At 58.8% G+C, this 49,728-nt stretch carries 47 protein-coding genes and 2 pseudogenes (1 of these 49 only partly in view); 36 read left to right on the top strand and 13 right to left on the bottom strand.

Translation table 11 applies throughout. The features are described 5' to 3' along the window. Window positions 1-906: 906 nt before the first annotated feature. The 4 genes from DA915_RS24080 to DA915_RS24060 all read left to right on the top strand — a co-directional run bounded on the left by DA915_RS24080 (window position 907) and on the right by DA915_RS24060 (window position 7,110). On the top strand, window positions 907-2,913 hold the full coding sequence (locus DA915_RS24080; RefSeq protein ID WP_192886647.1) for an ATP-dependent endonuclease: 2,007 nt from the start codon (window positions 907-909) through the stop codon (window positions 2,911-2,913). After that, a complete protein-coding gene (locus DA915_RS24075) occupies window positions 2,913-4,766 on the top strand; it encodes a UvrD-helicase domain-containing protein (RefSeq protein WP_107677522.1) in 1,854 nt (617 codons plus the stop codon). The genes DA915_RS24080 and DA915_RS24075 overlap by 1 nt, the downstream gene beginning before the upstream one ends. A 413-nt stretch (window positions 4,767-5,179) precedes the next feature. Further along, entirely contained in the window at window positions 5,180-6,244 is a 1,065-nt protein-coding gene (locus DA915_RS24065; RefSeq protein WP_107677521.1) for a class I SAM-dependent methyltransferase, read from the top strand. A 578-nt stretch (window positions 6,245-6,822) separates the two neighbouring features. Continuing rightward, window positions 6,823-7,110 (top strand): hypothetical protein, encoded by a 288-nt coding sequence (locus DA915_RS24060; protein WP_003509678.1) that lies wholly within the window; start codon window positions 6,823-6,825, stop codon window positions 7,108-7,110. Window positions 7,111-7,173: 63 nt separating this feature from the next. On the opposite strand, the gene DA915_RS24055 is transcribed toward DA915_RS24060, so the two are convergent. Both DA915_RS24055 and DA915_RS24050 read right to left on the bottom strand, forming a co-directional pair. After that, window positions 7,174-7,443 carry a DUF1488 domain-containing protein gene (locus tag DA915_RS24055; protein WP_003509676.1) on the bottom strand — a complete coding sequence of 90 codons (270 nt, stop codon included), beginning with the start codon at window positions 7,441-7,443 and terminating at the stop codon, window positions 7,174-7,176. Further along, window positions 7,440-7,733, bottom strand: coding sequence for a hypothetical protein (locus DA915_RS24050; RefSeq protein ID WP_080866652.1), 294 nt, complete (start codon window positions 7,731-7,733; stop codon window positions 7,440-7,442). The genes DA915_RS24055 and DA915_RS24050 overlap by 4 nt, the downstream gene beginning before the upstream one ends. A 166-nt stretch (window positions 7,734-7,899) precedes the next feature. On the opposite strand from DA915_RS24050, the gene DA915_RS24045 reads away from it, so the two are divergent. From DA915_RS24045 to DA915_RS24035, 3 genes are all read left to right on the top strand, one after another. Then, on the top strand, window positions 7,900-8,118 hold the full coding sequence (locus DA915_RS24045) for a hypothetical protein (protein ID WP_233282790.1): 219 nt from the start codon (window positions 7,900-7,902) through the stop codon (window positions 8,116-8,118). Between the two features lie 165 nt (window positions 8,119-8,283). Next, on the top strand, window positions 8,284-8,493 hold the full coding sequence (locus DA915_RS24040) for a cold-shock protein (protein WP_003504088.1): 210 nt from the start codon (window positions 8,284-8,286) through the stop codon (window positions 8,491-8,493). A gap of 130 nt (window positions 8,494-8,623) precedes the next feature. Further along, window positions 8,624-8,848 (top strand): hypothetical protein, encoded by a 225-nt coding sequence (locus DA915_RS24035; RefSeq protein WP_003504087.1) that lies wholly within the window; start codon window positions 8,624-8,626, stop codon window positions 8,846-8,848. Window positions 8,849-9,122: 274 nt separating this feature from the next. On the opposite strand, the pseudogene DA915_RS29495 reads toward DA915_RS24035, so the two are convergent. Together DA915_RS29495 and DA915_RS24025 are read right to left on the bottom strand one after the other, a co-directional pair. Then, a pseudogene (locus tag DA915_RS29495) lies at window positions 9,123-9,212 on the bottom strand (DUF4242 domain-containing protein); the annotation flags it as partial. 75 nt (window positions 9,213-9,287) lie between these two features. Beyond that, entirely contained in the window at window positions 9,288-10,292 is a 1,005-nt protein-coding gene (locus DA915_RS24025; RefSeq protein ID WP_107677520.1) for an NAD(P)-dependent alcohol dehydrogenase, read from the bottom strand. Window positions 10,293-10,466: 174 nt separating this feature from the next. Between DA915_RS24025 and DA915_RS24020 the strand changes: the two genes are divergently transcribed. Beyond that, window positions 10,467-10,871: a helix-turn-helix domain-containing protein gene (locus tag DA915_RS24020; RefSeq protein ID WP_107677519.1), complete on the top strand. Its 405-nt coding sequence runs from the start codon at window positions 10,467-10,469 to the stop codon at window positions 10,869-10,871. 17 nt (window positions 10,872-10,888) lie between these two features. Here the strand turns inward: DA915_RS24020 and DA915_RS24015 are convergent. The 3 genes and pseudogenes from DA915_RS24015 to DA915_RS24005 all read right to left on the bottom strand — a co-directional run. Continuing rightward, window positions 10,889-11,248 (bottom strand): annotated as a pseudogene (locus DA915_RS24015) (adenylate/guanylate cyclase domain-containing protein); the annotation flags it as partial. 61 nt (window positions 11,249-11,309) lie between these two features. Then, window positions 11,310-12,704, bottom strand: a complete 1,395-nt coding sequence (locus DA915_RS24010; protein WP_107677518.1) for a M20/M25/M40 family metallo-hydrolase — start codon at window positions 12,702-12,704, stop codon at window positions 11,310-11,312. A 17-nt stretch (window positions 12,705-12,721) separates the two neighbouring features. Continuing rightward, window positions 12,722-13,651, bottom strand: coding sequence for a DMT family transporter (locus DA915_RS24005; RefSeq protein WP_107677517.1), 930 nt, complete (start codon window positions 13,649-13,651; stop codon window positions 12,722-12,724). A gap of 92 nt (window positions 13,652-13,743) precedes the next feature. On the opposite strand from DA915_RS24005, the gene DA915_RS24000 reads away from it, so the two are divergent. The 11 genes from DA915_RS24000 to DA915_RS23950 all read left to right on the top strand — a co-directional run bounded on the left by DA915_RS24000 (window position 13,744) and on the right by DA915_RS23950 (window position 26,468). Further along, window positions 13,744-14,217 (top strand): Lrp/AsnC family transcriptional regulator, encoded by a 474-nt coding sequence (locus DA915_RS24000; protein WP_107677516.1) that lies wholly within the window; start codon window positions 13,744-13,746, stop codon window positions 14,215-14,217. A gap of 226 nt (window positions 14,218-14,443) precedes the next feature. Further along, the gene (locus DA915_RS23995; protein WP_060723824.1) at window positions 14,444-15,652 is read left to right on the top strand and encodes an MFS transporter; all 1,209 of its coding nucleotides are present in this window, start codon (window positions 14,444-14,446) and stop codon (window positions 15,650-15,652) included. Window positions 15,653-16,020: 368 nt separating this feature from the next. Further along, window positions 16,021-16,530: a cytochrome P460 family protein gene (locus DA915_RS23990; protein WP_107677515.1), complete on the top strand. Its 510-nt coding sequence runs from the start codon at window positions 16,021-16,023 to the stop codon at window positions 16,528-16,530. 172 nt (window positions 16,531-16,702) lie between these two features. Next, complete coding sequence (locus DA915_RS23985; protein ID WP_192886646.1) at window positions 16,703-18,451, top strand: cytochrome c biogenesis protein DipZ; 1,749 nt, start codon at window positions 16,703-16,705, stop codon at window positions 18,449-18,451. Window positions 18,452-18,497: 46 nt separating this feature from the next. After that, entirely contained in the window at window positions 18,498-19,256 is a 759-nt protein-coding gene (locus DA915_RS23980) for an alpha/beta fold hydrolase (RefSeq protein WP_065656079.1), read from the top strand. Between the two features lie 201 nt (window positions 19,257-19,457). Next, the gene (locus DA915_RS23975) at window positions 19,458-20,504 is read left to right on the top strand and encodes an alpha/beta fold hydrolase (RefSeq protein ID WP_107677513.1); all 1,047 of its coding nucleotides are present in this window, start codon (window positions 19,458-19,460) and stop codon (window positions 20,502-20,504) included. Between the two features lie 95 nt (window positions 20,505-20,599). Beyond that, window positions 20,600-21,340, top strand: a complete 741-nt coding sequence (locus DA915_RS23970) for a response regulator (protein ID WP_026372362.1) — start codon at window positions 20,600-20,602, stop codon at window positions 21,338-21,340. Continuing rightward, window positions 21,337-22,653 carry an ATP-binding protein gene (locus tag DA915_RS23965; RefSeq protein ID WP_107677512.1) on the top strand — a complete coding sequence of 439 codons (1,317 nt, stop codon included), beginning with the start codon at window positions 21,337-21,339 and terminating at the stop codon, window positions 22,651-22,653. The genes DA915_RS23970 and DA915_RS23965 overlap by 4 nt, the downstream gene beginning before the upstream one ends. A gap of 149 nt (window positions 22,654-22,802) precedes the next feature. Then, entirely contained in the window at window positions 22,803-23,219 is a 417-nt protein-coding gene (locus DA915_RS23960) for an organic hydroperoxide resistance protein (protein WP_107677511.1), read from the top strand. A gap of 310 nt (window positions 23,220-23,529) precedes the next feature. Then, window positions 23,530-24,948, top strand: a complete 1,419-nt coding sequence (locus DA915_RS23955) for an aldehyde dehydrogenase family protein (protein WP_107677510.1) — start codon at window positions 23,530-23,532, stop codon at window positions 24,946-24,948. Window positions 24,949-25,145: 197 nt separating this feature from the next. Beyond that, entirely contained in the window at window positions 25,146-26,468 is a 1,323-nt protein-coding gene (locus DA915_RS23950) for an epoxide hydrolase family protein (RefSeq protein WP_107677509.1), read from the top strand. A 153-nt stretch (window positions 26,469-26,621) separates the two neighbouring features. On the opposite strand, the gene DA915_RS23945 is transcribed toward DA915_RS23950, so the two are convergent. The 4 genes from DA915_RS23945 to DA915_RS23935 all read right to left on the bottom strand — a co-directional run bounded on the left by DA915_RS23945 (window position 26,622) and on the right by DA915_RS23935 (window position 28,734). Next, window positions 26,622-26,825: a hypothetical protein gene (locus tag DA915_RS23945; RefSeq protein WP_080865005.1), complete on the bottom strand. Its 204-nt coding sequence runs from the start codon at window positions 26,823-26,825 to the stop codon at window positions 26,622-26,624. A gap of 151 nt (window positions 26,826-26,976) precedes the next feature. Then, window positions 26,977-27,147: a hypothetical protein gene (locus DA915_RS29040; protein ID WP_192886645.1), complete on the bottom strand. Its 171-nt coding sequence runs from the start codon at window positions 27,145-27,147 to the stop codon at window positions 26,977-26,979. Between the two features lie 67 nt (window positions 27,148-27,214). Beyond that, window positions 27,215-28,195, bottom strand: a complete 981-nt coding sequence (locus DA915_RS23940; RefSeq protein ID WP_107677508.1) for an alpha/beta fold hydrolase — start codon at window positions 28,193-28,195, stop codon at window positions 27,215-27,217. A 20-nt stretch (window positions 28,196-28,215) separates the two neighbouring features. Next, entirely contained in the window at window positions 28,216-28,734 is a 519-nt protein-coding gene (locus tag DA915_RS23935) for a Dps family protein (protein WP_060723817.1), read from the bottom strand. Window positions 28,735-29,149: 415 nt separating this feature from the next. On the opposite strand from DA915_RS23935, the gene DA915_RS23930 reads away from it, so the two are divergent. From DA915_RS23930 to DA915_RS23855, 16 genes are all read left to right on the top strand, one after another. Further along, complete coding sequence (locus tag DA915_RS23930) at window positions 29,150-31,444, top strand: FdhF/YdeP family oxidoreductase (RefSeq protein ID WP_107677507.1); 2,295 nt, start codon at window positions 29,150-29,152, stop codon at window positions 31,442-31,444. A 250-nt stretch (window positions 31,445-31,694) separates the two neighbouring features. Then, window positions 31,695-33,275, top strand: coding sequence for a sensor histidine kinase (locus DA915_RS23925; RefSeq protein WP_060726464.1), 1,581 nt, complete (start codon window positions 31,695-31,697; stop codon window positions 33,273-33,275). Continuing rightward, window positions 33,268-33,924, top strand: a complete 657-nt coding sequence (locus DA915_RS23920; RefSeq protein WP_003508308.1) for a response regulator transcription factor — start codon at window positions 33,268-33,270, stop codon at window positions 33,922-33,924. Before DA915_RS23925 ends, DA915_RS23920 begins: the two co-directional genes overlap by 8 nt. A 66-nt stretch (window positions 33,925-33,990) precedes the next feature. Continuing rightward, window positions 33,991-34,365 carry a response regulator transcription factor gene (locus tag DA915_RS23915; protein ID WP_099086955.1) on the top strand — a complete coding sequence of 125 codons (375 nt, stop codon included), beginning with the start codon at window positions 33,991-33,993 and terminating at the stop codon, window positions 34,363-34,365. Between the two features lie 312 nt (window positions 34,366-34,677). Then, window positions 34,678-35,145 (top strand): hypothetical protein, encoded by a 468-nt coding sequence (locus DA915_RS23910; RefSeq protein WP_107677506.1) that lies wholly within the window; start codon window positions 34,678-34,680, stop codon window positions 35,143-35,145. A gap of 1 nt (window position 35,146) precedes the next feature. After that, window positions 35,147-36,394, top strand: a complete 1,248-nt coding sequence (locus DA915_RS23905; RefSeq protein WP_080866680.1) for an oxalate decarboxylase family bicupin — start codon at window positions 35,147-35,149, stop codon at window positions 36,392-36,394. Between the two features lie 110 nt (window positions 36,395-36,504). Further along, a complete protein-coding gene (locus DA915_RS23900; protein WP_107677505.1) occupies window positions 36,505-37,617 on the top strand; it encodes an FAD binding domain-containing protein in 1,113 nt (370 codons plus the stop codon). 94 nt (window positions 37,618-37,711) lie between these two features. Continuing rightward, complete coding sequence (locus DA915_RS23895) at window positions 37,712-38,521, top strand: cyclase family protein (protein WP_107677504.1); 810 nt, start codon at window positions 37,712-37,714, stop codon at window positions 38,519-38,521. A 741-nt stretch (window positions 38,522-39,262) separates the two neighbouring features. Further along, window positions 39,263-41,140 (top strand): TRAP transporter large permease subunit, encoded by a 1,878-nt coding sequence (locus tag DA915_RS23890; protein WP_003508278.1) that lies wholly within the window; start codon window positions 39,263-39,265, stop codon window positions 41,138-41,140. Between the two features lie 65 nt (window positions 41,141-41,205). Then, window positions 41,206-42,216 carry a TRAP transporter substrate-binding protein gene (locus tag DA915_RS23885; RefSeq protein WP_026372383.1) on the top strand — a complete coding sequence of 337 codons (1,011 nt, stop codon included), beginning with the start codon at window positions 41,206-41,208 and terminating at the stop codon, window positions 42,214-42,216. 76 nt (window positions 42,217-42,292) lie between these two features. Then, window positions 42,293-43,096, top strand: a complete 804-nt coding sequence (locus tag DA915_RS23880) for an SDR family NAD(P)-dependent oxidoreductase (RefSeq protein ID WP_162724199.1) — start codon at window positions 42,293-42,295, stop codon at window positions 43,094-43,096. A gap of 1 nt (window position 43,097) precedes the next feature. Next, complete coding sequence (locus tag DA915_RS23875; protein ID WP_107677502.1) at window positions 43,098-43,958, top strand: IclR family transcriptional regulator; 861 nt, start codon at window positions 43,098-43,100, stop codon at window positions 43,956-43,958. Then, window positions 43,955-45,124 carry an acetyl-CoA acetyltransferase gene (locus DA915_RS23870; protein ID WP_107677501.1) on the top strand — a complete coding sequence of 390 codons (1,170 nt, stop codon included), beginning with the start codon at window positions 43,955-43,957 and terminating at the stop codon, window positions 45,122-45,124. Before DA915_RS23875 ends, DA915_RS23870 begins: the two co-directional genes overlap by 4 nt. After that, window positions 45,121-46,761: an acyl-CoA synthetase gene (locus DA915_RS23865; RefSeq protein ID WP_107677500.1), complete on the top strand. Its 1,641-nt coding sequence runs from the start codon at window positions 45,121-45,123 to the stop codon at window positions 46,759-46,761. The genes DA915_RS23870 and DA915_RS23865 overlap by 4 nt, the downstream gene beginning before the upstream one ends. A 31-nt stretch (window positions 46,762-46,792) precedes the next feature. Beyond that, window positions 46,793-47,572 (top strand): SDR family NAD(P)-dependent oxidoreductase, encoded by a 780-nt coding sequence (locus DA915_RS23860; RefSeq protein WP_107677499.1) that lies wholly within the window; start codon window positions 46,793-46,795, stop codon window positions 47,570-47,572. After that, window positions 47,569-48,462, top strand: a complete 894-nt coding sequence (locus DA915_RS23855) for a DUF296 domain-containing protein (RefSeq protein ID WP_107677498.1) — start codon at window positions 47,569-47,571, stop codon at window positions 48,460-48,462. Before DA915_RS23860 ends, DA915_RS23855 begins: the two co-directional genes overlap by 4 nt. A 38-nt stretch (window positions 48,463-48,500) precedes the next feature. Here DA915_RS23855 and DA915_RS23850 read toward each other — a convergent pair whose 3' ends face one another. After that, a complete protein-coding gene (locus DA915_RS23850; protein WP_162687306.1) occupies window positions 48,501-48,908 on the bottom strand; it encodes a PPC domain-containing DNA-binding protein in 408 nt (135 codons plus the stop codon). Next, window positions 48,895-49,461 carry a DUF296 domain-containing protein gene (locus tag DA915_RS23845; protein WP_192886644.1) on the bottom strand — a complete coding sequence of 189 codons (567 nt, stop codon included), beginning with the start codon at window positions 49,459-49,461 and terminating at the stop codon, window positions 48,895-48,897. The genes DA915_RS23850 and DA915_RS23845 overlap by 14 nt, the downstream gene beginning before the upstream one ends. Before the next feature lie 161 nt (window positions 49,462-49,622). Here DA915_RS23845 and DA915_RS23840 point away from each other — a divergent pair, with 161 nt between their 5' ends. Continuing rightward, on the top strand, window positions 49,623-49,728 hold the 5' end (the start) of the coding sequence (locus DA915_RS23840) for an Lrp/AsnC family transcriptional regulator (RefSeq protein WP_035213215.1). It continues 413 nt past the right edge of the window; only the first 106 of its 519 coding nucleotides appear in the window; the start codon lies at window positions 49,623-49,625; its stop codon lies off the right edge, out of view.

Raw genomic sequence — 49,728 nt, 5'->3', positions numbered from 1 at the left:
TCCGCAAATTGCAGGCCGTAAAAGTCGATTTCATCAGCGGATTCCCTGCCCGCTTCAGTCGCGCATATATAATTCATCGCGGCATATATTTTATATGTTTATGCGCCGGTTATTATATAAATATATGTTTATGGGACCGTCCAGATCGCATCTGACCTGCCCTCTTCGTATCCGCCGAACCCAGGCTCTTCTTATGGTTGTGTAAATATTGCTTCTTGAGCTGCCGATTTCAAAGCTTTGCCCTGGCATAAAGAAATCGCGCCAGCTTTCTCCTCATCAATGCAGTATCCGCCCGAGCGGCAAGAACGTACATCTCGTAGAGACTCATCAAACACACCTTTCCTATCACGCGACGCGTTTGCGACCGTGTTGTGAGCTTCATCTCTTTTTGCCATCAGCCTTTCAGCTAGATGGGCATTTCAACGGGGCACTGAAAATTGCCGCCTATGGGAATGAATGACACTTATCAGTGCCCCGCCTCAGCGGTTTATGCCTGTTAGAGAGACTATCCTTCAGCCAATGAGTTCCGGAGAAATAGAAAGGCCCACCACAAACCAGATTCCATCTCTCCTCAGGTCATTACCAGAGGACTTTCCCTTTCAGATCCAGAAATATGAGAGAGACGTCTTCTCTCACAACCGGCGCTTGGTTCAGCTTCAAAACAGGAATGCCTCCCGGTTCATCGCGGAACAGGTGCAGTATAGGTCAGGCGAACAGGGCGGGGATGCAAGAGGAAATAAAATTTCTACTCAAATAGAAAGTAGCACGATTCAGACGTCGGATTCATCCATGATCTAAGTTCGACTTCCATCTGTTTTTTCATTTTGTAAACCCGCTATAATTGCAAAAAACTACCAAGTTGAGTAAGAAGAAGATAAAGTAAACACGTCCATATTGGGGTAATTGGTGCACCTTGAAAGCCTAACAGTTCGAAACTTTCGTTGCTACGGTGACGACCCCATCAAGCTCATACTAAAGGCTGGAACGAATGCCTTTGTCGGAAACAATGGGGCTGGAAAGACAGCTGCTCTCGAAGCGCTTAAACGTCTATTCTCGCCTGCGACGGCAGACCGCCAACTAAGACGTTCGGACGTTCACTTCGGCCCTAGCGAAGATGCCGTTCATCTGGACAAACGTGAGATTGTCATTGACGTGGTATTCGGCTTCGAAACAACAGACGAAGTCTCTGCAGTGTTTAATGACTTGTTCTTTAGTGCCACTGACCAATCTATGAAGGTCCGCCTCATACTTGAGGGCCTTTATGAACGATCTGAATCAATAGAAGATAATATTGATGTCAAGATTTACTCTGTTAATACCATGGATGCAGTCCCATTTGGCGCTGATGACGAACGCAAAACACCGCTGCGCGGGCGAACCACTCAATACGCTGAAGTCGTCTACATTCCGGCGCATCGGGACTCGAGGGGTGTTAGTCAATTTGCCTTAAAGAATGTACTCCAACGCCTTGAGTGGTCTGCAGACTGGACAGACGCAACCAAGGCAAAATCACTAAAGTTCGCCGAAGACCTTGAAGCAAACCTCAACGGAACCGATGCAATCACTGAAGTGACGGCCAGACTGCATGGGTTTTGGTCGACATTACATGACGGTCACTATGATGCATCCCCCAAGATCAGCGTCATCGCCGTGGAGTTCGAAAAGCTCATCAGAGAGCTGACGCTTAAATTTGATAAGTCGCCTGGCGGCGCAATGAGGCAACTCGGCGAGTTGAGTGAAGGGCAGATGTCTTTGCTCTATTTCGCTTTGTCAGCAACACTACACAACCTTATCTGGGAGATGCAAAAGGCACTGCCTAAGGCACTAAAAGGATTTAAACCCGCCGATTTTGCTCATCCCCCTCTAACTATCTTCGCGTTGGAGGAACCAGAAAATCATCTGTCGCCCTTCTATCTGCCTCGGTTGATGAAGCTGCTAGATACACTGAACGCTACGGGATCAGCGCAGTCTATCGTAACGAGCCACGCGACGAGTATCTTGTCGCGTGTTAACCCACGACACGTGCTGTACTTCCGCAATTATGCATCTACGCTGTGTTCGACGGCACTCCAATTACCGCTGCCTGCTGAAAAAACTGAGGAGGATAAATTCATTCAGCAGGTGATTTTGGCGAACCCTGAAATCTACTTCGCCAAGCTCGTCATCATTGGTGAAGGCGACACTGAACGCATTGTTGTTCCGAAGGTAGCAGAGGCGCTGGGTACGAGCCTCGACCCTTCATTTATCGCATATGTGTCAATCGGAGGGAGGCATGCGCAGCATCTATGGCGTTTGCTGAATGGCCTCTCTATTCCGCACATCACGCTTTTGGATTTGGATTTTGGACGGCATGGCGGCGGTATGGGGCGCCTTCGGAATGCTGTTACGTGGCTTACTGCGTTAGGCCCGGCATTCATTCCCAAACTCGTCCAGACCGGCCCAGGACTTCCTCAGGTAACTGTGGATGCCCTAGCTGCCAATCTACCTGAGAATACAGCCCTGAACGCTAAGAATTTCGATCTCTGGATAAAGTGGCTAAGAAACAACAACATCTTCTACTCCTCCCCCCTTGATCTCGACATGATGATGCTCAAAGCATTTCCATCAACTTATACACCTGACATCGCATTCGACGCGGCCAAAGTGGTAAGAACAAAGTTGAGGAAATCGGTTTTCGGCGATAAGGGAAAGGGAAACACTGAGCTTAAACGGGTCAAGCACGACTTCAGCGACGAAGAGCTATATAAGTACAAATCTCTTTTCAAATCGTCTTCTAAGCCAGGCTCACACCTAATCGCATTTGGAAAGCTTGACCAAGCGACACTGAAGAAAGATTGTCCCGAACCGCTTAGGGCTTTGATTGAGAAGGCCAATGCTTTGATTGCGCCTGCGGTGGCGAAGGGAAGCCCTTGATGTTTGCAAACCCAGAGGATTGGAAACCTACACCGGGGATATCTCTTGAGGGGACAGCCCTAGAAGTCGTCAAATCGGACAGGTCTCTGTCTGTACTGGCTGGACCAGGTGCTGGCAAAACTGAGCTTCTAGCTCAGCGTGCCGCATATCTGCTCAACACAGGCCTATGTAGTCCACCAAAACGAATTTTAGCGATCGCCTTCAAGGTCGATGCAGCCCGCAATCTTAAGGATCGTGTTCAGCAGCGTTGCGAACCGGAGGCTGCGCGGCGCTTCGAATCATTAACCTTGCATGCTTTTGCAAAGCGCACCCTCGATCAATTTAGAGAAGCACTTGAGCCACCGCTCAGGCCCTCGCCAAACTATAACATCATCTTTCCAAACCGGGATAGCTGGGCAACTTTTCAGCGAAAGTACTGGGCCGACTATCCGGAAATTCGACCATTTAACGGAACCCAGCTAGCAGACGTGGTCAGAGGACTGCCGAATTTTGAAGTGGCCGCACAAAGTCCCCGCGACCGCATTCGGCAGCTCTGGTGGGCTGAATGTCTCCAAAGTGTTCCATCGACCCTTACCTTCGACATGGTCCTGCTTTTGGCCTCGCACATCGTTGGCACACAGCCAATTGTGAAGAATGCGATTGCGAGTACGTATACTCATGTTTTCTTAGATGAATTCCAAGACGTAACCAAACAACAGTACGATCTGGTGCGCGAAATTTTCAAAGACGCAACTACGGTGGTAACGGCAGTGGGGGATACCAATCAGGCAATAATGGGATGGGCTGGCGCTTTACCGGGCATTTTCAATAAATTTGGGGACGATTTTTCGGCCACAAACCGGAAGCTCCTATTCAATTTCCGATCTAACTCGAAGATTGTGGACCTTATCAATGTCCTGTCGGGATTGTTCACTGATGCCGAACCTGTGCGCACTGAAAGTGCTCGAAGGAATACTGAATTTCCACCGGATGCGGTAGACGGCTGGATATTTCCGACACGCGCCGCAGAAGGCGAAGGCCTTGCACGCTTTGTGAGAGACTCCCTTGCAAACGATTCCGCTTTAGGCGCACACGACTTTGTGATTCTGGCGCGTCTTGGAGCGGACGCCATCGAAACGCGTCTGGCTCCCTATTTTGCCGAGAAAGGTTTGCGGCTGCGAAATGATGCAAGATCGCTTGGCCCTTTAACTATTCAGGACCTTGTAAAAGAGCCGGTATTTCATTTTCTGACGGCTCTTCTTAAAATGGTCCATGGCGTCCGCGAGGGCAGCCCATTCCAGGTATGCCGTGACATTCTGGCGAGCTTGGAGGGCATAGATCTTGCAACGGACAGAGGAACAGCAAGAAGCCTTAGGCTAGTTCAAGAACTGGTCACTGCGACCGCGGTGTTGACCAAGGACGTACAACCTTCAGAGGCGGATTTCGGCGAGATAATACAGATTGCTTTTCCGAATGAACGTCGCGAGCAACTCGCTCGGACTTACAACGATTACCAGAACCGCGATTACCTCGATTCCATTATCACGGCATCAGCCATTTTCTTTGCGGAGTGCGGCGTGGGGGTAGCAAATTGGAACATCTTTATTGACAACGTGGAAGGTCGCGGCGCAGTCAAAATCATGACTATTCATAAGTCAAAAGGGCTGGAATATCACACAGTAATATTCACGGAACTCAATGACGACGCATTCTGGAATAACAACGACGATATAAACGTATTCTTCGTTGCCCTGTCGCGTGCGCGAGAAAGAATTCGGTTTTCGCTCACGCGAGATGCCAAGGGCTTCAAGAATGTAAGTACATTTGTTCGGTTATTGAGAGAATCGGGTGTCGAATTCAAGGTAGTTGAGTAGCGTAGTCCAGCGACAGACTCCCGTCTAATTTTAGGGGCAAGGATCGGTTCTTCGCCCTCGGAAATTGATTGATTGCTAAACGAGCGGAACAGCTTCACGCCCGATTATCAAATTGTGCAGCTAATAATGCAACCACTCGCAACGATAGGCGAGGACCGGCTCGGCAAATCCTTTCAGTCTGTAACGATCACCACATACGCGGACATCAGCGTCGCCATATTCCTGGAAGGTCACCATCGTCTATCGCCCGTGTGGGTGACCCTGAACAGGAACGGACTACCGGAAAGGGCGATAGTCGTTCGCGTGACAATTTCGCGGCATTCGGCTATGTTACATGGTCTACGAGCATTCACTGACGCAATCAATTTGCGGTCAGCCTTTGCCCGCCAACGAAGCTTATTGGGGGGAATGCGATGACACAGCTCGACGAAACAAAACTAAACTCTTTTATTGGCAAAATGCTGGGCGACCTCGGAGGAGCCTTCAGCGTTCCTACTGTCAGGATCGGTTTGAGATTGGGCCTCTTCGATGCGCTGCATCGCGTCGGACCGGTAACCTCCGCAGGCCTGGCGGCGGCTTCTGGCGGCCTTTCTGAGCGATATGTCAGGGAGTGGGCGCTGGCACAGGCTGCGAACGGGTACATCGACTACGACAGCGGTTCCGAGATGTTCAGTCTCTCACCCGAGCAGGCGATGGTTTTCGTCAACAAGGACAGCCCCGTCTATCTGGAAGGCGCTTTCGATCTGGTGGCCGCGATGATCGAGGGAGAGCCGAAGGTTGAGAACAGCTTCCGCACTGGCGGCGGGGTGCGGTGGGGAGACACCGCAGGTTGCCTGTTCTGCGCGACGGGCGCGTTCTTTCGGCCGGGATATGTGAACAATATCGTGCAATCGTGGCTGCCTGCCCTTCAGGGCGTGGAGGACAAGCTGGTGAAAGGGGCCAAGGTGGCCGATGTCGGCTGTGGCGTTGGCTTCTCGACAATTCTCATGGCCGAGGCATATCGCAACGCCAGCTTCATCGGCTACGACTTCCACGAGCCATCTATAGAAGAGGCGAACAAACATGCCCGAAGCCATGGAGTGGACGACCGGGTGAAGTTCGTCGCGGCGACGGCCAAGGACATCAAGGATACGGACTTCGATCTCATCACCAGTTTCGACTGTCTGCACGATATGGGTGATCCGCGTGGGTGCGCGGGGCACATGTCGCGCATTCTCAAAAAGGACGGCACCTGGATGATCGTCGAGCCCATCGCGGGCGACCGCCCCAAGGACAATATGAACCCTGTCGGCCGCCTTTACTACAATGCCTCAACCATGATCTGCGTGCCGACTTCACTTGACCAGGAGGTTGGTGAAGGATTGGGGGCTCAGGCTGGGGAAGCGAAGCTTTCCGAGGTCATCCGCTCGGGTGGGTTTACCCATGTCAGGCGGGCCTTTACGGGGCCCTTCAACATGGTACTGGAGGCGCGGGCTTAGGAGGTTTCGCAGGTGGGGAAGGCGCGTCGCGAGTTCATCGCTGAAAGAGACAAGCTTGCATTTGTTGCGGTTTTTCAAGGTGATGCATGTCTACCTGAATGGATATCCGGAAGCGCCGGCGACATTCCCATTTCCCGACGAAAGAGCCTGCGGAAGACAGCGGTGTCCAGTTAACAACCATCCACGCCCGGGGGCGGGACGGAGCATAAACCGAACAGTTGTCATTGAGCTCCGAGCGCGCACCGCGGCTCTTGCGACAGAGACCGAAGGCCTTCGATCAGTGCCTCCAAACTACCGAATTGCTTCATTGCTAAACGAGCGGAACAGGTCCATTATGATTGCTCCAGCAGCCATATTACGGGCGCTGCTGTTTAAGGGTTGAATACCCTGGCCCCGACAAAGGAGGACGCCATGTCTTCCATATTTCACCAACCGACGAAACATAATCTCGTAACTGTGGCTGGCTACGTCTTGTCTGCGGCAAGCGTTGCGCTGATCGTCTACATTCTCTTCGGAGTATAGTTGCGATAGCTGGCTGCAAATGCGCCGGTTCAACGCAACGGAAAGCGGTGTTCGAAATGATCGAAAGAACCACAGAGACCGAAATCACATTCATGCATCCGTTCCGTCTGGAGGCCCTTACGGAACCCTTGGGAGCGGGCACATATCGCCTGGTCGTAGACGAGGAATTGATAGAAGGCTTGAGCTTCACGGCATATCGCCGGGTGGCAACCCACCTTGAGATTCCCGCAATTTCCATCGCGGTGACCCGACGCCAGTTCCTGCAGGTATCATCAGCCGAGATCGATGAGGCATTGGCTCTTGATGGCGCAAGCGCGGACGTCAGCCCGCGTGTCGTTCCATAATTGCGCCATGCTCGAGGATTGCCGCATGGGTAATCCCGGCGAAGGGGGATCAGGCGCAGTTGCCTAGCCAAGGTCTGAGGCTGTGAGGATATTCATATTGCGCTTATACTTGGCGTAGACCTTCTTCGCCGCCGCATAGATGGGCGTGCGCATCGCGTCGAAAGTCGAAAGGCATTGGGCTTCCGACATGCCCATGGCATGTCCCCGGCCCTTGGCGAGCGCCTCCGCCTCGACAAAAAACCGGATTTCAAACATGCCGTCATGGCCGAAAAAGCGAACGGCTTTGCGCACCTCATCAAAACTGCGGGCCGAGTTGGGGAAAGCAAGTGTCATGGTTGGCACCTGTTGCGCTCTTCCCTTCGCAAGGCGTTACGCCGGTTGAGCGACAGCATGCCATCGGTCGCTTCCGCTATGCTGAGATCCGTCAGCCTGCGGCCACCTATGCGTACCGGCACGCCGGTGAACACATGGTATATCGTCCAGCTTTGATCCCTCTCTATCCTTCTTCCATATTGAGTCTCGAGCGTATCGGCGACTAAAGCGCCGCCTTCGTTCTCCCAGGCTTCTATCCTGAGCGCCTGGCGCCTGTGTTCGTTATACGTGTCCATGGACTTGCCTTTCATATGGAACTCACACGCGGATTTCGTCCGCGTGAAGCCGTTTCATTCTACGTCTCGATTGGAGTCTCCCCGGATGGATGCCATGCGGAGGCTTTAAAGAAATGGCTGATGATGTACGATCGGCCACCATCTGGCAGTCGCATGTCGCAATGGGTGAAAACTTCGCGGCGTGGCAAAAAATGACGTCGCACCGCTGGCGCGAATTTTCGCTATCGGACGGAGAAAAGAAGACGGCGCCTCTCTGACACCGCAGCGTCATGCTGCCAGCACGACGAAACCGGATCATGCGCCCGGATTGCGCGGAAAACAAGGCGACGGGGCCGTAGCGTTGCGCGCGGCAACACAACCTTTTAACGAGATGAAGCACTCAAGAAAAACCAATGGTTGACACTCCGGCAAGGGCTGTATATAAGGGGCAATCGAATTTGCTTGCTGAGCTTTGCTTATCGCGCGACTGGCAACGCGTTCTGAACGAACCTTCCTTTCAAAATCGCTATCACCATCCGCAGCGCCTGAGTGCTGTGGTTTCTCTATTGCTATGAAAGGGTTCATCATGACCACTGGCACAGTTAAATGGTTCAATTCCACCAAGGGTTTCGGCTTCATTCAGCCTGACAATGGCGGCGCTGACGCGTTCGTCCATATCTCCGCCGTCGAGCGCGCAGGCATGCGCGAACTCGTCGAAGGTCAGAAGATCGGCTTCGAGCTGGAGCGCGACAACAAGTCAGGCAAAATGTCGGCCTGCAATCTGCAAGCTGCCTAACGGGTCTGCGCTTCCCTTTGACCACGGATGTACTGGCACTGCCGGAAGCACACCAACCCAATCAAGGCCAGGCAAATTGCCTGGCCTTTTGTTTTTCGCTCGCTGGCCGAGCCCTATCACCGGAACACCCATGACAGAAAAATACAGTATTTCCCGCCAGAAGGCCGAGATCGCTTTCGGCCATATCCAGGCACCGTTCTTCGCAAAGGAAAAAGCGCTTGAAGAGCTCGATTCCATTGCGCAATCCCGCGATGCAAAAACCCTGCGCCTTCGGGAAGCCCGTCTTGCGAAGGAATTGTCGGATCGTACCGCGGCAACATCCGCTCTGCTTGCCAAACGCGCCCGCGCGCGTTGATCAATAGCAGCCAACGTTGGATGAGGCAGAATGTCAGTTTCCATCTCAGCAGTTTTACGTCGTTGATGAAGAGCTAGCCAGCACTTTAACAATCCGCAAGCGGGCTCATAGACAAAGTGGAGGCAGAACACCGGTTACACTTTGATGTTCTTTTTTTGCATCCGACTAGCGAGTGCAACCACTCGCAACGATAGGCGAGGACCGGCTCGGCAAATCCTTTTCAGTCTGTAACGATCGCCATGCACGATATTCCTGGAAGGTCTTGTCCGATACCAGCGGCTGCATAAAGCCTTGCTGCCAATTGCACGGTCGTGCCGAAGAAATCATTGCTGTCCTCGACCGGCTCACCACAATCCAGCCCCGGTCCGGGCCGAAGCGGCTGCCTGACGATGTGTTCGCGGCCGGATGGGCAACCGCGAACACATGCACATCCGAAATTTCAGATGGAAAGGCAGATCTTGCCGAAATGCTTCCCCGCCTCTTGATACTGGAACGCCTCAACGATGTCGTCGAGGTTGAACGTCCGATCGATAACGGGTTTCAGGCCGGTTGCATTGATCGCCCGGATCATATCCTGGTGATGGCTTCTGCTCCCCACGGTGAGGCCCTGAAGCTTTTGCTGGCGAAGCAGAACCTCGGTCAACGGAAAATCTCCCACGAAGCCCGCGAGAGCGCCGACCACTGCGATATGGCCACCGACGCGGCAGGACCGTGTCGACTGGGCGAGCGTGTTCGGACCTCCCGTTTCGACGACCTTGTCGACGCCGCGGCCTTCCGTGATCTCCAGAACCTTTGCCGACCAGTCCGGGTTGCTCCGGTAGTTGATGAGGTGGTCGGCGCCCAGCGCACGGGCCCGCTCGAGCTTCTCGTCCGACGATGATGTCAAGATCACGGTTGCACCCATGTGCTTTGCGAATTGCAACGCGAAGATGGAGACGCCTCCGGTTCCCTGCACGAGCACCGTATCGCCCGGCTTCAGCGGATTGTCGACGGCGATGGCTCGCCATGCCGTCAGGCCCGCTGTCGGCAGCGTGGCGGCTTCCACGTGGCTGTAGCCTTTCGGCGCCAGAGTGAAAAATCCGGCGGGTTGCACGACGGTCGCGCGGGCATAGCCGTCGACCCCGTCGCCCGGCGTTGAGGCGAAGCTGACCACACTGCGTTCGCCGCTCAGCCAATCGGGGAAAAAGGTCGAGACGACCGCATCGCCGATGGCAAATTCGCTCACGCCTTCGCCGATCGCCTCGACGATGCCCGCGCCGTCCAGCATGAGAATGCGGCCTTCGTCGACCGGAAGTATGCCCTGGATGACCGCCAGATCGTGGAAATTCAGCGAGCTGGCGTGGATCCGAACGCGGATCTCACCGCGAGCGGGCGCACCTGGATCGGGAAGCTCGACCTGTTCGACATGGTCGTATCCGGGCTTGCGCAGGATGAAGGCTTTCATGAATGCGGTTCCTTTCTGAGTGGGGCGAGAGGGCACGTGACACGAACACAGCCCCGGCTCCTGCCGGCGGGTTTGGCGCGTCGCATCCCTCCACAGCTATCTATGTGGTTGCATTCATGATCACAAGAACGTACAATTATAGCATGTACTATCATTTATGTAGGTATAACTGAGATGAGACCGAAACGTCTTGACAGCAAAAGCGGCTGTACCGTCGAAGTGACGATGGCGGTCATCGGGGGGTTGTGGAAGCCGCTGATCCTTTCCCACCTCCTGCCGGAAAGGAGGCGGTTCATGGAGCTGGTGCGGCTCATGCCGAACACGACACAGCGCATGTTGACGCTCCAGCTGCGTGAGTTGGAGGCCGATGGCATTGTCCTGCGCCACGTCTATGCGCAGGTGCCGCCGAGGGTCGAGTATGAACTCACGCCGTTTGGGAAGACGCTTGTGCCTGTCCTCACCAGTCTTCATGAATGGGGTGAAGCCTTCATGGCCCGCCAATCGATCGATCCGGCGGCGACGACCGGAGAACCCGCATCGGCGGATATCAGCGCGAAGCGGAGCGGTGCGAACGGATAGATTGCCTGTGCTGCGGGCTAGGTTCGATTGTCAGTACAAATCCACCGCGCAATTCGAAACGGCGGCCAAGCCTTTTGGCAATCGTCCCGCCGTTTCCCTGTCTTCTCAGTCTGTAACTGATCACCATGCACAAGGACACCAGCGATGTCATATTCCTGGAAGGTCTTGTCCGATATCAGGATTTGATCGCTCTCAGCGACGGCGCAAAGCCTTGCTGCCAGTTGCACGGTCGTGCCGAAGACATCATTGCTGTCCTCGACCGGCTCACCACAATCCAGCCCAATGCGGATGTGAATGGGCTCGCCTTTGTCGCTGTTATAGCGATGGAACTCGCGTTGGATATCAATGGCGCAATCCACGGTAAACCCGGTGCGGCTTGTTTCGATTTTGGCGTACGAGATGAGTTCGAGTACGATCTAGCCCCCTTCTGAAAATCCCCTATTGGGCAAAAGCGTCAAGCAAGCGAACCCAGCTGCGAATACCTTTATGGAAACTCGCAAGGTCGTATTTCTCGTCGGGCGAATGAACGCGATCATCGTTTTGGGCGAAGCCGATGAAGAGGGTTTCAATGCCCAGTATGCGCTTGAATTCACCGCCAACGGGAATGGAGCCTCCATCGCCGATGATGACGGCAGGTTTGCCCCATTCACGCGTGAGCGCGGTGAGAGCCTGATCGAGGAGCGAGCCCTCCAAGGGCCCGGTTAGCGCCGGACTGCCGCCATGATCCGTGAAGGTCACGGAACAATCGGCGGGGATGCGGGCGCGTACATGGGCCCGAAACGACTCACGGATTTTTCGAGGATCCATGTCCGAGACCAGACGGAAGGAAACCTTGGCGCTGGCCTTGGCAGGGATCACGGTTTTAAACCCTTCGCCAACATAACCACCGGTCATGCCGTTAATCTCGCAGGTTGGGCGGCTCCAAAGCATCTCAAGCACCGAGCGATCTCGTTCACCTGCGGGAATGGAGAGACCGGCACTGGCAAGAAACGCATTTTCATCGAACCCGAGGCCAATCCATTGCTCTTTGATCCTGGCCGGCAGTTCGACAACATCGTCATAGAAACCTTCTAGCGCAACACGCCCATCGGCATGATGCAGCGACGCGATGATCTCGGCCAACAGATGGTTAGGATTGCGCGCGGCGCCACCGTATATGCCCGAATGCAGATCCCTGTTGGCGCAGGCGACGGTAATCTCTTCGCCTACGAACCCGCGCAACATCGTGGTGACGCAAGGTGTTTGACGATCCCACATGTCCGTATCGCAAACGAGTGCAATGTCGGCGCTCAGCTCTTCTGCATTCGCTTCAATGAAGGTCGGCAAGTTCTTGCCGCCGCTCTCTTCCTCACCTTCGAGAAGCAGAGAGACCCTGACCGGCAACTCGCCAACGACGTGACGCCACGCGCGGCATGCTTCGATGAAGGTCATGAGCTGGCCCTTGTCATCGGAGGCTCCTCGGCCGGTGATAACCTTGATGCCGCTGGCAAGAGTCTTAACATGCGGTTCGAACGGGTCGACGCTCCAAAGATCGAGAGGGTCGACGGGTTGAACATCATAGTGGCCGTAGAACAGTACGTGGGGACCTGGCCCATCGCGGTCGTCGCGGGCGACGACGATGGGGTGCCCGGGCGTGTGGTGTATGGAGGCCGTAAACCCACCTGCAATAAGGTCGTCGGCAAGCCACCGTGCGGCTGCCTTGCAGTCCTCCGAAAAGGCGGGATCGGTCGAGATCGATTTAATACGCAACAATGACTGCAGACGCTCCAGGCTTTGGTCGAGGCCCGCATCGACATGGTCGAGGACGGCATTGACTGTGGCAGTATCGAGCATCGTGTGGCCCTCTCTTTTCACTGAATTTCAGCCTTGTTCGGCCTATGTATCGCGACACCCAGCATGACGAATGCAACGCCGGCGAGATGAATAAATTCGGGTATCTGTCGCAGGACAACCACGCCGATGATCATCGCCGTTGCCGGCAGGAGAGCCAGGAGCAACGCAAAACTGGAACGTGGCAGACGCGACATTGCAAACTGGTCACAGACATAGGGAATAACCGAGGAGCAGACACCGACCCCAATCCCCGCGAGCACCAAAAGTGGCACACCGAAGGCATTGAGCGCATCCAGAAATCCGATCGGGATCACAAAAATAAAGGCCGCTGCCATGGCTGCGCCCAGACGTTCTACGCCCTTATTTGCTCCCCCCTCTGCAATCTTGTGCCCAAGCACGATGTAGAGAACGAAGAGAGCGCCGTTCACAAATGCCCAGACGAGACCGAGTGGGTCGGCGGACCACTCGCCACCGCCACCCAGACCGACCAGCCAGGGCACGTCGATCAGTAGAGCAACGCCGAAGACTGTCAGTGCGAAAGCGAGCCAGTTTCTGCCAGTTCGCAGGCCCCAAAGCGCTACTCCAATCGTTCCGACAAACTCCATTGCCGCAACGAGGGCGATCGGTAGACGGTCAAGCGCCAGATAGAATGCGGAGTTCATCACCGCGAGACAAGCGCCCAGTGACAGAAGGAGCAGCCGTTCGCGTGACGAGGCACGCGCGAAGGTGCGCCATGGCTTGGTGAACGGCGCAAAGATCAATGCGGCCGAAGAGATGCGGAACCATGCAACGCCGAGGACGCCCACAGCGGGAAACAGCAGGACGGCAAATGACGGCCCCAGATAATGAAAAACTGCCGAAACGCTGAACCAGAGGTGCGGCGGAACCCTCTCAACTGTTTGGGTTAACCGCGATGGCGGCGGGGCGGATGACGTTGGATTACTCATGCAGCCATGATAATAAGATGTATCTCCACTTTGAATACAGATTGAATGCCAAAACAGCCGAATAAGCCATATGATCATAGGTAAGAAAGCTAATGTACATTCAGAATAGAAACGGGGAACCGGGAGGCGGATTTGATGAGATCGACGCACGCCTTCTGACAAAACTGTCCGAAAATGCTCGCCTGTCGAATGCGGAGCTGGCGCGTCAGGTCGGACTTTCAGCGCCAAGCGTTGCGGAGCGGGTTCGGCGGTTGGAAGACAGGGGTGTGATAACCGGCTATGGCGCGCGCGTGGATCCGAGCAAGCTAGGCCTTGCGCTGACCATCATGATCCGTGCGCGCCCTCTCCCGGGAGAGATGAAGAATATGATTGAGGCGCTCCGTGACACGCCTGAAATTGTAAGATGTGACAGGGTATCGGGGGACGACTGTTTCGTTGCGATCGCACATGTTCGCGACGTGAAGCAGATGGAGGCCGTGATTGACCGAATAGTTCCTTATGGGGCGACCAACTCAGCTATCGTCCAGTCTGCCCCCTTCGAACCCAGACTGCCTGTCATTCGCTAGTGCAGCCACCGCTAGTGCAGCCACTCGCAATGACAATCGAGAAACAGGTTCGGCAAAACCTTTCAGTCTGTAACCATCAACATCCGAGACACGCGACTGCTCACATTCACATCCGAACGTTGTGCAACGCACAAATTTCGGAGGAATAGGCATGAAATTCGGATTTTTAGATACATATCATCCGAAAAAATTCGTCTAAAACTCTCCCAACTCAAGGAGAGAGACCATGACGGACACGACATCAGAATTTGATGGGGCAACAATTGGCCTAGAGGCTGCCGAGCAACCCGCATGGACCGCTGCGACCTGGTTCGCGGTTCTTTCGATGGCGGCCACCAGCTTTGCGCTGGTATCGGCCGAGTTTCTGCCAGCGGGATTGTTGACGCCCATGGCGCGCGATCTTGGCATCACCGAGGGTACGGCCGGGCAGGTTGTTACGGCTACAGCTTCCGTGGGCGCCGTGACAGCCTTGCTGAGCAACGTTCTCATCGGCAAACTAAACCGCAAGAGCGTGCTTGTCGGTCTTAGTGCGCTGGCGATCGGCTCCAACATTCTCGCGTCATTTGCGAGCGATTTCTGGCTATTGTTGGTGGGCCGGGCCGGATTGGGTATCGCGCTCAGCGGTTTCTGGGCGCTTTCGGTTGCGGTTGTTGCACGGCTCGTTGGCGCAAACTCGACCGGGCGCGGCATGGCTATCGTCACCCTCGGCGTTTCGCTTGCCACCATCGCTGCCCCTTCAATGGGCGCCTTGATCAGCGACTGGCTGGGATGGCGCATCGCCATGTCGATGACGGCGGGACTTGCCGTAATTGCGATGCTGCTGCAGATACTCAGCCTGCCGTCGCTGCCGGCAAGTACGAGCAACAGTCTTTCCGATGTTCTGCGGCTGACGCGGCGGCGCAGCGTTCAACTGGGGATGCTGGCAATCCTGTTGCTGATGACGGGGCATTTCGCCGGCTCGGTCTATGTGCGTCCCTTCCTCGAACAGGTGACGCTGCTTGAGACCACGCCGATTGCCCTCGCCCTGCTCGGCTTTGGCGTTGCCTCCGTGATCGGCAATGTGCTGGGGGGCCGGATGGCTGACACCAGTATCCGCCTCGCACTCATCGTTACCGCCGCCCTGATGGCATTTGCGACGATCGCCCTCGTTGTCTGGGGTGTTCATACCGGTGCCGCATTTGCTCTCGTCGCCCTTTGGGGTCTTGCCTTCGGCATGGCGCCTGTGGTGCTGCCGACCAACCTTTCCCGCGGCGCACCCGACGCCCTGGAAGCAGCAGGCAGCCTGATGGTCGTTTCCTTTCAGGTGGCCATCAGTATCGGTGCGGTTTTTGGCGGCTATATCGTGGATTCCTACGGTGCAACTGCGCCGCTGGCGCTGACCGCGATCCTGGCGGCATCCACGGTCGCTCTGGCCTTGCTGCAGCGTCCTGATTGATTATTTGCCTTTTCCTCCTCGCACCCTTTGGAGGCAAGGCACCTGATTACGCGCAATTGTGCTGGCGTTGCCTGACGCCAGCACGCACGTTTTTAACGCTCCCGGTCCCCCGCTCTCGGTATCGCACTGTCGTTCCTGCGCATCTGCATGCCGCCACACCGGAAATGTTTCTTGGCCGGCGACGCTGGTTTGCTGTCGCAAGCGGCAAAACGATGAAGAATGCGTCGCGGAAAGGCTGATCTCGCCACAGGCTTGATGGGCACATTCCCTGCTACGATCTGATACATAAATGCGGGTTTCATGAAACATGCCGGATACCTGCGGCGCAGATCATTGCCTGATCTTTTTCGGATCAGGCAGGATGTTTCATGAAGAGCCAGATTTTCTTTGCCGTCGCTCTCTCGGTTGCGGGAGCAGGTTTTGGGGCCGCTTATTCGAGCCTTGCGGACACGCCGCCGGAAAACGCCTCTCCCATCTATGGTGTCACTCTTCCCGAAGGATATCGTGACTGGAAGTTCATCGCGCCCGCGCAGGAAGCGCCGCCGCTGGACGAGCTTCGCGCTGTTCTGGCAAATGATATCGCCGTCAACGCCTACAGGAGCGGAACCCTGCCCTTTCCCGATGGCTCGATACTGGTGAAGCTTGCCTATAAGCGGCAGCAATCCACCGAGTTTCCGCCGGCCACGGTGCCGGGAGCGGCAACCACCGTGCAGGTGATGGTGAAAGATTCCAAGAAATATGCCGGCAGCCACGGCTGGGGCTTCGGGCGGTTTGTCAACGGCAAACCGGTGGATGCCGCACAGCATGAGACCTGTCTCTCCTGCCACGAAGGCAACGTCAAGGACCATGATTTCGTCTTCACGCGCTATGCGCAGTGACAAATGGCGGGCTTCGCTTTCGCGGCCGTGCGCCGGTGGCGGCTTTTACATTCGAATACAAATTCACCGAAGCCCCGACACATCAGGGATACGTGAGGCCGGGAAATTGGCGCCATCGCCGGGTCGCCTTCGCCGCCCGGAGCCCCGAACTCCTGCCTGAAAGGAAAAGATGATGACGTTTCTGGTCATTGCCTATCTCGGAGGGGCGCTGACAATTCTCAGCCCCTGTATCCTGCCCATCCTTCCCTTCGTTTTTGCGCGGGCGGGGCAACCGTTCCTGCGCAGCACGCTGCCCCTGCTCGCGGGAATGGCGGCAACCTTTTGCGCCGTCGCGACACTGGCCGCGGTGGGCGGCAGCTGGGCAATCAGCGCCAATGAATATGGCCGGCTCGCGGCTCTTGCGCTGCTTGCGGTCTTCGGTGTCGGGCTGGTCTCGCCCCGTGCGGCCAGCATCATCACCCGTCCGGTCGTCGAACTCGGCAACCGGCTCGCCAATGCCGCCGGCAAGCCCGGGGCAATGCCGACGGTTGCGGGCTCCCTGATGCTCGGCATTGCCACCGGCCTTTTATGGGCGCCCTGCGCCGGACCGATCCTCGGGCTCGTGCTGACGGGTGCGGCCCTGAAGGGGGCCAATCTGGAAACCAGCCTGCTGCTTGCCGCCTATGCCGCCGGGGCTGCGACCTCGCTTGCCGTCGCCATCCTCGTCGGCGGCAGGGTATTTGCGGCCATGAAGCGGTCTCTGGGTTTCAGCGAGCGGATCCGCCAGGCGCTTGGCGCGGCGGTGCTTGCCGGCGTCGCGGTCATCGCGCTCGGGCTGGATACGGGTTTCCTGTCGCAGATTTCCTATGCGAGCACGGCATCCTTCGAACAGCAGGTGCTCGATCGGCTCCACACCGCCAAAGCGCCTGAAGTGGCGACGGCGGCAGGCGCCAGCGCTGCCGCGGCCCGGTCGGAGCTGCCGGTTGAGGGCAAGGCCCCATCCCTCGATGGCGCCGTCGAGTGGCTCAACTCCCCGCCGCTCACGCGGGAGCAATTGCGTGGCAAGGTGGTGCTCATCGACTTCTGGACCTATTCCTGCATCAACTGCATCCGCACCATTCCCTATGTGCGTGCCTGGGCGGACAAATACCGGGATCAGGGCCTCGTCGTCATCGGCGTTCACGCCCCCGAATTCGCCTTTGAAAAGAAGATCGACAATGTCAGACAGGCCGTCGCCGGCTTCAAGATCGATTACCTGGTGGCAATCGACAATGACTACAGGATCTGGCGCGCCTTTGATAACAGCTATTGGCCGGCGCATTACCTGATCGATGCCAGGGGCCAGATCCGTTACCACCATTTCGGCGAGGGCAATTACCGGCAGACCGAAGAGGCGATCCAGGACCTGCTGCGCGAGGCCGGCAGCAGCGCCTCCGCCAGCGCGCCGGTGAGCCCGGAGGCGACAGGAGCCGAAGCCGGTGCGGATATCGGGCACATGCGCTCGGGCGAAACCTATATAGGCTACCGGCAGGCTCGAAGCTTCGCATCCAACGAGGCGATGCGTGCAGACACGCCGCGCGACTACTCCGTCAAGACGCCTTCCCTCAACGAATGGGGACTTTCCGGCACCTGGACGGTTGGCGCGGAGGCGGCCACACTTGATGCGGCTGATGGCGGCATCACCTATCGCTTCAGCGCCCGTGACCTGCACCTGGTCCTTGGGCCGGATGCAGCCGGAAAACCGGTTCGTTTCCAGGTCACCATCGACGGGCATCCGCCGGGTGCGGATCATGGCGCCGACACGGATGCGGAGGGCAATGGCGTCGTCACCTCAACCCGTCTTTACCAGCTCGTCCGCCAGTCCGGCGCCGTCGAAGCGAGAACCTTTGCCATCCGCTTCCTCGACCCCGGCGCGCAGGCCTATGCCTTCACTTTCGGCTGACCCGGATTTTCCTCCCGTTCCCATCAAAACCAAAAGGAGAAATATGATGCACCATCGTCTCATGCCAAAATTCGCGCTTGCCGTCGCAACCGCACTGATCGCCTTTGCCGCACAGGCGGCAGAGGTGAAGAATATCGTCATAGTCCATGGCGCGCTGGCCGATGGTTCGGCCTGGCGCAGGGCGACAGACATCCTTGAAAGCCGTGGTTTCAACGTCACGATCGTGCAGGAGCCCATCACCTCTCTTGCCGATGACGTGGCGGCCACCAACCGTGTTCTCGATCTCCAGCAGGGGCCGAGCCTGCTTGTCGGGCACAGCTACAGCGGGATGGTGATCTCGGAAGCGGGTAACCGACCGGATGTGGCCGGGCTGGTCTATGTCGCCGCCTTCCAACCGGAGAAGGGAGAGAGCCTTCTCGACCTCGCCGGCTCGAAACCGCCGGCCGGCAACGGCATCAAGCCGACGAAGGATGGCGCGTTCCTTTATCTCGATCCCGCCGTCTTTGGACAAGATTTCGCCGGCGATCTGCCGCGTGAGGACGCCGCCTTCATGGCAAGAAGTCAGGTCTTCGCCGCCAAGGCCGCCTTTGCCGCCAAAGCCGGCGAGCCTGCCTGGAAAACCAAGAAAAGCTGGTCGATTGTCGCAACGCAGGACCGCTCGATCAACCCCGATCTCGAGCGCGACATGGCCAAGCGCGCCGGCAGTGCGGTGACCGAGATTGCGGCAAGCCATGCGGTCTTCGCCTCCCAGCCCGAAAAGGTCGCAGACGTCATCGAACAGGCCGCCCGGCAATCCGCGAAATAAACCGCGCCCGCCTCGAAATCCAACACAGCCGCCCCAGACACCGGGGCGGCTGATTGCGTCCGGAGGGCTGACCGAATGTATCAGTCTGTATCGGGAATGCCCCCTGCTACAAAACCATTCACATTCGTCCCCCTTGGGACACATCGAGGATACACGCACCGCGTTACCTGCCCGCATCCAACATGGACAGGAGAGACAGCAATGAATTCCGAGATCAATTTCCAGCGCCGCCGCTTCTTCGGCATTGCCGCAATGACGGTTGCCGCCGTCGAATTCGGGGCCGCAGGCCTTGCTCATGCCAAGGGCGAAGCGCCTTCGCCTCAGCCGTCAACCGGACGCGACGGAGCCACCTCCTTTGGCGCCCTGAAGCAGGTTGAAGCGGGCGTACTCAGCGTCGGTTATGCAGAAGCCGGCCCCGCAGACGGCCCGGTCGTGCTGCTGCTGCACGGATGGCCTTATGACATCTACAGCTATGTCGATGTCGCGCCCATCCTTGCATCGGCTGGATATCGGGTACTCATCCCCTATCTGCGCGGATATGGCACGACCCGTTTTCTCTCGGACGACACCGCACGCAACGGACAGCAGGCGGCGCTTGCGGTCGACATGATCGCCTTTCTCGACGCGCTCGGCGTCAAACAGGCCGTCGTGGCCGGTTATGACTGGGGCGCTCGCACCGCCGACATCATGGCCGCACTCTGGCCCGAAGGTTGCACCGGGCTCGTATCGGTCAGCGGCTATCTTATCGGCAGCCAGGAGATCAACAGGAAGCCGCTTCCGCCCAAGGCGGAACTCTCCTGGTGGTATCAGTTCTATTTCGCGACGGAACGCGGCCGTGCGGGCTATGCCGCCAACACCCGCGACTTCGTGCGCCTGATCTGGCAGACGGCATCTCCGACCTGGAAATTCAGCGATGAGACCTTCAATCGTTCGGCCCCCGCATTCGACAATCCCGACCATGTGGCCATCACCATCCATAACTACCGCTGGCGGCTTGCACTGGCCGACGGGGAAGCCAAATACGATAATTACGAGCGCCAGCTTGCGAAACTTCCCGTCATCACCGTGCCGACGATAACGCTGGAAGGCGACGCCAACGGCGCGCCGCATCCGGATCCTTCCGCCTACGCATCGAAGTTTTCCGGCAAGTACCAGCATCGCAACATCAGCGGCGGCATCGGTCACAACCTGCCGCAGGAAGCGCCCGAGGCTTTTGCGAGGGCTGTTCTGGATGTCGCAAAGCTTTAAACTTGCCGAAGCCCGCGAACCGTTGTCTTACTGCATGTGACAGCAGGGGACGCGGTAGCGGGCCACTCGAACCGTCCGCACGACGAAGGCATCCAATGGAACATATCGACCATATTCTCGTCGTGGACGACGACAGGGAAATCCGGGAGCTGGTCTCCAGCTACCTGAAGAAGAACGGCCTGCGCACGAGCGTGGCGGCCGATGGACGGCAGATGAGAAGTTTTCTCGACGGCAATACCGTCGATCTCATCGTGCTCGACGTGATGATGCCTGGCGATGACGGGCTGGTCCTATGCCGTGAGCTGCGGGCGGGGAAACACAAAGCCACGCCGGTCTTGATGCTGACCGCCCGCGATGACGAGATGGATCGCATTATCGGGCTCGAAATGGGCGCCGACGACTATCTGTCGAAGCCCTTCGCTGCCCGTGAGCTTCTTGCGCGGATCAAGGCCATCCTGCGCCGCACGCGGATGCTGCCTCCCAATCTGCAGATCAGCGAGGCCGGGCAGCTCCTGACCTTTGGTGACTGGCGCCTCGACACGGTGGGCCGTCACCTGCTCGACAGGGAGGGCACGACCGTTGCCTTGAGCGGGGCTGAATACCGGCTTCTCAGGGTCTTCATCGATCATCCCCAGCGCGTCCTCAACCGGGACCAGCTGTTAAATCTCACCCAGGGACGCGATGCCGAGCTTTTCGACCGGTCGATCGATCTTCTCGTGAGCCGCGTGCGCCAGCGGCTGGGGGATGACGCGCGCGAACCCATCTACATCAAGACGGTACGGGCGGAGGGTTATGTCTTTGCGGTGCCCGTGGAGATTTCGGAGCCGAGGATATGAACGGCCCGCGCCTGCTCGCCGGCTGGTGGCCGCGCTCATTGCGGTCCAGACTTTTTATCATCCTTTTTGCCGGCCTCGCCATTGCCTACGGCCTGTCGTTCAGCATCCTCTTTGCCGAACGATATATGTCGGCAAAGGCGGTCATGCTCGGCACTCTGGAGCAGGATCTGGCGGTATCGATCGCCATCATCGACCGCCTGCCTGCGGAAGAGCGGGCGCAATGGGTCCATCGCCTGAGCCGCAGCAATTATCAACTCGTCCTCGGCCCCGGTCTTCCCGGCGTTTCCGACATGTCCGGCCGTGGCGCTGAAATTGCGCAGAGGATCGAGGAGGCCGCGGGACACCGTTTTCCCGTCAGGGTCGAGTCCATTCCCGGCGACGGCAAGCGGCTTCAGGCGCATCTGACGCTGTCGGACGGCTCGCCCCTGACAATCGACGTGACACCGCGCGGCGTGATGCCCCTGGCGGAATGGCTGCCTTATGTCTTCGCCGCGCAGATGGCGCTTCTCCTCCTCTGCACCTGGTTTGCAGTGCGACAGACGACCAGACCGCTCAGCGCGCTGGCTGCGGCAGCCGAAGCGCTGGATCCGGGGGAAAAGGGGTTGCCGATGAGTGAGAGCGGCCCAAGCGAAGTTGCCCACGCCGCCCGCGCGTTCAACGCCATGCGCGATCGCGTCGCGCAATATCTCGAGGAGCGTGTCCAGATTCTTGCGGCGATTTCGCACGACCTGCAGACGCCCATCACCCGGATGCGGTTGCGGGCCGATATGGCAGACGATACGCCGGAAAAGGAAAAGCTGGTCAGTGACCTGCGTGAAATCGAACGCCTGGTGCAGGATGGGATCGCTTACGCACGCAGCGCTCACGGCAATGGCGAGAAATCCTCCCGTATCGATCTGGCCTCTTTCATCGACAGCATCGCCTACGACTATCAGGATACCGGAAAAGCCGTAACAGTTGCCGGCATGGTGCGCGGCACCGCGTCGACAAAGCCACATGCATTGCGAAGAATCATGACGAACTTCATAGATAACGCCCTCAAATTCGCCGGCAGCGCCGAAATTAAAGTGGACCGGCGTGCTGAAGGCAGCGTGGTCATCACGGTGCTCGATCGGGGGCCGGGCATCCCCGACGAGATGCTGCAAAATGCCATGCAGCCCTTCTTCCGGATTGAAACATCGAGAAACCGCGACACGGGCGGAACAGGTCTCGGACTGGCGATCGCGCAGCAGCTCGCCGGAACGATCGGCGGCTCGGTTCGCCTCTATAACAGGCAGGGCGGCGGGCTTGCGGCCGAGGTGGCCTTTCCCTGACAGGGATGCGGGTCGACGATAACCAGCGACAAAGCGCCGATACTTTTCGATACAGTTTCGCAGTTTCCGGAAACATGCCGGATACGCTGATCCATCACAAAGCTCCTATCACGAAACGCCGCAGCAGCGGCAAATGAAAGGAGCCTCCCATGACCAAGATCGAGACTGTTCTTTATACCGGCAAGACCCACACGACCGGCGGGCGTGACGGATCGGCGCAAAGCGATGATGGCGCGCTGGGCATCAAGCTCTCGCCTCCGGGCAGCGGAAAGCCGGGCACGAATCCCGAACAGCTTTTTGCAGCCGGCTGGTCGGCATGTTTTATCGGCGCCATGACAAAGGCGGCGGCGAAACACCAGCTCCGGCTTCCCGCCGACACCGCCGTCGATGCGGAAGTCGACCTCGGCACGACGGGCGGCGAGTTCTTCCTGCAGGCTCGCCTGTCGGTAAGCCTGCCCGGGATCGATCGTCCCGTAGCACAGGCCATCATCGAGGATGCCCACCAGATCTGCCCCTATTCGAAGGCAACCAGGGGGAACATCGATGTTACGCTCAAGCTCGCTTAAGCCGATTGTTTCCGCCCGTGCGTTTGTCGTCGCCATCGTGTTTGCGGCGATATTCGCAGCACCGTGCGTATATGATGCTACATCCGACGAGCCCTCGCCGCTTGCAGGACTTCTGGGCGCAGTTTCATCGATGTGACCACAAGGGAACGGCTCGGCGCCCGCCGCAGCCGTTTTCGCGTTTCAACCTCTTCCTGCCATCCCTCTGATCAACTCAAGGAAGCCTGCTTGCGACCCATGCGGCGCGCCTCCAGCGCGTTCCGCGGCGGCCAGACGAGCCGGATTTCCAACCATCTTAAACGAGGCCAGATCAATGCGATCAATTGAACACATCTATGTCGACGGTAAATTTGTGGTGCCAGACGGCAATGAACGGCTGGACCTTTTCAATCCGGCAACGGAAGAAAAAATCGGCGATGTCCGGCTTGGCAACGCCGATGATGCAAGGGCCGCAGTGGCAGCCGCGAAACGCGCTTTTCCCGCCATGGCAACATCCACCAAGGCGCAGCGTATCGATATGCTGCGCAGCCTGCGCGATACGATCGCAGAGCGACCGGATGAGCTCACGCAGGTCATGACCGAAGAATACGGCGCGCCCGCTTATTTCACGGCTTTCTCCGTTCAAAACGCAGCGTCGATTTTTGATGTTATGGCTGAGACCGTGGCGAACTACGACTTTGACCGGGTCGTGGGCAAAAGCACGGTCAAGATGCTGCCGCGCGGCGTTCTCGCCGCCATCACGCCCTGGAACAGCAATTTCGGTTTTATCGCCACCAAGCTTGCGCATGCAATCGGTTCCGGCTCGTCCCTTGTCATCAAACCGGCCGAACAGAGTGCGTTTCAGACGGATATTCTGGTGAGAAGGCTGCATCAGGCCGGCCTGCCGGCAGGGGTTTTCAACATTGTCAACGGCACGGGTCCGGTGGTCGGTGCGGCGCTGACGCAGGATCCCGACGTTGCGACCATCAGTTTCACCGGTTCCACCCAGGCTGCAAAGATCATTCAACGCGCAGCTATCGACGGCATGAAAAGAGTGGTTCTGGAGCTGGGAGGAAAAGCACCCACCATTATCCTGCCGGATGCCGACCTCGACAAGGCCATACCTGTCGCCCTTATGTCGGGCTTTGCAAACAGCGGCCAGGCCTGCGTCGCGGGTACCCGCATCCTGGCTCCGCGGTCCCGTCTCCCCGAGATTGCCGAGCGGTTGAGGATGGCGGCTGAAAAATTCAAAGTTGGCGATCCCCGTGATCCGGAGGTTCGGGTAGGCCCTCTCGCCAGCCTTGCCCAGTGGGAGAGGATCCAGACTTACATCCGGCTTGGTGTCGAAGAAGGAGCAACCCTGCTGACAGGCGGAACCGGACGACCGGCCGGGATTGAAAAAGGATGGTTCGCCCGCCCGACAATCTTCGCAGATGTCACGAACGAAATGCGCATCGCCCGCGAAGAAATCTTTGGTCCCGTCCTGTGTCTTCTCGCCTATGAGGACGAAGATGAGGCCGTCGAAATCGCCAATGATAGCGACTACGGATTGCAGGCCTATGTGCTTGGATCCGACCTCAGACGTGCCGAACACATAGCCACAAGGCTGATGGCCGGCCGCGTCGTCATCAACGGCGCCCCGCATGATCCTCGCGCGCCCTTCGGCGGTTTCAAGCAATCCGGTATCGGCAGGGAGATTGGTGCCTTCGGTCTCGACGGCATGCTCGAACCGCGAGCCGTTCTCACCCCGTAACGCGAGAAGTCTGCAGCGCCGATCCCGGCGCACTCTCCGTTCTGCTTCAGGCCGACTTTGTATCCAGAAGTGTCAGCCGTGCGAAAACCGACGTTTGGTGACGCAACAGCAGGTCGAAAGAAACAGCCGGGATACGATCAACATCTACCTGTTTCGGACGCGAAATGGTCGCGGAACACACCGATATGGAGAGAAATATGACCGACGTCCTTCACCCTGCAAAAGGCGGACACAACACGGCGATTGTCCTTGGGTCTGCAATGGCCGTGTTGATGGCCTTCACCCCTGCCTTGGCAGTTGAGACTGTCAAACCACCCCAATCCGAAACCGCCTCTGCCGACGACAGCATTCGGCCGTTCCAGGTTCATGTCGATCAGTCGCAGATTGACGACCTCAAGGCGAGGATCAGGAATGCGCGCTGGCCGGATAAGGAAACCGTTGGCGATATTTCCCAGGGCATCCAGCTGGCGCGGGTTCAGGATCTCGTCCGATATTGGGGCAGCGACTATGACTGGCGAAATGCCGAGAAAGAACTCAACGCCTTGCCGCAGTTCATCACCACGATCGACGGCGTCGACATCCACTTCATTCATGTCCGCTCACGCCATCCCAACGCCTTGCCTGTCATCCTCACCCACGGCTGGCCGGGTTCAATCTTCGAGTTCACAAAAGTCATCGGCCCGTTGACGGACCCGACCGCTTATGGCGGCAAAGCCGAAGACGCGTTCGACGTGATCATTCCCTCCATCCCCGGCTATGGTTTTTCAGGCCATCCGACCGATCTGGGCTGGGGACCGGACCGTGTTGCGCGCGCCTGGGACACCCTTGTGAAGCGCCTCGGCTACACGCGCTATGTTTCCCAGGGCGGCGATCATGGTTCTGTCATTTCCGATGCGCTTGCCCGGCAGGCGCCAAAGGGTCTGCTCGGCATTCATCTCAATATGCCGGCCACCGTTCCCGGTGCGCTCATGAAGGGCATCAACAGCGGTGATCCGGCCCCTGCGGACCTGTCTGCGCAGGAACGAAATGCCTATGACTCGCTCAAAGAGTTTTTCGGCAGGAACGCTGCCTATGGCGCAATGATGGTCACAAGACCGCAGACGATCGGCTATTCCTTGTCGGATTCACCTGTCGGTCTTGCATCCTTCATCTACGAGAAATTCGCGCAATGGAGCGACAGCAATGGCGAGCCCGAAAGCGTGCTTTCCAGGGATGAAATGCTCAACGACATCACTCTCTACTGGTTGACCAACAGCGGCGCGTCCGGCGCGCGTTTCTATTGGGAAAACAACAACAACAACTTCAGCGCGGACGCCCAGAAGACCAGGGACATCAAGATCCCCGTCGGCATCACCGTTTTCCCGAAGGAAATCTATCAGGCGCCGGAGAGCTGGAGCAGGCAGGCCTATCCATCGCTGACCTATTATCATCAGGTCGATCATGGCGGACATTTCGCCGCCTGGGAGCAGCCCGGGATTTTCTCAAGAGAGCTTCGTGACGCTTTCAGAAAGCTGCGCTGAGAGACGTCATTCTGGAATCGCGGTTCCCGGACCGCGCTTCACCACATCCTCGTGTTGCTGTCCGATTTAACGCTTGGGCGTTTCTGCACCAAAAAAGCCGTCGCTCGACACCAGTCGAGGAACGGCTTTTTCCGTATCTGAGGCCAGGAGATTTCAGGCCGCAACCGCGACACGTTCCGCCATCCACTGATCCAGCGCAGATCGCAGCATTGATCCGGACACGGCGTCCGTGGAGGCGATCCTGATCAGGTATTGTGCGGCGTCAACGGCTATCGAGCAGCCGATCGGCAGGCGGTTCTCTGCGCAGAACTCATTCAAAACCCTGCGGATCGACAGAAGCGACACTGCGTTGGTCATCTCGGATCTCCATCATGAATAACGATATTGCGCCACTTGATGGAGAAGCGTTGTGTCGAGAGTTTTCCATCGAAACCGAAAACGGTACCTCGATGTAGCCTGACTGGTTGCTGATACAATAAGCTACCGTCGAGGATGGCGATCGCATCGATCAGTCCTGAAATTTCGTTTCGTCGCTCGACGGCTCCGGGTTCGCGTCGATCCGGTTTTCCGCATCGGCCTGCCGGGACAGAGGAAGCTCCAGCTGAATATCCTCCATCTCGGGCAGGCTTGCGATGCCGTCACGAAGGGCAAGGTCTTCATAAGATGGTTTGAACGGCATCGGAATCTCCTTCCGCGCGAGAAATTGGCCGCCATCCGCTTTTTCCGGCGGCGGCCGTTTCCGGTGATCAGCTCTTCACAAAGGCCAGCAGATCCGGATTGATGACATCGGCATGGGTGGTCAGCATGCCGTGCGGATACCCCTTATACACCTTCAGCGTACCATTCTTCAGCAGTTTGACCGACAATTCGGCAGAATCTGCGATCGGCACGACCTGGTCGTCATCACCGTGGAGAACCAGTGTCGGCACCGTGATCGCCTTCAGGTCTTCCGTCTGATCGGTTTCCGAGAAGGCTTTTACACCGTCATAATGGGCCTTGGCGCTACCCATCATGCCCTGACGCCACCAGTTCTGGATGACACCGGGATAGACTTTGGCATCCGGACGGTTGAAGCCGTAGAACGGACCGGTCGGCACGTCGAGGAAGAACTGCGCGCGGTTTTCGGCTACGCCCTTGCGGAAACTGTCGAAGACTTCGATCGGCAGGCCGCCGGGATTGGAAGGCGTCTTCAACATCAGCGGCGGAACGGCGGAGACGAGCACGGCCTTGGCAACGCGGCCCTGCGGCTCGCCGAATTTGGCGACGTAACGCGCGACCTCACCGCCGCCGGTCGAGTGGCCGATGTGAACCGCATTCCTGAGATCGAGATGTTCGGCAACGGCGGATGCATCGGCGGCATAATGATCCATGTCGTGGCCGTCGCTCACCTGCTGGGAACGGCCGTGGCCGCGACGGTCATGGGCCACGACGCGGTAACCGTTCTGGGCGAAGAACAGCATCTGCGCGTCCCAGTCGTCGGAGGACAAAGGCCAGCCGTGATGGAAGACGATCGGCTGGGCATCCTTCGGACCCCAGTCCTTGAAATAGATATCAACGCCGTCCTTGGTCTTTACGAATGATTCGGTCATTGGAAATGCTCCTTCGTTGCGGGATGGGATGGATTTTGAAAAGGCTGTTGATGGCATGGCCATCGCGGTGGAAAGCGCGGCGCCGGCCAGCAAAACATGCCGTCTCGAAAGCGCCAGCTCGATAGGATTGTCGGTCATTTCGGTTTTCCTGCCTGGTTTCAGCGGGCGCGGCGGGTGGTTTCAAACAGGAACCAGGTGCGGCGCTCGGTCTCGTCGATCCAGTTTTCGATCAGGCTGGTGGTGGCGTGGTCGTTGAGGTCGGAGGTGAGGCTGTGCGTTTGCCGCAGGATGGCGGTAAGCTGCTTGTTGTCCTCACGCAGTTCGGCAAGCATATCCTCCGGCGTGACGAAGTCGGCGTCATTATCAAGTAGACGCTGCAGGCGACCGATATGGCCGATGGAGCGGATGGTCGTGCCGCCGATCTTGCGCGCCCTTTCGGCAATGTCGTCGGTCATCGCAAAGATCTGCGCGCCCTGTTCGTCCAGCAGGGTGTGATAATCACGGAAATGCGGACCGGAAACATGCCAGTGGAAATTCTTGGTCTTGATGTAGAGCGTGAAGACATCCGCCAGCAGCGCGGTCAGCGCAGCGGCGATGTCGCGGCTCGCTTCAGCGCCAAGGTCGGTCGGCGTTGCCAGTGGAAGCTTGCGGTTTTTGGCGGCTGTGGTCGTGTCCATGATCGTTCTCCTTTTGCAATCGACCGCCCGTTGTTGAGCGCCCCTGTTGCGGCTGTCTGATCGGCACCGAGGATAGAAAGAAGGATGGCTCGGGAGAAATCGGCTGCTGGTACAGTCCACCCGATACCTAAGTGTAGTTTCGGCAATTTCGAACCCGGGATAGTTTTCGCCTGTCGCCCCGCCCCAGGGCGATTGGCTCGCAGAAGCCATCGTCTCCGGTGTCCCCCTCCCCCGGAGCCGCGGATCCCTCCCGATCCGCCAAGGCCGCCCCCGCCGCAGGAGGCGGCCTTTTTTTTCGTTTGGGCCTTAGGCGTGAAGGCAACCTATGCCTGAGTATTATGTTTACTCTTTCGCCGTTGCGTTAGCCTCAGCGGGCACGACAATCGTCAATCTGCAAAATCGAAGGAATTCCAACATGGCGGAAGAACGGCCTGAAGGTATTGAAAAATACGATCACCCAGCCGGCGGTTGGGATGCATTGAAAGCCGTTGCGAAAACGCTCGCGCACCAGCAGATCGTCGCGCAGGGCACGATGACGCTGCTCAAGGCAAATCAGCCCGAAGGTTTCGACTGTCCCGGCTGCGCCTGGCCCGACCCAAAACACACCTCATCCTTCGAGTTCTGCGAAAACGGCGCCAAGGCCATCACCTGGGAATCGACGGCGAAACGATCCGGACCCGAATTTTTCGCCCAGCATACGGTTTCCGAACTGTGGCAATGGACGGATCACAAGCTGGAGGATGCCGGCCGTCTGACCCTTCCCCTGCATTACAATGCCGAAAGCGATCGCTATGAGCCAATCGCGTGGGACGACGCCTTCAATCTGATCGCGCAGGAACTCAACAAGCTCGACGACCCCGACAAGGCGGAATTTTATACATCCGGCCGGGCGTCCAACGAGGCCGCCTTTCTCTATCAGCTTTTCGTGCGCGCCTATGGGACGAACAATTTCCCTGATTGTTCCAACATGTGCCACGAGGCCACCAGCGTCGGCCTTCCGAAATCCATCGGCGTCGGCAAAGGCACGGTGACGCTGGAGGATTTCGATCATGCCGATGCGATCTTCAGCTTCGGCCACAATCCCGGCACCAACCATCCGCGCATGATGACGACGCTGCATAATGCCGCAAAACGCGGCGTGCCGATCGTGGTCTTCAATCCGCTGAAGGAACGGGCGCTGGAACGCTTCGCCGCGCCACAGGACCCGATAGAAATGGCGACGCTCTCTTCGACGCCCATCGCCTCCGCCTACCATCAACTGCGCACCGGCGGCGATCTCGCAGCCCTCAAGGGCATCATGAAAGCGGTGTTCGAACTGGATGCGGAAAACCAGAAGGCGGGTGGCGCCGGTGTGCTCGACCGAACCTTCATCGAAGAACACACCGACGGTCTCGACGCACTGCGCGCCGACATCGACGCTACCTCCTGGGACACCATCTGCTCCGTCAGCGGGCTGACGAAGGAGGCGCTTGAAAGCGCTGCCCGGATTTATGTGAACGCCTCCAATGTCATCATCTGTTACGGCATGGGCATCACGCAGCACGCCAAGGGCACGGGCAACGTGCAGCAGATCGCAAATCTCCTGCTGCTGCGCGGTAATGTGGGCCGCCCGGGTGCGGGAATAGCGCCCATTCGCGGCCATTCCAACGTACAGGGCGACCGCACCGTCGGCATCACCGAAATCCCGAACAAGGCGCTGCTGGACGGCATGGAGCGCGCTTTCGGTTTTCGTCCCCCTGCGGAAAAAGGCCACAATGCGATAGAAGCCGTCGAGGCGATCATTGCCGGCGAGTCCCGGGTGCTAATCTGTCTTGGTGGAAACCTCGCCGTCGCCATGTCGGATACCGGCGCGACCTTCAAGGGCATGCGCAACCTCGATCTCGCCGTTCACATCGCAACAAAACTCAACCGCTCGCACCTTCTGGCAGCGAAGATATCGCTGATCCTGCCCTGCCTTGGACGCACCGATCTGGATACCCAGTCCTTGGGCCCGCAGGCCGTGACAGTCGAGGACTCGATGTCGATGGTGCATGCCTCTCGCGGTTTCCTGAACCCGCCCGGGGAGCTGGTCAGGTCGGAGCCGGCCATCATCGCGGGCATCGCCAAAGCGACAATCGGCAGCCGCCATGGAATAGACTGGGATTGGCTGATTGCCGATTACGACCGCGTCCGCGACAAGATCGAAGAGGTCTTTCCCGATTTCAGGGATTTCAACAGCCGGGTTCGGATAAAAGGCGGCTTTCGCCTTGATGTCGCGGCCTCGTTCCGCCGCTGGAACACGCAGAGTGGCAAGGCCAATTTCCTTGTCGCCACGGGGCTTGAAGAAGATCCGCTCATCTCCAATCCGGACGCCCTCGTGCTGACCACGATCCGCAGCCACGATCAGTACAATACGACGATCTATGGCATGGATGACCGTTATCGCGGCGTCTTCGGCCGAAGGGACATCATCTTCATGAACCGGCACGACCTTGCCGAGCGCGGCCTGAAGGATGGTGATCGCATCGATATTCACGGCATCGGCCCAGAAAATAAAGACCGACACCTCGTTCAGGGTTTCACCGCCGTCGAATACAATATCCCGAAGGGATCGGCCGCAGGCTATTATCCGGAAATGAATGCGGTGGTGGCGCTCGGCCATTATGACCGCCTTTCCGGAACGCCTTCCTACAAGGGTGTCCCGATCACGGTGAGCCCGGCAGCAGCCTGACGACCGAAGGCCCGGCGCGCAACGCAGCGGTCGTTGCGCGCTCTTCTCCCCACCGTTTGGGTTGGACCTCACCTCGGGCCATCAGGCATGGCCTGTGGATGACCGGCCATATATGCGGATTTTTCGATATAGCGCCGTGCCGTTTTACCGCTATCCTGATGTTTCGACGACGGTGGCAACCAAGACCTATGTATAGGTCAGGTTGTGCTGAAAAAACCGTATTGTCGGCAAAAATCGCATCGGGGGAACAATGTCGATTGCGTCAAGGATGTTTCGCGCGCGCGAGCCGGAAGGCCGAGCCCACCATCTGGCCTTTGGCCTTGGGGCGCTGGCGCTGGCGGCCGCGGTATTTTACGTCGATACCTATACCGACATAGAAGGCGCGATCGCAGTGCTCTATGTCATCACGGTCCTTTTGGCCGCGCAGACTGTAAGCTGGTCGGGACTGATCGCGATCTCCTGTGCCTGTGCAATTCTTTCCCTCCTGTCCTATGCAGCAACCCACGCGCAGGACGCGGATTTCCAGTCGGCCCTTCGGTTGGTCGTCGCCCTTGCGGCACTTGCCGTCACGACCATGCTGCTTTTGAAAACGGAGACCGCCCGGCTGGCAATGCTATCCGTCAATGCGGCGCTGAAGGAAAGCGAGGAGCGTTATCGCTCCATTTTCGACCGCACGCGCGTCGCACTCTGGGAACGCGACTATTCGAAGCTTCACGCCCTGCTGATGGGCCTCAAGCAGCGGGGTATCACCGACATACGGGCCCATGCGCGCGCTAACCCGGGTTTTACGCAGCAATGCATCGATCTCATCACGGTTGTTGCGTCAAATGAAGCCGGAAAGGAAATGCTGGGTTACGATTCCTCTATCCGCGGCACCCTCCAGCAGTCGGTCGTTTCTTCGTCCGGCAAGTTCGTCGATGTCCTGCAGGCGATCATCGACAACCGGCCTGTCTTCGAAGACAAGGTGGTGGTGCGCACCGACACCGGCGAAGACAAGCTGGTGCTTCTTTCCATCAGTTTCCCTGCAGAAGCGGCCTCCTTCAACCGTGTGGTGGTCAGCATGGTGGATATCACCCAGCGCGAAATGGCGCTGAAGGCGCTGGCCGAGGCACAGGCGGAGCTGACAAAAGCCTCGAAGGCGGCAGCCGTCGGAGCCATGTCCGCATCGCTCTCCCACGAACTGAACCAGCCGCTTGGCGCCATCATCGTCAATGCGCAGACATTGCTGCGGTGGCTCGATCGCGATCCGCCGGATATTGCCGCCGCCCGCCGCTCGGCCGAACGCATGATCCGCGACGGGCAGCGCGCCAGTGAAATCATCCAGAACACGCGCAGCCTGCTCGCCCATACGAGCGGCAAGATGGAAACCTTCGACCTCGATGAGTTCATCGATGAAACGCTAAGCCTTCTCGAACATGAGCTGGAACGCAGCGGAACCACGGTGCATGTGGAAAAAACGGCCACACCACCGATAACAGCCGTCAGGATCGAATTGCAGCAGGTCCTCATCAACCTTCTCACCAACGCCATTCAGGCCATGGACGAGGCGGGCACCGGCAATCGCACCATCACGGTGCGGAAGGAGCGCGAAGACAGGGACAATATTCATATTGCGGTTCACGACAATGGGCCGGGTTTCCCGGTGCAGATGAAGGAAAAGCTGTTTTCGCCGTTTTTCACGACCAAGGAGACGGGAATGGGCATGGGGCTTTCCATCTGCCGCACGACACTGGAAGCACGGGGCGGCAGGCTTACCGGTGACAATCATCCTCTCGGCGGGGCGGTCTTTACCATTTCCATGCCGATCAGCCAGGAGATGGAACATGCCTGAGCCACGCAAGACGACAAAGGAGCCGCCGTCACCCATCGTGTTCATCGTCGACGACGATGTGTCGATGCGCGAGGCGCTCACCGATCTTTTCCGCTCCATGAAATTCGATGCCGAAGCTTTCGACAGCGCCGCCGCCTTTCTTGAAAAAGCCAATCTGAACCGGCCCGGCTGCCTGCTGCTTGATGTGCGGCTTCCGGGCATAAGCGGTCTTGATTTCCAGATGCAGCTGGAACGCGTCGGCAACCGGATGCCGATCATTTTCATGACCGGCTTCGGCGATATCCCGATGAGCGTGCGGGCGATGAAGGCGGGCGCCGTCGATTTTCTGACCAAGCCCTTCAAGGAACAGGACATTCTGGACGCCGTTGCGGCCGCGATGGAGCGGGATGCGTCGCGCCGCCGCGAAAGCGCCCAGAACGAGGCAGTCACCTCCCTTGCCGAGCAGCTGACCCCAAGGGAGCGCGAGGTCATGGGCGCCGTTGTCCGCGGCCTGATGAACAAGCAGATCGCCTATGAGCTCGGCATCAGCGAAGTCACCGTGAAACTGCACCGGGGCAATGTCATGCGTAAAATGGAAGCGAGATCGGTTGCCGACCTCGTGCGGAAAGCGGAGCTGATCGGCGAGAAGCTAAGGCCACCTGTATCTTAGTATGGTATCTTTGAGAGCGGCATGGGCGCATAGAGAAAGAAAGAAAAACAGAAAAGGTCGCTTTCATTGCCCCCCGTTCCCGTCATTGCCGTCGTCGACGACGATCCCGCCATTCGCGAAGCCATGGATGATCTCATCATGTCCTTCGGTTACGAATGCCGCCTGTTTGTTTCTGCCGAACAATTCCTGGAATCGAAGCAGCAGACGGACATCGACTGCATCGTCGTGGATGTCAAAATGCCCGGTCTTTCCGGCATCGAGTTGCAGAGCGAGCTGAACAGGCGCGGCAACCACCCGCCGATGATCTTCGTCACCTCCTATCAGGATGAGCGCACCCGGAATGCGGCCTTGAACGGCGGCGCTTTGGCCTTTCTCGGCAAGCCGGTCAATATCGTCAGTCTGATCGGATGCCTGGAATCCGTTCTCGCCCGGCCGTCCTGACGGCTGACGCTTCGCCACCGAGCGAGTGAGCCAGCCTATACCGCTCGCAGACAAGCCTTCCATCGCTCTGGCTGCATCCTCTCCCAAGTGAAATTCGCTGTTACGTCATGCCCCGACGCCCTGCCGTCCGGGCAGGCATTGCCGTTGAGCGGATGCCTCTCGGCGCTTATCCCGCCGCCAACACCTTCCGCTATACGAACTAGACCTCTGTATAGATGCCGGCTCCGCTTCTCCGCCGTAGCCTTTGCTCCAGTCAAGCGCTTCCCCTCCGAACGTTCCTGACGACACCATCACCCTTTTTAGGAGCAGGGCATGACCTCCATCAGCAAGAATGCGGACGAGCAGAGACCCTGTCGTCTCAAAGTCGCAGCGGTGTTGGCACTGGGCACGGTTGCCGTGCTCGGTGGCAATGCTTTCCTGATCAGGAATGGCGAACCGGCGCTTGCGGCCTCCGAAGACGTCGCATCAGCCAGCGCCTTCCGCACCCTCACACCACAGGCGATCGACAGGCTGGGCGGACTTTCCGCTCCCGCGCCGGCGCTCAGTGAAACGTCCGAAGGCGCACAGGCTGTTCCGGCACTGGACAAGACATCCTGCGTCGCCACCCGCGCCGCCCAGAAAACGGACCGGCACGACGCGCTCGATCCAAAAGCTTTCTGCCAGCTGCAGCACCGCCTCTTCAATGCCGAGCTGATCGACCGCATCGCCGTGCTCCAGCTCGCATCACAGACCCGCTCTTTCGACACCTCGTCCCAACTCGCCATGAACAAGGAGTTCTGAAATGGAAACGTTGACCAGACGCGCAGTCCTCGCAATCGGCGCCGTCGGCGGCACCGCCCTTGCCGCCAGCACGGCCGGGGCAGCCTCTTTCGGCAATCCCGACCAGCCCGCCGAGGGAGCAATCAATGCCAATGCCGCGGGTCTCGGCGATCCCGGCCCGAAGAACCCTGCGATCAACGATCAGTTTCCATCCTTCCAGAGCCCGCCGGCGACCGATGTGGGCGACATGCAGCTCTTCTGGGGCTCGTTCAACAACGCCGCCAAGCGTATCCAGAACGGCGGATGGGCACGTCAGGTGACCAAGTCGGACTTCGCGATTTCGGATGCCGTGTCCGGCGTCAACATGCGGCTCGGACCGGGCGGCGTTCGTGAGATGCACTGGCACCGTGCCGCAGAATGGGCGATCATGACCAATGGCCGTTGCCGCATCACGGTGCTCGATACGCAGGGCCGCGCCTATGTGCAGGATGTCGAGGCCGGTGATCTCTGGTATTTTCCGGCCGGCTACCCCCATTCGCTGCAGGGACTTGGCCCTGAAGGATGCGAATTCGTCATCGTGTTCGACGAAGGCGACCAGTCCGAATATGGCACGCTGCTTCTCACCGACTGGCTGGCGCATACCTCACCCGAACTGCTGGCCAAGAATTTCGGCGTCGCGCAGGACGTGTTCCGGAACATTCCGCTGCAGAACCTCTGGATTTTCCAGGGCAAGGAGCCGGGACCGCTCTCCAGGGATCAGGAAGCCGTTGCCGGCGCGGGACTTCCCCCATTCCCGTTCACCTACAAGCTCGCTGCATCAAAACCGCTGAAGGAAAACGCCGCCGGGGTCATTCGCCTTGCGGATAGCAGTGCCTTTACCGTGTCCAAAACCATCGCCGCCGCCATCGAAACGATCAAGCCCGGCGGTGTGCGCGAAATGCACTGGCATCCCAATGCGGACGAATGGCAATACTGGATCAAGGGTGAAGGCCGAATGACCGTGTTCGACGCGGGCCCGCGCAGCCAGACCGCCGATTTCCGCGCCGGCGATATCGGTTACGTGAAAAGAAGCCAGGGCCACATCATCGAAAATACCGGGAAGACCGACCTGCAATTCGTCGCGGTCTTCAAGACCGCCGAATACCAGGAGGTCAGCCTGTCCTCCTGGCTGACGCATACCCCACCGGCGCTGGTGGCCCAGCACCTCAACGTCAGCGTCGAAGACGTGGCGAAATTTCCCGCAAACCAGCCGGCGATCATGCCGGGCTGAACATCCTGTCCGCCCATTGACCGGCGTTTCGGCATGTCCGATCCGCCGGTCTTTTCTCACCGAGACAAGGCGCGACGCCGCAAAACCAATATCGAAAGACAGGAACGGCCATGAAACCATTGACAATCCGCATCGCCGGCGGCTCGCTTGCCGGTCTTTTCACGGCGATATTGCTGCAGCAGGACGGGCACGATGTGAAAGTCTACGAACGCTCCTCGTCCGGCCTCGGCGGGCGTGGTGCAGGACTGGTGCCGCAGCAGGACCTGTTCGAGGTTCTGGACCAGATCGGCTGCGAAGACGTCACCCATGTCGGTGTGGTTGCGAAGGAGCGCATCTACCTCGATGCTGGCGGCCGCGTGGCCCAGCGCCAGAAGACGCCGCAGATGCAGATTTCATGGGACTACCTCTTTGAGCGCGTGTCCTCCCGCCTCCTCGCCGATACCTATCTCCTGGGACACCATGTCGACGCGGTTCGGGAAGGCCCTGATGGAGTGATGCTGTCCTTCGCCGACGGCAGGCAAGAGCGCGCTGATCTCGTAATAGGCGCGGATGGCTTGGGTTCGGCCATCCGCAAGGCGGTCAATCGCCATTCGGAAAACGCCTTTGCGGGTTATGTCGCCTGGCGCGGGCTGATACCCGAAACCAGATTACCGGCCGATGCGTCCCTGCTGCTCGACCGCTTCGCTTTTTACATCGCACCCGGAATTCATGTTCTGGGTTACCTCGTGCCGGGGCCACTTGGTGAGACACAACAGGGACAGCGCCGTTACAACTGGGTTTGGTATCGTCCTACACCAGCTGATGAGCTTGGCCGAACCTTCACCGGCCGCGACGGCAGGCATTTCGAATATTCGCTGCCCCGTGGCGAACTGACTGAGCAGCGCCGCGAGCAACTGCGCAGGGACGCGTCCTCCCTTCTGCCGCCGCAATTGGCGCTTGCGGTGGAAGCGGAGGAAAACCCATCGATCCAGGGCATTTTTGACTATGAGGCTGAACAGATGGTGTCGCCGCGCATGGCGCTGGTCGGAGATGCCGCCTTTGTGGTTCGCCCTCACACCGCGATGGGCGTTTCCAAGGCCGCGGGAGACGCAATGGCGCTGCGCGACGCCCTGCGGCAAACGGACGATCTGCCCACCGCCCTTTCACGATATCAGAGAAGCCGCCTGCCGGTGGGCAAGGCAATTGCAGCCTTTGGGCGGCGACTTGCCGAAACCGCCATCTGAACACGGGTCAAAAATCAGGGACGGTCCTGTCTTGCTTCACCCCATCTTTGCGCTACGCTTGCGATCAGGGATTTCTCAATGGAGGGACTGAGGAATGTGCAACCACTGCGTGATCGAGAACGTGAAAAAGAACATGCTGTCACGACGCCTGCTGTTCAAGGGCGCCGTGGCCGGTGTAACGGCGGTGGCGGCAGGCAGCCTCGCGGCTCCGGTGCTTGCGCAAACACCCGGACGGGTCATCGATCTCACCCACACCTATGATTCCGCATTTCCCACCTTCGACGGCAAACCGGGCATAGAATACGAATGGGCAGCTGATATCACCAAGGATGGTTATCAGCTCCACAAGCTCACCATCTACGAACATACCGGCACACATATCGATGCACCGTTCCACTTCAGCGCCGACGGCGCGAGCGTCGATCAGCTGGAGCCGCAGAAACTTGTCGCCCCGCTGGTCATCATCGACATCACCGACCGCGCAAAAGAGGATGCCAATTCCACCATCGAGGCTGAAGACATCGAGCGCTGGATATCTGCAAATGGCGATATCCCGGCAGGTGCGATCGTCGCCCTGCGCTCCGGCTGGGCAACCAGAGTGAAGAGCCCCTCATTCCGCACCGACGACGCCGGAAAATTCGCCTTTCCCGGTTTCGGCAAGTCGGCAACCGACCTTCTGCTCAAGCGCGACACGGTCGCGATCGGCGTCGACACGCTTTCGCTGGATCCGGGCAACTCTGCCGATTTCGCCGTTCACAATTCCTGGCTTCCGGCCGGGCGCTACGGTATCGAAGGCCTCAACAACCTCGAGGCTTTGCCGGTCAAGGGCGCAACCGTCGTCGTCGGCGCGCCGGCACATCGTGGCGGAACCGGCGGTCCGGCCCGGATTCTGGCCCTGATCTGAAAGCAGCATGGCGGGCGGCCCGGATGCACCAGCGGCTCACCTGCTGCATCAGATAAAGCCGCTCCGAATCCGCCGCGGTTGTTCGGGAAAAGGCGGGGCGAAACATCGCCCCGCGCCTGACAGGAAGAATGCCGGGCGGCGGCATCGCTGAGAACATATCCCCTTGCCGCAAAACCTCCGCGCGGGAGGATTTCAAGAGATAATCAACGCCCGGATTGCCGGTTAGAGAGTGCTCAGCCGCACCACCGTCATTTTTCCCAGTTCGACCAGTGGTCGTCACGTCAAGGCCCTTCCCCATCCCAGCCAGTTCAAGGCTAAGCAGAAATGTCTTCCGGCTCTCCGTGGCGCGACGCAGGCACCCGCGTGTATGGCGGCCTGCCCCGGTCGGGCCGCCACGATCTGCATTGGCTGGCCTTTGCATAAGGTGCCGTGCTGCATGGTCATTGCCGGCGAATGAAGGTCGACACAAAGTATGATCCACTATATGGACCTTGTAGATGCGCAAATAAACTGCACAAATCCGTCTATTTACTGTTGATTTCACAAATATTCCTGTGTATCCCGGATACATGGTTTTGTAGTGGTCCATATTGTGGAGGCAATATACCGATACATTCAGACTTTTGGAGGGGTCTGGCCAGTCTGGCAACAACAGCTATCCTGATGTCGCGGTCGTGGCATGGACATCCTGTTTTGCTGACATCTTATTGCGAAGGTTGTTCTGTGGGAGAGGAGGCCCCGATGACCATGACCGCAGACGCGAATGACGACGTATTTGTACTCGATGGCGAACTGTTGCACACCGGACCGGTAACGGGCTCGTGGTTCATGCGCCCCATCGAGGCCGTGGCGGCCGTGCTGCTGGCGGTGATGATCGGCCTGCTTCTGCTGGGCGTGACGTCACGTTATGCCCTGCATCTACCGATTGTCTGGATCGATGAAACGGCGTCCTTGTGCTTCCTGTGGTTTGCCATGCTGGGTGCGGCGATTGCCATCGATCGCAGTGAACATCTGCGCCTGACGCTGTTTCTCAACATGTTCCCGCAACGTGTTCTGGGCTATATCAATTCGCTGGCGCTGGTGCTGGTGGCGACATTTCTTGCAGCAATCATCAAGCCCGCCATGGAATACGCCATCGAGGAATGGGTGGTCACGTCAGCAGCGCTGAATATTCCGATGTCGTTTCGCGCTGCGGCGCTGCCGGTCGGCGCCTGTCTCATGCTGCTTCTGGTGCTCAACAATCTTTTCCGGCGGGAAAAGCTGCGCGATATCATCACGGCCCTTGTAACCGTCGCCGTTGCCTCCGGCCTGCTCTATCTGGCATCGCCGATGCTGGAATCCCTCGGCAATTTTAATCTGGCGATCTTCCTCGGCCTGTTCGTTGCGGTATTTCTGGTGCTGGGCGTGCCGATTGCCTTCTGCTTCGGCCTTGGAACCCTCGCCTATCTGACCTTCACCACCTGGGTTCCGACCATTGTGATGATCGGGCGCATGGACGAGGGCATGTCCGGCATCATTCTGCTGTCAGTGCCGGTCTTCGTGCTGCTGGGCTGCGTGCTCGATGCCACCGGCATGGGCAGGGCGATTGTCGAGCTTCTGTCCTCGATGTTCGGCCATATCAGGGCGGGCATGTCCTATGTGCTGCTCGGTTCGCTGTTTCTCGTCTCCGGCATTTCCGGCTCCAAGGTTTCCGATATGGCAACCGTCGCACCGGCGCTTTTTCCGGAAATGAAGCGCCGTGGCCACAAGCCCAAGGAAATGATCGCGCTTCTGGCCACCGGTGCCGCCATGGCCGATACGGTTCCGCCCTCCATCGTGCTGATCGTCCTGGGGTCGGCGGCCGGTGTGTCGATTGCCGGCCTCTTCACCTCCGGTTTCATGATTGCCATGGTGCTGCTTCTGGTGCTGGCCGTTCTGGCCCGCTGGAAGGCGCGGCATGAAAACATGGAAGGTGCAAAGCGCACCCCCTGGCCGCTGGTGGGCAAGGCAGCCCTGATTGCCGCCCCGGCGCTCGTTTTGCCCTTCCTCATCCGCAGCCTGGTGGGCGGCGGTGTCGCCACGGCAACCGAAGTGTCCACTATCGCCGTGCTCTACGCGATGATCATCGGCGCGGTGCTTTATGGCGGCATCAGCCTCAAAAAGCTCTATTCCATGCTGGTCGAGACGGCAGCCCTTTCCGGGGCGATCCTGCTGATCCTCGGCTGCGCATCGGCCATGGCCTGGGGGCTGACGCAGAGCGGCTTTGCCTTCCAGCTGACCGCGATGATCACCGATCTGCCGGGCGGCTGGATGACCTATATGGTCGTGTCGATCCTGATCTTCATGATCCTCGGCTGCGTTCTGGAGGGTCTGCCGGCGATCGTTCTGCTCGCGCCGATCATGTTCCCGATCGCCCGTACACTTGGCATCAACGACATCCATTATTCGATGGTCGTGGTGGTTGCCATGAATATCGGCCTGATGGCGCCGCCCATCGGCATCGGCTTCTACATCGCCTGCAAGATCGGCAACGTCTCGCCGGATGAAGCCATGGGCGCCATCTGGCCCTATCTCGCGGCCATGGTCATCGGCCTGCTGCTGATCGCCGCAATCCCCGGCTTTTCGACCATTCTGCTCTAAGACCGTGGCGGGTCCACCCGCCACGCCGATGAATGATGCATGCTTTATTTTGGGAGGAGAAAGCAATGAATATCAACAGACGTACCATGCTCGCCGGCGCCGGTTCCGCCGTTCTGGCCACAGCCTTCGTGTCGCGCGCCCGCGCTGCCCAGTACAATTATAAATATGCCAACAATCTGCCTGCCGCGCACCCGATGAACATTCGCGCCAAGGAGGCCGCTGACCGGATTGCCAAGGAAACCGACGGTCAGGTGATGATCAATATCTTCCCCAGCAGCCAGTTGGGCGCGGATACGGACGTGCTGAGCCAGGTGCGCTCGGGAGGCGTTGAATTCTTCACGCTTTCGCCGCTGATCCTGTCGACGCTGGTGCCGAACGCCTCCATCAGCGGCATCGGTTTCGCCTTCCCGAACTATGATTCCGTATGGGCGGCCATGGATGGCGATCTCGGAAAATATGTGCGCGGCGAAATTGCCAAGCAGAACCTCGTTGCCATGGACACGATCTGGGATAACGGCTTCCGCCAGATCACCAGCGCGTCCAAGCCCATCGCCACGCCGGCCGATCTCGAAAGCTTCAAGATCCGCGTGCCGGTGAGCCCGCTCTGGACCTCTATGTTCAAGGCTTTCAAGTCGGCCCCTGCCTCGATCAATTTCGCCGAGGTCTATACCGCGCTGCAGACCGGCGTGGTCGATGGCCAGGAGAATCCGCTGGCGATCATTTCCACCGCAAAGCTGTTCGAAGTGCAGAAATTCTGCTCGGTTACCAACCACATGTGGGACGGTTTCTGGTTCCTGGCCAATAAGCGCGCCTGGGAGCGTCTGCCGGATGACCTGCGCGCCATCGTTGCCAAAAATCTCAACCAGTCCGGCAAGGATGAACGCGCCGATGTGGCGAAGCTCAACGCCTCGGTCAAGGAAGATCTGATTTCCAAGGGCATGACCTTCAACGACACGGATGCGACGCTCTTCCGCGCCGCGTTGAAAGACGCAGGTTTCTATTCCGAATGGAAAGGCAAATATGGCGATGAAGCCTGGGCCATTCTTGAAAAGGCCGTTGGCGCAAGCCTGACCTGATCGGTCCATTGTATAACTGGCCCCGCCCGTAGCGGGGCCAACCCGACTATGTCTGACGATTGGAATGGAGACTGCTTTGACAGGTCGCCTGACGGGAAAACGCGCGCTTGTGTTTGGCGCAGGATCATCGGGTCCGGGTTTTGGCAATGGCAAGGCTGCGGCCGTGCAATTTGCCCGCGAAGGCGCGCGCGTAGCCTGTGTTGATCTCTCCGCTGACGCGGCTGAAGAAACGGCTGAGATCATTCGCGGCGAAGGTTTGGAGGCGATTGCGGTTGCTGCCGATGTCACTGATCTACAGTCCGTATCGGTCACCGTTGACCGCGCCTGCGAGGCCTTTGGTGGCATCGATATTCTGCACAATAATGTCGGCGTGACCCATATGGGCGGGCCGGTCGAGTTGGATGAGGAACGTTTCCGCGCCTCGGTCGATCTCAATATCGGCTCCGTTTATCGCACCGCCAAGGCCGTGTTGCCGGTAATGCTGGCGCAGGGCGGCGGAGCCATCGTCAACATCTCGTCGCTCGCCTCCATTCGCTGGACCGGCTATCCCTATTTTGCCTATTACGCCATGAAGGCGGCCGTAAACCAGGCGACCGTGGCGCTGGCCATGCAATATGCCCGGGAGGGCATTCGCGCCAATTGCATTCTGCCGGGCATGATCGACACGCCGCTGATCTACAAGCAGATCAGCAGTCAGTATGCCTCTGTCGAGGACATGGTGGCGGCGCGCAATGCCGCCGTCCCGGTGGGCCGCATGGGCGATGCCTTCGATATTGCCCGCGCCGCCGTTTTTCTCGCATCTGATGAGGCCAAGTTCATCACCGGCGTCTGTTTGCCGGTCGATGGTGGGCAAAGCTGTGCGGTGGGGGCGTTTTCCTGATATGGCCACGACAACGATCCCGGTAGAAAACGATCTGACAGGCGCGCGCGCGGTGGACCGGGCTCTGGCGCTACTCTCCATGGTCGGGAGGCACGCGGAACGCGGCGTGGCGCTTTCGGTCATCGTGACCGAAAGTGGATTGAACAAGCCGACGGCCCGCCGCCTGCTGCTGGCCCTGATCCGCGCCGGCCTTGTCGAGCAGGATGAGGAAACGCGGCGCTATTATCTGGGCGAAGAGGCCTATGTGCTGGGCAGCCTGTCATCGCGCCGGTTCGGCCTTCTGCAGATGGCGCAGGACGGGCTGACGCGCATTTCCCGCCGCACGGAGGATTCGAGCTTCCTTTCAGTGCGCCGTGATACATTTGCGCTCTGCCTTTATCGCGAAGAAGGCACGTGGCCGGTGCGCACCCATGCGCTTCAGGCCGGTTTTGAACACCCCTTGGGCATTGGCGCCGGTTCGCTCGCCATGCTGGCGGCGCTGCCCGATGCCGAGGTGGAAAATGTCATTGCCGCCAATAGCGGGCTGATTGCCGCCAATTATCCCGGCATCACGCTGGAGGGGCTGCGTCGTGATGTCGAGTTGACGAGAACCAATGGCTATTCGCTGAACCCCGGCCTGATCCTTTCGAATTCCTGGGGTATCGGCGTCGCCATCCGTACGCCTGATGGCGCGGTGGCGGGCGCGTTGAGCATTGCCGCTGTGGATAGCCGCATGCGGCCGGAGCGCCAGCCGGAACTGGCGGCGCTGCTGCGCGAGGAAGTAACCCGCATCGAGACACGCATCGGAGAAATGATGGCCAGCCGCGCCCGCACGCGCGGCGAAGGCGACACGAAACGGCAAACAAGGAGAACGAGCAAATGAGCAAAGCGCAGATCGTCGGCTGGGCGCATTCGCCTTTCGGCAAGTCGGCCCTTGAAAATACCGAGCAACTGATGGCTTCGGTCGTGGCGCCGGCCATAGACCATGCGGGCGTCGATGTCGGCGATATCGACGGCATTTTCGTTGGCGTAATGAACAATGGCTTCTCGAAACAGGATTTCCAGGGCGCCCTGGTGGCGATGGGCGATGAGCGCCTCGCTTATACGCCGGCGGTGCGTTTCGAAAATGCCTGCTCAACGGGATCGGCCGCCCTCTACAGCGCCATGGATTTCATCGAGGCCGGGCGCGGCCGCATCGCGCTCGTTGTCGGCGCCGAAAAAATGACGGCGCTGCCGACCGCAGAGGTGGGCGAAATCCTCCTCTCCGCCTGCTACCGCGCGGAGGAAGCCGATATCAGCGGCGGTTTTGCCGGCCAGTTCGGTCGCATCGCACAGGCCTATTTCCAGCGCTATGGCGACCGCTCCGAGGAACTGGCGATGATTGCCGCCAAGAACCACGCCAATGGTGCGCTCAATCCCTATGCCCATATGCGCAAGGATTTCGGCTTCGACTTCTGCAATACGGTGTCCGATAAGAACCCCTATGTCGCAGGCCCGCTGCGCCGCACCGACTGCTCGCTGATTTCCGACGGCGCTGCCGCGATCATTTTGGCCGACGAGGAAACGGCAGCCACACTCAACCGCGCCATCGGTTTCCGGGGCCGCAAGCATGTCAACGACATTCTGGCGCTCAGCCGCCGCGATCCGCTGGCGTTTGAAGGCGCGCGCCGCGCCTGGGCCGGCTCGCTGGAACTTGCCGGCGCAACGCTCGATGACCTCTCTTTCGTTGAAACGCACGACTGCTTCACCATTGCCGAACTTATCGAATATGAGGCCATGGGGCTGGCGAAGCCCGGTGAAGGACACCGCATTGTCCAGGAAGGAACGGCGCTGAAGTCCGGACGCCTGCCCATCAACCCATCGGGAGGCCTGAAATCGAAAGGTCACCCCGTCGGAGCGACCGGCGTTTCCATGCATGTCATGGCGGCGATGCAATTGATGGGCGAGGCAGGCGACATGCAGATACCCAATGCCTCGCTGGCCGGCGTGTTCAACATGGGGGGCACTGCGGTTGCCAATTACGTCTCGATCATGGAGCGCGTGAAATGACGATGCAAAGTGCCGTGCAGCATCCCGCGGGCGGGGTCGCCCCCTCCACCACGCGGGTGATGAACCTCTCACATTTCCTGACCCAGGCGGCACGCCGCAATCCTGACCATATCGGCTTCGTCTGGGGTGAAAAGACATGGACCTGGGCTCAGATGGATGCCCGCGTCGACGCCATGGCCCATGCGCTGAAGAATGAATTCGGCGTCAGAAAGGGGGACCGCATTCTGGTGCAGTCCTCCAACAACAACCAGATGTTCGAATCCATGTTCGCATGCTTCCGCGTGGGTGCGGTGTGGGTACCGACCAATTACCGTCAATCGCCCGATGAAGTTGCGTATCTGGCCAAGGCAAGCGGTGCACGCGGCATGATCTGCGCCAGTGCTTTTCCCGATCACGCAAAAGCCAGCCAGGAAGCGACCGCGATCGATTTCACCATTGCCATCGGCACGGCTGAGTTCGGTGAGGATTACGATGTCATCGTGGCCCGTCATCTGGGCCAGAAAGTCAAAAGCCAGGCGGTGGACCGGGATGATCCGTGCTGGTTCTTCTTCACCTCAGGCACCACCGGCCGCCCCAAGGCTGCAGTGCTCACCCATGGCCAGATGGCTTTCGTCATCACCAACCATCTCTGCGATCTGATGCCCGGCACCGGACCGGGCGACGCCTCCATCGTCGTTGCCCCGCTCTCGCATGGCGCGGGTATTCACCAGCTGGTGCAGGTGGCGCATGGGGCAAAAACGGTGCTTCCGGCGGCGGAAAAACTCGATGTGCCCGCCGTCTGGGCGCTGATCGAAAAATGGCGTATCACCAATGCCTTCACCGTGCCGACCATCCTGAAAATGCTCGTCGAAGACCCCTCCGTGGATCGTTTCGATCATTCCTCGCTGCGATACGTCATTTATGCCGGCGCGCCGATGTATCGCGCCGACCAGAAACGGGCGCTTACAAAGCTCGGCCCGGTGCTGGTGCAATATTTCGGCCTGGGTGAAGTCACCGGGAACATCACCGTGCTGCCGCCTTCTTTTCATAGCGCAGAAGACGGTCCGGATACGCGGCTCGGCACCTGCGGTTTCGATCGCACCGGCATGGAAGTACAGATTCAGAACGATGCGGGCGAAGAGGTAGACGCCGGTGAAACCGGCGAAATCTGCGTGATCGGCCCCGCCGTTTTCGCCGGCTATTACGATAATCCCGAGGCCAACGCCAAAGCCTTCCGCAATGGCTGGTTCCGCACCGGCGACCTTGGTCACCGCGATGAGAACGGCTTCGTCTACATTACCGGACGCGCCTCCGACATGTATATTTCCGGCGGCTCGAACATCTATCCGCGCGAAATCGAGGAAAAAATCCTCATGCACCCTGACATCAGCGAGACTGCGGTTCTGGGTGTGCCTGACGCGGTGTGGGGAGAGGTCGGCGTGGCCGTGTGCGTGGCGCGCGAGGGCGCGGATATCGCCGCCATCGACCTCAAGGCCTATCTGGAAGGCAAGATGGCTCGCTACAAGCTGCCGAAAACCGTGGTGTTCTGGGATGCCATGCCGAAATCCGCCTATGGCAAGATCACCAAGAAAATGATCCGCGAGGAACTGGAAAGGCGCGGTCAGATGCCGGTTTTCGAAGAAAAGCGGACAGGCTGACGGGCGCAACATTCAACCGGGAGGATACGGTATGACACAAGCGACGACAGAGACAAAAGGGGCTGTCGCGATCACCGGCGGTGCATCCGGCATCGGTTTTTCCACCGCGCAGCTCCTGATGGCGCGCGGCTGGCAGCCATGGTTGCTGGATCTCAAGCGCGAGGCGCTGGATATAGCCTGCGAAAAACTCGGTATCGATCTCTCGCGCGGCATCGTCTGTAATGTTGCGGACGAGGTGTCGATAGAGAAGGCTTTCGCCGCCTTGACGGCAGGCGGTGCCGATCATGCAGTTGATCTGGTGGCCGTCGTCAACAGCGCCGGCATCGGTATCGACAAACTGTCCATCGACACCAGCGTTGAAGAATTTCGCCGTATCGTTGACGTCAATCTCGTCGGCAGCTTCGCAGTAGCGCGCACTGCCGCACGTTACTGGCTGGACCGCGATATTGCCGGCTCGATCGTCAATATCAGCTCTGTTTCCGGCATGTGCGGAAATCGTGGCCGCAGCGCCTATGGCGCTTCGAAAGGCGGCGTCAATCTTCTGACGATGGTGATGGCAAACGAACTGGGGCAATCGGGCATTCGCGTCAATGCGATTGCTCCCGGTCCGGTCGATACCCCGCTGACCCAGGCGGTTCATACGGAAAATGTCCGCAACCAATGGCATAGCCGCGTTCCCATGCATCGCTATGGCAGGACGGACGAGATCGCCTCTGCCGTGGCGTTCCTCGTGTCAGATGACGCAAGCTACATCAACGGACAGGTTCTTGCCGTGGATGGCGGCTTCATTACCGCCGGGCTCGCGGTATGACGGAAACAGGCACGCAAGAGCTTCCCCGTCACATCGTCCATCCCGGACCGATAACACCCGAACGCTTCCACGCCGTCGGCTGCCATGCCCATCCTGTCACGCTGACGGCGCGGCCCGGCGTGAGCGTCAACGAAGCGATTGCCAGTGCCTTTGCGGAGCGGGGTTTCGAGGGTGGTTACGTCAAACTGAAAAACGTACCGATGAAACGGCTGCATTATGTCATGCCCGCAGCCGCGCCCGATGGCGCCCACGCCGCGTGGTATAGCGAAACCTTTTCCATGCCTGATGGTACGATCATCGACGCCGGCCTTCATATGGGCCGGCGGGATGGGGAGCCGTTTCTGCATTGCCACGGTTCGTGGAAGAGTACCGACGGCGTTGTCTCCATGGGGCATCTGTTGCCTTTCGAAGCCGAATTTGCCGCGACAACACCGCTGGAGGCGCTGGCGCTGGATGGCGCAATCCTCGATGTGCAAAGGGATGAGGAAACCAATTTCCCGCTTTTCACGCCCATCGCACAACCGCGTAGCCGAACAGGTTCAGGCCTGCGGGCGTTGTTATGCACGGTGCGGCCAAATACCGATATCTGCACGGCCCTTGAAGCGGCCTCTACCCAGTTCGGCCTTCGGGAGGCCGAGGTCAACGGCATCGGCAGCCTGATCGGTGCGGACTACGAAGACGGAACAAGTCTCACCGCCTATGCCAGCGAAATCCTCATCCGCAATGGCCGCATCGGCCCTTCCGCCGCGGGCGGCGAACAGGCGATGTTGGATATTGCGATGGTCGATCTCACCAAGCATATCAGCGGCGGGCGGCTGGTGCGCGGCAAAAACCCGGTCTGCGTCACTTTCGAGCTACTTCTGACCGAAAGACAGGCGCGCGCCGCATGAGTTGCGCTGCGCAATTCAACGGCCCGCCTCACCGCAACTCACGCCGCCTGCGGCTTTTCCGCAGGCAACCATTCTTCCAGCGTCACTTCAAACGTCATGCAAACCGGGTTGGCGCCGGCGATGAAGGGTCCGCCATAAACCGAACCTTCGGTATCGGCCACGACACCGGTCAACGCGGCACGCAGCGAGCCATCGGGCTGGGCGCGCACTTCACCGGCGATGGAGACGATTTCAACGGCGGGACCGCGTATCTGCAGGAATGCGCCGCTGCGCGTGCCAAGGCACGCATCGACCAGACTACCCAGCGCACCGCGTACGAAGGCATTTCGAAAACCTTCGGCCAGACACAGTTTCTCGACACCGAGAACGAGGTCTTCATTGGGTGCGATGCGGGCATAGGCCACACGCCCCATGGAGCCGGTTTCGACAGTGTTATGCGTGTTCATCGGCGCGCTCCGTACGGTTCCTTGGTTGAAGAAGGGGAATATTGGTTTCAGGGTCGAAGGACTGTTGCAGCACGAAACTGTCGAGTGAGGTCACCAAGGCGGAAACACCGCCTTCGCCGACAATACAGGATTCAGTCAGCAAATGGCCGCCTTTGACCACACCCGCTGCGGTGCGCATGGCGGCATGGCAATGGACGATCGGCTCTCCCTTCATGCTGCGCCCCAGCGTGGCATTGCCGAAGACAAGCCAGGCAGCACCGGCGTCGATGGGCTTCGTATAGGCAATGACCGCCCTGCCGGAAGGGTCGGGCGGGGCCACGCAATAGGACAATATGTCAAAATAACCGCCGAGAATGGTGAGCGAGGCATTCTCAATGCCGTTTTCGAAAAGCGGCCGCACGATGCCATCGTAAAGGCTACGCCCCGGCGCGATGAACAGCCGCACATGGCGCGCAGATGGCGAGCGAAGGCTGTTGATGCGCACCGGCGCGGAAATGCCGGGATGGATGAGCGTTCTCGACCTTGGAAAATGCTGCTGTTCTATCGGTGCCATGCCTGCTCCTCCCTGCTGCCTGTACCTTGCAGTACGGTACTCAAAGATCAGCCGAAGGTGCTTTCGAATGACACCACCAAACGGTGCGTCGGAAAACACTTCTTTCGCAGGCTGCCGCAGCGACGGCAGATTTTTTTGCAACGTATTTTGGGGAGGCCGGCATGACGAAGCCGCTAGACAGAATTGACCGCAAAATATTGCGCACCCTCCTGGAGAACGGCAGGTTGAGCAATTCGGAGCTTTCGGAAAAGGTGGGGCTCTCGCCCA

Source organism: Agrobacterium sp. LAD9, assembly GCF_003031125.1.
Taxonomy (GTDB): Bacteria; Pseudomonadota; Alphaproteobacteria; order Rhizobiales; family Rhizobiaceae; genus Agrobacterium; species Agrobacterium radiobacter.
This window is presented reverse-complemented; position numbering and strand designations above follow the sequence as displayed.

Bases quoted from the DNA above. Each gene is read 5' to 3' on its own strand.
- DA915_RS24075 (WP_107677522.1), top strand. From the start codon at position 2,913: ATGTTTGCAAACCCAGAGGATTGGAAACCTACACCGGGGATATCTCTT.
- DA915_RS24065 (WP_107677521.1), top strand. From the start codon at position 5,180: ATGACACAGCTCGACGAAACAAAACTAAACTCTTTTATTGGCAAAATG.
- DA915_RS24060 (WP_003509678.1), top strand. From the start codon at position 6,823: ATGATCGAAAGAACCACAGAGACCGAAATCACATTCATGCATCCGTTC.
- DA915_RS24055 (WP_003509676.1), bottom strand. From the start codon at position 7,443: ATGACACTTGCTTTCCCCAACTCGGCCCGCAGTTTTGATGAGGTGCGC.
- DA915_RS24050 (WP_080866652.1), bottom strand. From the start codon at position 7,733: ATGAAAGGCAAGTCCATGGACACGTATAACGAACACAGGCGCCAGGCG.
- DA915_RS24040 (WP_003504088.1), top strand. From the start codon at position 8,284: ATGACCACTGGCACAGTTAAATGGTTCAATTCCACCAAGGGTTTCGGC.
- DA915_RS24035 (WP_003504087.1), top strand. From the start codon at position 8,624: ATGACAGAAAAATACAGTATTTCCCGCCAGAAGGCCGAGATCGCTTTC.
- DA915_RS24025 (WP_107677520.1), bottom strand. From the start codon at position 10,292: ATGAAAGCCTTCATCCTGCGCAAGCCCGGATACGACCATGTCGAACAG.
- DA915_RS24020 (WP_107677519.1), top strand. From the start codon at position 10,467: ATGAGACCGAAACGTCTTGACAGCAAAAGCGGCTGTACCGTCGAAGTG.
- DA915_RS24010 (WP_107677518.1), bottom strand. From the start codon at position 12,704: ATGCTCGATACTGCCACAGTCAATGCCGTCCTCGACCATGTCGATGCG.
- DA915_RS24005 (WP_107677517.1), bottom strand. From the start codon at position 13,651: ATGAGTAATCCAACGTCATCCGCCCCGCCGCCATCGCGGTTAACCCAA.
- DA915_RS24000 (WP_107677516.1), top strand. From the start codon at position 13,744: ATGTACATTCAGAATAGAAACGGGGAACCGGGAGGCGGATTTGATGAG.
- DA915_RS23995 (WP_060723824.1), top strand. From the start codon at position 14,444: ATGACGGACACGACATCAGAATTTGATGGGGCAACAATTGGCCTAGAG.
- DA915_RS23990 (WP_107677515.1), top strand. From the start codon at position 16,021: ATGAAGAGCCAGATTTTCTTTGCCGTCGCTCTCTCGGTTGCGGGAGCA.
- DA915_RS23985 (WP_192886646.1), top strand. From the start codon at position 16,703: ATGACGTTTCTGGTCATTGCCTATCTCGGAGGGGCGCTGACAATTCTC.
- DA915_RS23980 (WP_065656079.1), top strand. From the start codon at position 18,498: ATGCACCATCGTCTCATGCCAAAATTCGCGCTTGCCGTCGCAACCGCA.
- DA915_RS23975 (WP_107677513.1), top strand. From the start codon at position 19,458: ATGAATTCCGAGATCAATTTCCAGCGCCGCCGCTTCTTCGGCATTGCC.
- DA915_RS23970 (WP_026372362.1), top strand. From the start codon at position 20,600: ATGGAACATATCGACCATATTCTCGTCGTGGACGACGACAGGGAAATC.
- DA915_RS23965 (WP_107677512.1), top strand. From the start codon at position 21,337: ATGAACGGCCCGCGCCTGCTCGCCGGCTGGTGGCCGCGCTCATTGCGG.
- DA915_RS23960 (WP_107677511.1), top strand. From the start codon at position 22,803: ATGACCAAGATCGAGACTGTTCTTTATACCGGCAAGACCCACACGACC.
- DA915_RS23955 (WP_107677510.1), top strand. From the start codon at position 23,530: ATGCGATCAATTGAACACATCTATGTCGACGGTAAATTTGTGGTGCCA.
- DA915_RS23950 (WP_107677509.1), top strand. From the start codon at position 25,146: ATGACCGACGTCCTTCACCCTGCAAAAGGCGGACACAACACGGCGATT.
- DA915_RS23945 (WP_080865005.1), bottom strand. From the start codon at position 26,825: ATGACCAACGCAGTGTCGCTTCTGTCGATCCGCAGGGTTTTGAATGAG.
- DA915_RS29040 (WP_192886645.1), bottom strand. From the start codon at position 27,147: ATGCCGTTCAAACCATCTTATGAAGACCTTGCCCTTCGTGACGGCATC.
- DA915_RS23940 (WP_107677508.1), bottom strand. From the start codon at position 28,195: ATGACCGACAATCCTATCGAGCTGGCGCTTTCGAGACGGCATGTTTTG.
- DA915_RS23935 (WP_060723817.1), bottom strand. From the start codon at position 28,734: ATGGACACGACCACAGCCGCCAAAAACCGCAAGCTTCCACTGGCAACG.
- DA915_RS23930 (WP_107677507.1), top strand. From the start codon at position 29,150: ATGGCGGAAGAACGGCCTGAAGGTATTGAAAAATACGATCACCCAGCC.
- DA915_RS23925 (WP_060726464.1), top strand. From the start codon at position 31,695: ATGTCGATTGCGTCAAGGATGTTTCGCGCGCGCGAGCCGGAAGGCCGA.
- DA915_RS23920 (WP_003508308.1), top strand. From the start codon at position 33,268: ATGCCTGAGCCACGCAAGACGACAAAGGAGCCGCCGTCACCCATCGTG.
- DA915_RS23910 (WP_107677506.1), top strand. From the start codon at position 34,678: ATGACCTCCATCAGCAAGAATGCGGACGAGCAGAGACCCTGTCGTCTC.
- DA915_RS23905 (WP_080866680.1), top strand. From the start codon at position 35,147: ATGGAAACGTTGACCAGACGCGCAGTCCTCGCAATCGGCGCCGTCGGC.
- DA915_RS23900 (WP_107677505.1), top strand. From the start codon at position 36,505: ATGAAACCATTGACAATCCGCATCGCCGGCGGCTCGCTTGCCGGTCTT.
- DA915_RS23895 (WP_107677504.1), top strand. From the start codon at position 37,712: ATGTGCAACCACTGCGTGATCGAGAACGTGAAAAAGAACATGCTGTCA.
- DA915_RS23890 (WP_003508278.1), top strand. From the start codon at position 39,263: ATGACCATGACCGCAGACGCGAATGACGACGTATTTGTACTCGATGGC.
- DA915_RS23885 (WP_026372383.1), top strand. From the start codon at position 41,206: ATGAATATCAACAGACGTACCATGCTCGCCGGCGCCGGTTCCGCCGTT.
- DA915_RS23875 (WP_107677502.1), top strand. From the start codon at position 43,098: ATGGCCACGACAACGATCCCGGTAGAAAACGATCTGACAGGCGCGCGC.
- DA915_RS23870 (WP_107677501.1), top strand. From the start codon at position 43,955: ATGAGCAAAGCGCAGATCGTCGGCTGGGCGCATTCGCCTTTCGGCAAG.
- DA915_RS23865 (WP_107677500.1), top strand. From the start codon at position 45,121: ATGACGATGCAAAGTGCCGTGCAGCATCCCGCGGGCGGGGTCGCCCCC.
- DA915_RS23860 (WP_107677499.1), top strand. From the start codon at position 46,793: ATGACACAAGCGACGACAGAGACAAAAGGGGCTGTCGCGATCACCGGC.
- DA915_RS23855 (WP_107677498.1), top strand. From the start codon at position 47,569: ATGACGGAAACAGGCACGCAAGAGCTTCCCCGTCACATCGTCCATCCC.
- DA915_RS23850 (WP_162687306.1), bottom strand. From the start codon at position 48,908: ATGAACACGCATAACACTGTCGAAACCGGCTCCATGGGGCGTGTGGCC.
- DA915_RS23845 (WP_192886644.1), bottom strand. From the start codon at position 49,461: ATGGCACCGATAGAACAGCAGCATTTTCCAAGGTCGAGAACGCTCATC.